A 45,937-nucleotide genomic window follows, 5' to 3' on the forward strand; every position below is an offset into this window, starting at 1 on the left:
ACAATTGCCGAACCTTCGTCAGCATTAATATAAGTTGTCAAAATTTTCATTAAAGTCGATTTTCCAGCGCCATTTGGACCAAGAAAACCTACAATTTCTCCTTTTTTTACCGAGAAAGAAATAGTATCTAACGCTTTTTGCGTTCCGTAATTTTTAGAAATATTTTGAACTTCGATTGACATAATTCGTGATTTGTAGCAAAAGTAAGAAGAAAATAGTATCAAAAATTTCGATAAACTTATTTTTTTGTAAAAATGTATTTTGCTATCATTTTTTCAGTAAGTTTGTCATTCAAATCGCTCATATAAAGCAATGATTACAAATAATACATTTTTTAGCAACAATTCTTTTTATTTCTATTGGAACATAGGAAGGGATTGTTATATGGTTATTTGATTAGAAAATTAAATTGAAAATATAATATACAATCCCGTCTTTTAGGCGGGATTTTTTTTGCTCATTATGGAAATAAAAAAAATCGCAATTCAGGGAATAGAAGGCTCGTTTCACCATCAGGTTGCAGCGACTTTGTTCGACAAAAATCTTTCTTTAGATGAATGTATGTCGTTTGAACTTTTAGTAAGAAGTCTCAAAGAAAATACCTCGCAAAAAGGAATTATGGCTTTAGAAAACTCTATTGCGGGTTCGATAATTCCAAATTATGCACTTATAGATAGTAATGATTTGCATATTATTGGCGAACATTATCTAGATATTAGTATGAATCTTATGGTGCTAAAAGGTCAAAAAATAGAGGATATTACCGAAGTGCATTCACACCCAATCGCCTTGTTGCAATGTGCCGTTTTTTTTAATAAATATCCACATATTAAACTCGTAGAAAGTGGAGATACTGCCGAAACTGCCAGAAGAATTCAACAGCAAAAACTAATGGGAATTGGAGCAGTTGCCAGTCCAATTGCTGCTCAATTATACGATTTAGAGATTTTAGCTTCAGGGATTCATACCGTAAAAAGTAACAAAACGAGATTCGTTATTGTAAAAACTCAAAATACGATAAGGAATAAAGAAGAGATTAATAAAGCCTCTATAAAATTTGAACTCGACGATACTGCTGGAAATTTAGCTACAATTCTAAATGTGATGAATAATTGTAAATTAAATTTAACGAAGATTCAATCGATGCCGATAATCGAAACGCCATTTAAGTATTCATTTTTTGTAGATGTGGTTTTCGAAAAATACAAACATTACGAAAAAGCGAAGAAAATTTTAGAATTAATGACAACCCATTTCAAAGTTTTAGGCGAATACAAAAAAGGAGAACAATGATAACAATAGCAAACAGATTAAAAACCGTCGAAGAATATTACTTTTCATCAAAATTGAGGGAAGTACGGGAACTCATTGCACAAGGAAAACCTATTGTAAATATGGGAATTGGAAGTCCGGATTTGCAACCGTCAAAATTAGTTGTCCGAGCAATTCAAAATGCTATGTGTGATAATGTCGCGCATCAATATCAATCCTATCAAGGTTTGCCAGAATTAAGACAGGAAATGGCAAACTTTTACAAAAATAATTTTCAAGTCGATTTGAATTTTAATAATGAGATTTTACCGCTAATAGGTTCTAAAGAAGGAATTATGCATATTTCACTCGCTTTTCTCAATGAAGGAGACGAAGTTTTAATCCCAAATCCAGGATATCCAACGTATACTTCGGTAACAAATTTAGTAGGAGCAAAACCTGTTTTTTATGATTTGATAGCAGAAAATAATTGGGAACCCAATTTTGAAGCTTTAGAAAAAACAGATTTAACCAAAGTAAAACTCATGTGGGTAAATTATCCAAATATGCCAACGGGAGCAACTGGAAGCTTATATTTGTTTGAAAAATTAGTCGCTTTCGCCAAAAAGCATCAAATATTAATCATAAATGACAATCCGTATAGTTTTGTTTTAAATGACAATCCAATTTCGATTTTGCAAGTAACAGGAGCAAAAGAAGTTGTGTTAGAGTTAAATTCATTATCTAAAACCTACAATATGGCGGGTTGGCGAGTGGGAATGGTTTCTGGAAATTCAAAATATATCGACGCAATTTTGAAAGTAAAAAGCAATATGGATTCGGGCATGTTTTACGGAATCCAAAAAGGAGCCATCGAAGCATTGAAATTAGATAAATCTTGGTTTGACGAACAAAATAAAATTTATCACAAGCGTAGAAATTTAGTTTTTCAACTAGCAGACAAACTAAAATGTACGTACGATAAAAATGCAGTTGGACTATTTGTCTGGGCAAAATTACCAATAGGAATAACTAATTCTGAGGATTTTGTAGATGAATTATTGTATGAAAAAGATTTATTTATCACGCCAGGAACAATTTTTGGAAACAACGGAGAAGGTTATGTTAGATTTTCCCTATGTATTTCCGAAGAAAAAATTAAAGAAGTTTTATCAAGAATTTTGATAGAAGAACAAATTCATTTATAATTTTGTAACAAACACAAACTATGGAAAATAGTATCTCATTACGCACTTGGTTAGACGATTTCAAATTATCACATCCGTTAGTAATTGCGGGACCTTGCAGTGCCGAAACTGAAGAACAAGTATTGAAAATTGCACACGAATTAAAAAAATCCGATGTGAGTATTTTTCGTGCAGGAATCTGGAAACCACGAACGCGTCCAGGTGGATTTGAAGGTGTTGGTGAAATTGGACTTAAATGGTTACAAAAAGCCAAAGCCGAAACAGGTTTGCTTATGGCAATCGAAGTAGCAAATGCCACGCATGTAAAACTAGCATTAGAACACGATATTGATGTTTTGTGGATTGGCGCTCGAACAACCGTAAATCCTTTTGCAGTTCAGGAAATTGCCGATGCTTTACAAAATACAGACAAAATAGTATTGGTAAAAAACCCTGTAAATCCAGATTTAGCTTTGTGGATTGGCGGCGTAGAGCGTTTGTATAATGCAGGAATCAAAAAATTAGGAGTTATTCACAGAGGGTTTTCCACCTACGAAAAAACAAAATATCGAAACATTCCAGAATGGCAAATTGCAATCGAATTGCAAAGTCGTTTCCCGGATTTACCATTAATAATCGATCCGTCTCATATAACAGGAAACCGAAATATGATTCAGGAAGTGTCACAACAAGCACTCGATTTAAATTATGATGGATTAATTATCGAAACCCATACCGATCCAGATAATGCTTGGAGCGACGCAGCACAGCAAGTAACACCAACTGTTTTGAAACAAATTTTCGAGGATTTGAAAGTCAAAAAAATGACCGTTGAAGAAGATGGCTATAACACCGAAATGATAAAATTACGAGCGAATATTGATATTTATGATAGCAAAATTTTAGAAATTTTAGGGAACAGAATGAAAGTTTCTGAACAAATAGGAGCGCTTAAAAAAGCAAATAATGTTGCCGTTTTACAAAACAAACGATGGAACGAAATCCTAGGGAAAATGATTTTAGACGGAGAAGAAAAAGGGCTAAGCGAAGAATTTATCTTAAAAATGTTTAAAGCCATTCACCAAGAAAGTATTACGCATCAGGAGAAAATAATTAATTCCTAATTTTAAATGTTGAATTTTAAATTTTAAATGTCAAATTACCGTAATTTTGACATTTAAAATTTAGAATTCAAAATTCATAAAAAATATTAATGACAGGACTCGTTTATAAATCTACAGGAAGTTGGTACACTGTAAAATCTTTACAAGGAGATTTTATGGAATGTCGTATAAAAGGAAAATTCCGAATGAAAGGAATCAAAAGCACCAACCCAATTGCTGTGGGCGATGTTGTCGATTATGATTTAGATGAAAATTCCGATGTAGTTACAGGAACGATTACAAATATTCACGACAGAAAAAATTATATCGTTCGTAAATCGGTTAATTTATCGCATCAAATGCACATTATTGCATCAAATTTAGATTATGTTTTTTTATTAATTACGATAAATAATCCGCCAACAACAACCAATTTTATAGACCGTTTTCTTGTTACTGCCGAAGCTTACGGAATAGAAACTATTCTGGTTTTTAATAAAATAGATACTTACGACGACGCAATGCTCGACGAGCAATTGTTTATGCAATATATCTATCAGCAAATTGGATACAAATGTTTGCGAGTTTCATCGACCGAAGGAAAAGGAATCGAGGAATTAAAGGAAATAATGAAAGGCAAAGTGACCATGTTTTCAGGACATTCGGGTGTAGGAAAGTCAACTTTAGTCAATGCGATGGAACCAAGTTTGCACCTAAAAACCAAAACAATTTCCGAACAAAGTAAGCAAGGACAACACACAACCACATTTGCCGAAATGTATGATTTGTCTTTTGGTGCACAAATTATAGACACGCCAGGAATAAAAGGTTTTGGAATTGTAGATATGCAAAAAGAAGAAATTTCAGGTTATTTCCCAGAATTTTTCAAACTAAAAGATCAATGCAAATTTAATAATTGTTTGCACAAAGACGAACCAAAATGTGCTGTCAAAGAAGCGCTAGAAAAAGACGAAATTTCCTATTCACGATACAATAGTTATCTAAAAATCCTAGAAGGCGATGACGAAACCTATCGAACTGATATTTATAATGACGACCGAATTGCGAGTGATGAAACGAGAAATAAAAATTAGTAAATAGTGAAAGCTGTAATCCAAAGAGTTTCTCAAGCATCAGTAACAATCGATTCTAAAATTGTAGCTGAAATCCAAAAAGGATTATTAATTCTTGTAGGAATTGAAGACTCAGACAATCAAGAAGACATTATTTGGCTAACATCAAAAATTATAAATCTTCGCATTTTTGCCGATGAAAATGATGTAATGAACCTTTCGGTGAAAGATATAAACGGCGAAATTATTGTCGTTTCTCAATTTACACTTCACGCTTCGACCAAAAAAGGAAATCGTCCAAGTTATATAAAAGCATCAAAACCAGAAACCGCCATTCCGTTATACGAGAGTTTCGTAAAACAATTAGAAACCGAATTAGGTAACAAAATACAAACAGGAATTTTTGGAGCAGATATGCAAGTTTCTCTAGTAAATGATGGGCCAGTAACCATAATTATAGATAGTAAAAATAAAGAGTAATATTATGTACTCTCACATTTGCATAAATTCACACCATGAGAAACAAATTTATTTTATGTTTTATTTTTAGTTTAATTTCTTTTTTTTCGTACTCTCAAAAAGTTAATTTAGACGTATTTTCAATTCCAGATAGTTTAAAATTAAGCGCAAATGCAGTTATAAGATTAGACCAAATGGATATTGATATTAACTCTCAACGGAATATGAATATCAAAAACAAAAGGATAATCACAGTTCTTAACGAAAAAGGAATTGAAGCGATTAATGCTTATCAAAGTTATGACAAAAGAACTAGTATTAATCGAATTGATGCTACGGTTTATAACGCTTTTGGTAAACAAATAAAAAACCTAAAAAGAAATGATTTTAAAGATCAAACCGCTGTTGCGGGCGGAACAATTTTTTCAGATAGTAGAGTTGTTTATTTAGAATATACACCCACAGAGTATCCATTTACAATTGTTTATGAAAGTGAAATAAGAACGTCAAATACAGCGCTCATTCCTCAGTGGTCACCTTTGAATGAGTATTTTGTGAGTACTGAAAAAAGTATTTTAAATGTAAACTGTGTAGAGTCTTTAGGTTTGAAAAATAAAGAATTCAATTTTTTAAACTATAAGATTAATAAAAAAACAGACTCACAAACACAACTTTCATATGAAGTCAATAATTTAATAGCACAAAAACCAGAGGATTATACGCCAAATGCAATCACTTTTCCTAAAGTAATGATGAGTTTAGAATCCTTTAATTTAGAGGGAGTTGATGGGAATATTAAGAATTGGAAAGAATATGGGCAATGGTTTGCAGAGAAAATTTTGTCAGGAACGATTGACTTGCCAGAAGAAACTAAAGTTAAAATTAAAAAGCTTATAGGCAATGAAACAGACCTAATTAAAAAGGCAAAACTTGTTTATAAATACATGCAAGAAAAAACAAGATATGTAAGTGTACAGGTCGGAATAGGTGGTTTTAAACCAATGTTAGCAAAAGATGTAGATAGATTAGGATATGGTGACTGTAAAGCTTTGTCTAACTATACAAGGGCGCTATTAGATGTGGTTGGTGTGCCTTCCTACTATACTGAGTTGTACGGAAGTTATAATAAAACGGATATTGAAACAGATTTTTTTTCAATACAAGGGAATCATGTGATTTTATGTGTTCCTAATAAAGAAAATTATATTTGGTTAGAATGTACTAGTCAAGATGCTCCTTTTGGATATCAAGGAACTTTTACCGATGACAGAAACACTTTGGTTGTCAAGCCAGAAGGAGGAGAGATTGTAAGAACTAAGGTTTATTCAGATAAAGGAAATAGTCAAATTAGTAAAGGAAGTTATTCATTGTCCGATAATGGAGATTTATTTGGATCGGTTGTCATAGAGTCTGAAGGCTCACAGTATAATAGGAAATTCGGTATCGAAAAAATGTCACCTCTAGATAAAGAGACTTATTATAAAGGATATTGGGATAATATTAATAATTTAAAAATACTTAAAACAACATTTTTAAACGATAAAGAGAAAATAAGTTTTATTGAAAACGTTGATATTTCTGCCGAAAATTATGGAAATATTTCTGCCAATAGAATGATGTTTGCTGTAAATGTTTATAATAAGTATAATAGTGTTGTAAAAAAAATAAGGAATCGAAAAAATGAATTCGAAATACAAAGAGGGTATTATGATGATGATGAAATTGAAATGAATCTTCCAGAAAACTTTATTGTAGAAGCGAGTCCAAACAATGTAGAATTAAAAACTAAATTTGGAGAGTATAAAACTGAAATCGTTGTTAAAGCAAATAATAAATTGATATATAAAAGAACCATGTTAATCAACAAAGGACTTTATTCAAAAACAGAATATGACGAATATAGATTATTTATGGAGCAAGTAAACAGAAATGACAACTCAAAAATTATATTAATAAAAAAATAATTAACCGATGTCAATAAAAAAAGCTTTTATTCTAGGACTACTTATTACTTTTTCAAATTCATATTGTCAAAAATTTGAGTTAGGAAAAGTAACAATAGAAGAATTGAATGAAAAGAAGCATTCCAAAGATACATCTGCAGTGGCAGCCTTTCTTTTTAAGAAAGCAAAAACCTTTTTTGATTATGATGTTAAAAATGGTTTTGTAGCAAGAACAGAGTTTTCTATTAGACTAAAGATATACAAAAAAGAAGGATTGAAATGGGCTAATTTTGAAATGCCTTATTATGTTGGTTATGAGAACTTAGATGACGATATAATTTCAATTTCAAAAGCATTTACTTATAATGTAGAGAATGGGAAAGTAATAAAAGAAGAAGTTTCCAGTGAAGGAAAATTCAAGGAGAGAATTAATGAGTTTTGGCAAACAAAAATCATAACATTCCCAAATGTAAAAGTTGGGTCAGTAATAGAATTAAAATATGTATTGAAATCTCAAAATTTATCAGAGTTACCTGTTTTTCAATTTCAATATAAAATACCCGTAAATTATGCTCAATATGTGACTGAGATACCTGGTTTTTATATTTATAAAGGAATAAAAACAGGATATGTAGATATTACTATGGATGATAAAATTGAATATAAATCACAAACATTTAATGAGCATTACACGACTAAAACTCTACATTATCAACAAATAAAAACTACATATGGTGTAGTCAATGTTCCAGCACTTATAGAAGAAGACTATGTAAGTAATATAAATGATTATTATGGTAAAATTGAAAATGAACTTCAAGTTATTCAATTTCCAAATCAAAAGCCTAAGCAAATGGCAACAACATGGGAAGATGTTGCAAAATCTATTTATTTAGAAAAGGAATTTGGAAAAGAATTAGAAAAAGTAGATTATTTTATTAATGATGTTAAACCTCTTGTATTAAATCTAAATTCTGATAATGAAAAGATGTTAAAGATTTTTGAGTTTATTAAATCTAGAATGGTTTGGAATGGGAAATATGGATATTATACTAATAAAGGGGTTGAAGTTGCATATTTGGAAAAAACTGGAAATGTTGCCGAAATAAACCTCATGTTAGTTTCTATACTAAGAATGGCAGGTATAGATTCTAATCCAGTTTTAATAAGCACTAGAGAAAATGGAGTCGCATTATTTCCAAACAGATCTAAACTTAATTATGTAATTGCATCAGTAACTATTGATGGTAAACAATTGTTGTTGGACGCAACTGAAAAATGGAGCAGTATCAATATATTACCCATTAGAGATTTAAATCAAACAGGAAGATTAATAAAAAAAGATGGTTTGTCATCAGAAGTTGATTTGATGCCTAAAATGATTTCAAATAATTTTGTGAATTTGATAGCTTCAATCAGCCCAGACGGAGAGGTTAACGGAAATATAAGAGAACAATATTTTCATTATTGCGGGTCAAGTTTTAGAAATAAATATTCAAATCTATCCGAAGAATCGTATCTTGAAAAATTAGAAAACACACACAAGGGAATTCAAATAAAAGACTATAAAATTGAGAATAAGTACGATTTAGATAAGCAAGTTATAGAAATTTATTCTTTTAAAGATAATAATTCTGTTGAAATCATTGGAGATAAAATGTATTTCTCTCCATTATTGATGTTTGAAAAAAATGAAAATTTATTTAAACAAGAGAATAGAAAATATCCAGTTGACTTTATTTTTCCAAAGCATGATAAGTACACTATTATTATCAATATTCCAGAAGGTTACGTTGTTGAAAGTTTGCCTACAGAAAGTATTTTAAATACTGAAGAAAAGTTTATTGACTTCAAATTTTTAGTTTCAAAAAATGTAAAGCAAATTACTGTTGTTATGAGTTTAAAAACTGAAGTCTCAATTGTAAGTGCAGAAAATTATACAATTCTTAAAGATTTTTTCAGGTTGTATTTAAGCAAACAAACTGAGAAAATAGTACTTAAAAAAGTTTAATTTGTGCCAGTTTTAAATTATGTAAAAACAATATTTTGTATATATAACAATAAATATTAATAACAATAAAAAAATATGTCAATAAAAAAAATATTTATTTTAGGGCTTCTTATAACATTTTCAAATATTTACGCTCAGAAATTCGAGTTAGGGAAAGTAACTATTGCTGAGCTTCAAGAAAAAACACACCCAAAAGACACAACTGCTGTCGCAGCTATTTTATATAATGTCGGAAGAACTTATTTCGAATATAGTCAAAACGATGGATTCATAATGATAACCGAAGTTACTACTCGAGTAAAAATTTATAAAAAAGAAGGTTACGAATGGGCTAACAAAGCAGTTTCTTTTTATGTTGGTAATTCTCCAGAAGAATCTGTAGATTTTTCGAAAGCAGTAACCTATAATTTAGTAAATGGAGCAATAGAAAAAACAAAACTAAAAAGCGAAGGAGAATTTGTAGAGAAAACAAACAAATATTATTCTACAAAAAAAATCACGATGCCTAACGTAAAAGTTGGTTCTGTGATAGAATATAAATATGAGTTAAAATCTAAGTATTTTTCTAAATTTCCAGATTGGGATTTTCAAGAACAAATTCTGGTGAATTATTCTGAATACAAAACAGTAATTCCTGAGTACTTTCTTTATAATACATATAGAAAAGGTTCTCTAAAGCCATTAGAAACTAAAACAAGTTCAAAGATTAGTATAACGCTAACCAGTAAAGAGTTGGGTTTTGGAGGATATAAAAAGGATAGCGAAACAATAAATTACACCAATAGTATAGTAACTTATTTATCAGAAAATATTCCTGCCATAAAAGATGAAGTTTATGTAAATAATATTGAAAACTATAGTTCAAGTGTAAAACATGAACTTTCGGCTACTAAATTTCCAAACGATTATACCAAAGCTATTTCGCAAACTTGGGAAGATGTTGTAAAAACTATTTATGAATCTGATGAATTTGGTGGAGAATTAAACAAATCTAATTATTTTGAAGAGGATTTAAAAGCAATTCTTGCAGGTTTGACAACGCAAGAAGAAAAGACAAATGCCATTTTTAATTTTGTTCAATCTCGAATGAATTGGAATGATTATAATGGTTATAGATGCGATGATGGTGTGAAGAAAGCCTACAAAGATAAAAAAGGAAATATTGCTGAAATAAATATTATGCTCGTTGCAATGTTGCGTTATGCAGACATCAAATCGAATCCTGTTTTATTAAGTACACGTAGTAACGGAATCCCAGTTTACCCATCAATAACAGGCTTTAATTATGTGGTTGCGGCTGTAGAATCTGACAAAGGTTTAATACTTCTAGATGCATCAAATAAAAACACAACACCAAATATATTGCCAATGAAAGCCTTGAATTGGTTTGGAAAAATTATAAGAAAAAACAATACTTCAGAAGATATAGATTTGATGCCAAAACAAAATTCAAAATCTGTAATAAATTTATTTGTTAATATAAATGTAGATGCTTCAATTGATGGAAGAATTCAAGAACAATATTTTGATTATAATGCTTTAAATTTTAGAGAAAAGCATAAAATTTTATCACAAGAAAATTATTTAGAGAAATTAGAAAAAGAATCTAATATAGAAGTTAGCGATTATACGATTGCTAATAAATTAGATTTAACAAAACCAGTAATAGAAACCTATAGTTTCAAAAGGAGTAATTCTATCGAAAAAATTGGCGATAAATTATATTTTTCTCCCTTATTGTTTCTAGCGGAAACAAACAACCCTTTTACACAAGAGAAAAGAGAATATCCAATAGATTATGGTTTTCCTAGTCAAGAAAAAATAAATTTAAATATCACAATACCTGAAGGATATATTGTAGAATCTATGCCGGAAAAAACAGCCATAGGGATAAGTGATAATCTTGGAATTTTTAGATTAAACATTTCCAATACTGCCAATAAAATACAAGTAATAGTTTCTACAGAAATAAATACACCAATTTTTCCAGCAGATTATTATGAAGAATTGAAAGCTTTTTACGGTAGCATAGTTAAAAAAGAAACCGAAAAAATTGTATTAAAAAAGATATAATATGAATCTAAAAAACTCACAACTCGAAGTTGATAATTGGATAAAAAACCACGGAGTTCGTTATTTTAATGAGCTTACAAATATGGCGCAACTTACCGAAGAAGTAGGCGAGGTAGCTCGTATTATTGCACGTCGTTATGGAGAACAATCCGAAAAAGAATCCGATAAAAACAAAGATTTAGGTGAAGAACTTGCCGATGTTGTTTTTGTAGTTTTGTGTTTGGCAAATCAAACAGGAATCGATTTACAAGCTGCGTTTGACAAGAAACTAGACCTAAAAACAAATCGCGACCACGACCGTCATCATAACAACGAAAAACTGAAATAATTGTGAATTTACTTCTGCAATCAACTATCGTTAATCAACAATCTTCAGTCAAAATTTCTGGTTCTAAATCGGAAACCAATAGATTGTTATTGTTGCAAGCATTGTATCCGAACTTAGTTTTAGAAAACGTTTCTAATTCCGATGACTCCGAAGTTATGATTAAAGCATTAACTTCAAATGAAACTGTAATCGATATTCACCACGCAGGAACGGCCATGCGATTTCTTACAGCTTATTTTGCTCAAAAAGAAGGTAAAGAAGTGATTCTTACTGGTTCCTCTCGAATGAAAGAGCGACCAATAAAAATTCTAGTTGAAGCCTTACAACAACTCGGAGCAGAAATCTCATACGAAGAAAATAAGGGTTTTCCACCCATAAAAATTATTGGTAAAAAAATCACTCAAAATAAAGTGTCGCTTCCCGCAAATGTAAGTAGTCAATATATTTCGGCATTATTACTAGTCGCTCCAAAATTGGAAAACGGACTAGAATTAACATTAATTGGAGAAATAACATCTGTTCCGTACATAAAAATGACTTTGGCTTTGCTTAATGATTTAGGAATTGAAACTTCATTTATTGATAACAAAATTTCGGTATTACCAAAATTCACAATTCATAATTCACAATTCGTAATTGAAAGTGATTGGTCTTCCGCTTCCTATTTTTATTCAATAATTGCACTTTCAGAAATAGGAACACAAATCACATTGTCCAGTTATAAGCAAAATAGTCTGCAAGGCGATTCAGTATTAGCAGAAATTTATAAGGATTTTGGAGTAGAAACTACTTTTGAAGATAATCAAATTCATTTGCGTAAAGACAAAAATTGTCAATTGTTAATTGTCAATTATCAATTAAATAATGCTCCAGATATTGCTCAAACCATTGCCGTAACTTGTTTCGGACTAGGAATTGGCTGTCACCTTACAGGTTTACATACATTAAAAATAAAAGAAACTGATAGACTAGAAGCTTTACAAGTTGAATTAACAAAATTGGGCGCAAATGTCTCTGTTACCAATGATAGTTTAACTCTAGAAGTTTCAAATTCAATCAATTCAAATGTAAAAATCTCAACCTATCAAGACCATCGTATGGCTATGGCATTTGCACCATTAGCCTTAAAAGCATCAATTATAATTGAAGATGCTGAGGTAGTTTCAAAATCGTATCCCAATTTTTGGAGCGATTTACAAAGTGTAGGTTTTAAAATGAATGAAGTATAAATTATCTCGAAATTTTATCAATCATATTCAAGAAATCATTAATTTTTTCAGACGAAATGGGTAATTCCGTTTTATTAGTTAGTGTAATCCAACCTCCATTTGATTTGTCGTATCGTTCAACGTACGAAGTGTTTATAAGATAAGATTTATGAATGCGACAAAAAGAATTATTTTGTTTCAATCCATCTTCAAAATTTTTGATAGAACGGCTCACAGTCATTTTTTTACCATTATCCAAATAAATTTCAGAATATGAATTGTCTGCTTTGATGTAAATAATTGTTTCTGGTTTTATAAAATGCAATTGATTTCCCTCAGGAACAGCGATTTTGTTTATTTTTTTATCTTGAATAATACTTTTCAAACTCGAAAAAGATTCCTGGTTTTGTTTGTTTTTTTTCTTTTCAAAACGTTCGAGAGCGTCTTTAATTTCTTCTTTGTTTAATGGTTTTAACAAATAATCTACAGCTGAAATTTTCAAAGCTTCTATCGCATAATGATTGTAGGCAGTGGTAAAAATGATGGAAAAATCGACCAGATTTTCGTCAAAAAAATCTAATATTTCCAATCCACTATAATTTGGCATCTCAATATCAAGAAAAACAAAATCGGGCTTGTGTTTTCTAATAGCTTTTACTCCCGAAGGCAAATCATCGGCAACGGCTGTAATTTCGATATTCGGAAAATGATTTTCCAAAATGTTTTGCAATAAAATTTGTGCTCTTTTTTCGTCCTCGATGATGACGGTTTTATATTTATTCATAACGTAAATCCATGATTATTTTTACTTCCGTTCCTGCCGATTGTTTATTCGAGTCAAGAATTTCATTGGTTTCAACCGAAATTTCGCATTCATTTCTGTTAATGATTTCTAAACGTTCTAAAGTAGCTTTTGTAGCAAAAGAAGTGTTTTTTGAAGTGTTTTTCAGGTTAATTTTAGTTGCTTTTTCTATCCCAATTCCGTTGTCTTTTATGCTGATTTTTAGTCGATTATTTTCAACATTAAAATCAATATGCAATCTTTTTGGTCCTAATTTATGCGCCAATCCATGAATGATAGCGTTTTCGATGTAGGGTTGCAATAACATTGTAGGAATGGTAATTTGTGAAATATTTTTTTGATTCATTTCTATTTGAAAATCAAAATCAGAAAGACGCACTTTTTGTAAATCAAGATATAAGGTTTGCATACGAAGTTCATCTTCAATGGTAATCCAGTTTTTATCGGTCATTTCCAGAATCATTCGAGTAAGCCTCGAAAATTTGTTCAAATAATTGGTCGCCTCTTCGGTTTCGTTAGTCGTAATATAGGATTGAATAGTGTTAAGCGCATTAAAGAAAAAATGCGGATTCATTTGTGCTTTGATCAATTTGACTCTGCTTTCGCTCAAATAATTTTCAAGTTTTAGTTTGTCAATAATTAAATTGTTTTTTGTGGTTATTTGTTTTAATCGGTTGTAATATATCGCAATAATTAGTGCTGTAATTAGTAATGAAAGCAAGATATAAAACCAAATTTTCTCCCAAAACGGAAGTTGGATTTCAAAGTTTACTTTTTGTAAAATATAACCGTTTTTTTGATTACTAAATTCAATTTGGTATTGATTGGGAGATAATGAAGAAAGTTGAAGGATGTTTCCGTTATTCAAAATTTCTTTCCAAGATTCGTTATTGATTCTATAAAAAACACTATTTGTTTTTGTATAATCAATCATAGCAACTTGTAGCCTTATGTCGTTTTGATTATAGCGAAGTTTTGATTTCTCTTTATTTGTAAAATCTTCGTTGTTTACCCAAATTTTTTCTAAATATAACGGACTTTTATTTTGATTTGGTTTTGTATTGTTTTTGTTAAAACGAATAATATTTTGCTTACTTAAAACATAAAAATAGTTTTCGTCTATTTGTAAATCTTGTATTTTTTCGGTAATTTTTATTGTCTCTATTTTTTGTGCAACATTGTTTTTCAATACATAAATGGCATTTTTTGTGCCTAGATAAATGTTGTTTTTGATACTTTTGAAAAAGGTTATATTTTCCAATCCTGTTTTTATGAATTCAAATTTACCATTACTATAGTGGTATAATTTATCGTCATCGGTTAGAATATAAATACGATTATTTGCTTTTTTGATACTTCTAAAGCCCGTTTTTTTGTCATCAAGTTTTAGTTCTAGCAAACGATTGTTTTTATAACTAAACAATCCCATATTAGTCAGAAATAAGGCTTCGTTATCTACGAGATTCCAAATCGCCGATTTCCCTCGAATATTATCTTTTAAATGATAATGTTTGTCTATGTATTGAAAGTTACCTACTTCGCTTTTTGCGATGGCATTCCCAATGTTTACAAATCCTATAAAACCAGAGACCGCAATAATAGCTTCGTTTTTAGTAACAAAATCTATCGATTTTAGTGCGTATGTTTCATGGGCTAAAACTTCAAAATTTTTATTGGTTTTGTGCATGCCATCGGCTGCGATAAAATTGAATTTTGGATGAGTATTGTTGATATATAGAATTTGGTTTTTGCATTTCAGTGGCAATTCTTTTAAACTTCTAAAATCATTTGAAATGGAATAGATTCTTCCGTTTTCTGAACCAATAAATAATTTTGAATTTTCTGCCGAAAGTAATAATGGTTTTATTTCTTTCTGGTCACTTTGAATTTCGCTAAAATCAGAAAACCGAAGCACACCATCGTTCAATGTGCCAATCCAGTATTTTTTCTCGTTGTCGATATAAAAAGAAGTAATACTAAAATTCTCAAAATAGGGCTTGTTGTTTAATTCCTTTCCGTTTTTATCCAATACAAAAAGTCCTTTATTGGTACAAATCCAAAATTTATTTTGCAAAAAGTATAAGTTTTGAATGGTTTGGCTGCTATTAAATTCAAATAATGGAATTGCTTTTCCATTCTCGATTTTATACATTTTTTTATTTGTATTACTTTTGTCTGTGCAATATATCGGGTTGGAAGTGGTAAATATGGGAGCTACTAAAGGAACCGTTAAACGATTTGAACTGCTAGAAAGAGTCTTTTTGTTTAGGGTGATTGTTTTTAGAGATGGGTCAAAAAACCTAGTTTTATCACCTACAGTTTCTATAAAGCAAGTTCTGAAATCAGGCAGATTTTGTTTCTTAATTATTTTAAAAGTTTTTAAATCAAGAATTTCGTAGCCTTTTTGTGTGCAATAAATAAGTTGGTTTTTGTAGATAGAATAGTTTATAAAACCCATGGGATTTCCTTGGTTTATTTTATAAACAGAATCGTTTTGAACGTAATTTATATAACCATCAAAATTTTCGTACCAAATACGTCCGAAATTATCTTTTTTCAAAAAAGAGCCGCTTTTACCACTTTTATTTTGTGATTTGAATTCCTTAAAATTTCGCCCGTCAAATCGAGAAACACCTTCATCGGTGGCAAACCAAATAAATCCTTTCTCGTCTTGCATAATATCATACACACTATTGGAAGGTAAACCCTCGGTAATAGTTATTTTTTGATGAAAAATTTCTTGCGAATGTGCAACGAAAAATGTTCCAATCAGAAAAAAGAATATGGTTATTTGTTTTTTCAAAATTCCAAAATTAAATCTTGGTAAAAGTACCACAATCGAAAACAATAAAAAAGTGTGTTCTCAAACTCAAAATGGCAGTTCTCAAACTGGCTCTATTTTGCTTTAATGGTTATACTAGTTTTGCCTTATAAATTTTTAAAAACAATATATTATGAAAACACGTTTACTATTATTTATGTTTATGGCATTTTCTTTTGCTAAGGCGCAAACAATTTCTACTAGGGCTGGATCTACCTCAGGATATGTAGAGGGAACAGGAACTGCTGCTCTATTTAATCGTCCGTCCGGAATCGCAATAGACGGAGGTAGTGCCGTGGTTGTTACAGATCAGAACAATAATAGGGTTAGAAAAATATATTCTGACAATTCAACTGGCTTTTGGGCAGGAAGCTCCACAAGTGGTGCAATTATAAATGGTACTGGTGCAGCAGCAAGATTTAATAGTCTGACGGGTGTTGCTCGGGATGGTTTTAATAATGCTTACGTTTGCGATTCTGGAAATCATGCCATACGAAAAATAACATCTGCTGGGGTTGTTACAACTTTTGCAGGAGGAACATTGGGAACCGCAGATGGAACTGGAACCGCAGCACAATTTCAAAATCCACAAGGTTTAGCAATTGATGCGTCTGGAAATTTATATGTTTCAGATACTAATAATCATAGAATTAGAAAAATCACTCCTGCGGGTGTTGTTACCACTTTAGCTGGAAGCACAAATGGTTTTGTAAATGGAACAGGAACGGCAGCACAATTTAGTTATCCTTTTGGAATTGCCGTTGATGCTTCTGGAAATGTATTTGTAGGTGAAAACTGTAGAATTAGAAAAATAACACCAGCTGGTGTAGTAACAACTTTTGCAGGCAGTACAATTGGTTATTTAGATGGTAATGGAACAGCCGCTCAATTTAACAATGGTATATTAGGAATTACTATTGGTAGTTCAGGTGATTTATACGTGGCTGATTCGTACAATTACAGAATTAGAAAAATTACTTCAGCAGGTGTTGTTACTACCTATGCTGGTTTAGGTTATTCAGGAACTACTGATGGTGATGTTTCTGTTGCAAGTTTTAATGTGATAACAGGGATAGCTATAAATACTACTAATAATACTTTGTATATTGTTGATCATTTCAATAATAGAATTAGAGCAATAGCTCCTTCGTTAAAACCAGACATTTTGTCTCCAACTGTTTTCCCAAACCCAAATTATGCTACGATTAAATTTTCTTTAAATGCAAAAAACTTTGCTACGACTTCTGTTGTAAAATATGGATTAGCTTCTAATAGTTTAATATCTCAAGTAACTGGATTTAACGCAACGGGTACTTCTAATGTAAATGGTAATGTTATATTACCAGCTTTAAATCCAGGCACAACCTATTATTATCAAATAGAAGCAACTAATTCTCAAGGAACAACGGTTAATAGTATTGGAAGTTTTGTTACTCCTATTGTGACGCCACCAATTGCAGAATATACTTTTAACAATACCTATAATAATATAAACGGAAATACTGGCTTTGTGAATACAGGTGCTACTTCATTTATTACCGATAGAAATGGTGTCGCAAATAATGCTTTGCAAATCACGGGAGGTGCGGGTACCCAAGCTGGAATTACAGCTCCTTTAGGAAATGCAAGCAGAACAGTTTCGTTATGGTATAGAGTAAACGTATTATCAAGTACAAGTGGTTTGTTTTATTACGGAACAGGTGCTAACGGTATCTTTGGTTCATATATTACTATGTTTGGGGCTAATGCTTATCATACTTTTCAAAATGGGCAAAGTGATTATATTTCTACTGCCTTATATTCTGCAAATAATTGGAGACACTTAGTAATTACATACGACGGAATAAATGTTAGTATATATGTAAATGGTGCTTTTATAGGAAATAGTCCGTATAATTTAGCAACAACAGCATCAAATTTTGTATTGGGTTCTAGTAACATATCAGCTACTCTTGCGATCGACGATTTGAAAATTTTTAATTATGTTTTACCAACAAACGACATTACAAGTTTATATGTGTATAACACTTTATCATCTCCTGATTTCTCACAAAATAATTTAAAAGTTGCAGTATATCCAAACCCAGTTAGTGATATTCTAAACATCGAAACCGAAACCGAAATCAAATCCGTAGAAATATACAATTTACAAGGGCAAAAAATAAAAACTGCTTTATCGAAACAAATTAACGTTTCCGATTTGGCAAGTGGTATTTATATGGTTCGTATTGAAGACACAAACAATGCGGTAGAAACTAAAAAAATAGTGAAACAATAAATTTTCTATAATTTTTTTAAAGTGTATGTCAAATGTTTTTTGATGTACACTTTTTTATTTTTTAATCAATTTTATTTTAATCATTGTAAAAGTACCACAATCGAAAACAATAAAAAAACGTGTTCTCAAACTCAAAACGGCAGTTCTCAAACTGGCTCGATTTTGCTTTACTGATTCTCATAGTTTTGCTTCATAATCTTAAAAAACTTTATTATGAAAACACGCTTACTATTATTTATGTTATTGGCTTTCTCGCATGCAAATTCGCAAGTTACAGCAGGTCTTATTCAACAATTCAAGTTTGATAATTCGTATGCTAATGTGGCAGGAACAACTTCCTTTTCTGCAACCTCATTTGATTTTGACAGAAGTGGACATCCCAATTCGGCAGTACGAATGACGTATGCTTTACAATCGCAAGCTACAATTCCAGGGTTGCCATACGGAAATGCTGCCAGAACGATTTCGTTTTGGGTTAAATCGATAGCAGATGCTGGGTTAAATTATGGACCTGTTTTTAGTTATGGTACAGGTACAACTGGAAATGCGTTTGGTGGTGGAGTTAGTACCGACAGAACAATGATGGTGTCTCATAATGATGATTATACACTTATAATGGGCGGAAATCCAAATACATTAAATGTATGGTATCATTTTGTAATGACTTATGATGGAACAACTGCTAAAATGTACAGAAACGGACAGTTAATGGGTTCAATGGCAAAATCATGGAACACTATTAATAATTCAGATATTTTTAAATTAGGTGTTGGTACAGGAGGTCAGCAATGGTTTAATGGATTGATTGATGACTTAAGAGTATACGATAGAGCTGTAACAGATGCTGAAGCATTACAAATTTATAATGAGCCTAGTACTAGATCAATTGGACTTATAAAATCGTTTTCATTCAACAATTCGCCAGCAGATGACACTAATACTGTAAGCTTTACAACTAGTAATGCTTCTTTCCCTATTACATATACTGCGAGTAGAAATGCTGCTGGTCAAGCAATGGTAACCACGGCTTCTGCAACTAGAACTTGTACTATTCCTAATTTACCTTTAGGAAAAACAGATAGAACCATTTCGTTTTGGTGTAACCATTCTACTTTTAGTCCCATAACTTCCTTTGCTTCTTTTGGTTACGGGGCTAGTAGTCAATACAATACGTTTGGATTTTATCTTGGATCGTCAAGTGTTAACTTTCAAGGTTTTTCATACGATCAGCCTTTTACAACAGGAGCTATAGCACCATTTACATGGTATTTTATTGCAGTAGTTTTTGAAAATGACAATGCTAAAATTTTTATCAACGGTCAATATTTTGGGCCAGTTGCAAGACCATTACTGAATACTACATTAACATCATTTAGAATTGGTGCTTTTGAAGGAGCAGTTGACGATTTAAAAATCTACGATCGTGCCTTGTCTCACCCTGAAATTTTAGGTTTGTATAGTAAACCAGCGGTTACTGTTACAACTTATCCTACTACTCATAATAGCGCAACTATAAATTATACAATGTCTGATTTTGGACTAAACACAACATCTTTAGTTAGATATGGGCTTTCAAGTGGCAATTTATCAAGTCAAGCAACAGGAACATCTACTACTGGAAATGGAACGGTGAATGGTTCTGCAAACTTATCAGGACTTTTACCAAACACCACGTATTATTTTCAAGTAGAAGCAACAAATTCATCAGGAACAACAACAAGCCCTATATTGAGTTTCACAACACAATCACAAGCTCCTGGAATTTATAGTGTAGCCGCTTCTTCCATTACAACAAACTCAGCATCTATAGATTATTCTGCTTGGGATAAAGGTTTAGCAACTACAACGGTTGTAAAATATGGCTTATCAAGTGGAAATTTAACCAATCAAGTTACTGGATTTTCAGTTTCTGGAGATACTACTATCTCAGGTAATGTAAGTTTAACAGGTTTAACTCCTGCAACTACTTATTATTATCAAGTGGAAGCAACAAATACCGCAGGAGTTTCTACAAGTACAGAGGCAAGTTTCAATACATTAGCTTTGCCATCACAAATAGCAAATTATCCTTTTAATAACTCATTAAATAATGCTGGAGGAACAAATCCGTTTTCAGCACCCAATACAACTTTTGTTGCCGATAGAAATAGCCAAGTAACATCTGCTGTTAGAATAGGAAGTACAACAACTCCTTCAACTGCAACAATTCCAAACTTACCAATTGGCACTACAGAAAGAACGATTTCTTTTTGGCATAAAAAACCAACACATGCCACCGCTATTGGATTATTTGCTTATGGAACTGGTGGAAGTTTGCAAACTTTTGGGATATATTTATTAGCAAATGGAAATTATGTGTTTCAAGGTTCGGTAACGGATGTAGCATTTACAGGATCTGCAACTGCGGCCAATACTTGGATTAACACTGTTGTAACTTATAAAAGTGGCGTTGTAAAATTATATAACAATGGTGTTTTTGTAGGTAGTACAAATTTAAATCTTAATACGGGTAGCTCTACTTTCAGACTTGGAGGAAATCAAGCCATCGTTGAATTTGATGACTTACAATTTTATAACTACGAATTGAGTGCATCTCAAGTAGGCGAATTGCACAACAACAACGTTTTAGCATCATCTAACTTTTCTCAAAACAACCTAAAAGTTGCATTTTATCCAAACCCAGTTCGTGATATTCTAAACATTGAAACCGATACTGAAATCAAATCGGTAGAAGTTTATAATTTACAAGGGCAAAAAGTTTTTTATTCAAATCAAAAACAAGTTAATATTTCAGATTTGGCAAGCGGTATTTATATGATTCGTATTGAAGACACAAACAATGCGGTAGAAACGAAGCGGATTGTGAAAGAATAGATTTTTTAGAATAGAAGTATAGGCGTTGTCAAGTAAATCAAGTGTTTTTAAAAATAAAACCTAATTTACTTGACAACGCCTATCTCACAATCGTATATTTGCACACGATTTAATTTTAGAATTCAAAAAATCTAAAATTCAAATTCAGAACTCTAAAATTTTACTATGAAATTATCTCATTTCCAATTCAATTTGCCAGCCGAATTATTAGCTGAATATCCAGCCGAAAACCGTGACGAATCACGATTAATGGTTGTTGATAGACAAAAAGGAACCATCGAACACAAAATGTTCAAAGACGTTTTAGAATATTTCGACGAAGGAGATGTTTTGGTTTTAAATAATACTAAAGTTTTCCCAGCACGTTTATACGGAAACAAAGAAAAAACAGGTGCTCGTATCGAAGTTTTTTTATTAAGAGAGCTAAATGCAGAGCAACGCCTTTGGGATGTTTTGGTCGATCCAGCAAGAAAAATCCGTATCGGAAATAAATTATATTTTGGCGACGACGACTCGTTAGTAGCCGAAGTTATAGACAATACAACATCAAGAGGAAGAACATTGCGTTTCCTTTATGATGGTTCTTACGAAGAATTTAGAGCAAAACTTACAGAACTAGGAGAAACTCCAATCCCAAAATATATTTCTCGCGAAGTAACTCCAGAAGATGCAGAGCGTTACCAGACTATTTATGCAAAAGAAGAAGGCGCAGTAGCGGCTCCAACAGCAGGATTGCACTTCTCTAAACATTTATTGAAACGTTTAGAAATAAAAGGAGTTCAGTTTGCCGAAGTAACACTTCACGTAGGCTTAGGAACTTTCAATCCAGTAGAAGTAGAAGATTTATCTAAACACAAAATGGATTCTGAGGAGCTAAAAATCACACAAGAAGCTTGCGATATTGTAAATGCTGCCAAAGTAAGAAAAAGCAGAATTTGTGCCGTAGGAACAACCTCAATGAGAGCAATCGAAAGTTCAGTATCTTCAGCAAGAACACTAAATCCTTACGATGGTTGGACAAATAAATTTATTTTCCCACCACACGATTTTAGTTTGGCAACCTGTATGATAACCAATTTTCACACACCAAAATCGACCTTAATGATGATGATATCAGCATTTTGTGGACACGATTTAATGAAAGAAGCCTATGCAGAAGCCATCAAAGAAAAGTATAAATTCTATTCTTACGGTGATGCGATGTTAATTATCTAAAGATAATTTATCTCAGATTTAAATATAAAACCTTTCAGCAATGAAAGGTTTTTTTGTATTCCTTTTTGTCATACTGAGCGTAGTCGAAGTATGACGTGACCCGAAAAGGGTCGGGCTATCCGTTCCAATCTTTTGTTCGTGCCTCACAAAAGGATTTCCAATGCTATCCCTCACGCGGACAGTATTTCAACATTCAAAAGCCAAACTTATATGACCTTAAATGTCTTATATGGTTCAAAAAAAACTTCGTGTATTTCTGTGTCTACTTTGCGCATCTTCGTGAAATATTTTTTCTTATTTTTACAAAATCAAAAACCAAATCATGACTTTCCAAAATACATTACAATTTGCACAACAGCTTGACTCGCAAGACGAACTAAAAGAGTATAGAAACGAATTTATATTTCCACAACACGACAACAAAAATGTAATTTATTTTACAGGAAATTCATTAGGATTACAACCCAAATCAGCCAAAACTTATGTTGATGAAGTGATGTCCGATTGGGCAAATCTCGCTGTCGAAGGACATTTTTATGCAGACAAACCATGGTGGGATTACCACGAACGATTTGCAAACCCGTTAAGCAAAATTGTAGGAGCAAAACCAAGTGAAGTAACAGTAATGAACACACTTACAGTAAATCTTCATTTGCTAATGGTTTCGTTTTACCGCCCTACAAAAACACGATACAAGATTATTTGCGAAGAAAAAGCCTTTCCGTCAGACCAATATATGTTTCAGAGTCAAGTTAATTCTCACGGTTACAAACCAGAAGATGCTATTGTCGAAATAAAGAGAAGAGAAGGCGAACATAATATCCGACTAGAAGATATTCTTGCAAAAATAGAAGAAGTAGGCGATGAGTTGGCGTTGGTATTATTTGGCGGTGTAAATTATTATACAGGACAAGTTTTCGATATGAAAACCATCACCGAAGCAGGACACAAACAAGGTGCAAAAGTTGGTTTCGATTTGGCTCACGCCGCAGGAAATATAAAATTAGAATTACACGATTGGAATGTCGATTTTGCTGCTTGGTGTTCTTATAAATATATGAATTCAGGACCAGGAAATGTGTCAGGTTGTTTTGTACACGAAAAACACCATAACGATTCAGACTTGCCAAGATTTGCAGGTTGGTGGGGACACAATAAAGAACGACGTTTCAAAATGGAGCCTACTTTCGATCCAGTTCATGGCGCCGATGGTTGGCAAATAAGTAATTTACCAATATTATCATTAGCACCGTATTTAGCATCAGTAGAAATGTTTGCTGAAGTTGGAATGGATAAATTAATTACAAAAAGAAACCAAATTACGTCTTATTTGGAATTTATTCTTCACGAAATAGACAAAGAAGTGAAAGGTCATTTCGAAATTTTAACACCAACCAATCAAGAAGAAAGAGCTTGTCAACTTTCTGTTTTTCTTCACGGAGAAGGACGACCATTATTTGATTATCTAATGAAAAATGGAGTAATTACCGATTGGCGTGAACCTAATGTAATTCGCTTGGCACCAGTTCCTTTATATTGTTCTTATGAAGATATGTACAATTTTGGCCAAATATTAAAAAAAGGAATATTAGAAAATTAATTAAGCTTTTTATAGTTTTAGAACATTAAAAAAAATGACAAAAGAACAAATCATACAAAACTTTGACCCATCGCAACCAGGATTAGCTGATGCTACCATTTTCGGATTACCATTTACAGCCGAACAATCAGAAATTATTATTATTCCAGTACCATGGGAAGTAACGGTGAGTTACGGAGCAGGAGCATCGGAAGGGCCAGAAGCCATTTTAGAAGCCTCTTTTCAAGTTGATTTACAACACCAAGAATTTCCAGAATTATGGAAACTAGGAATGTATTATGACGAAGCACCAACACATTGGAAAAAAAATTCAGATAAATACAAAAGCCTTGCACAACCTATTATCGAAGCTTTGGAAAACGGAGAAGTAATTGAAAATTTTCCAGCACTTCAATTTGATTTAGATAAAATAAATAAAGTTTGTGCCGAATTGCACACCGAAGTAAAAGAACGTGTTTTACATTGGATACAAAAAGGAAAAAAAGTAGTCTTGTTAGGCGGAGATCATTCTACACCATTAGGATATTATCAAGCACTGGCAACGGTTCACGACGATTTCGGAATTCTGCATCTTGATGCTCATATGGATTTGCGTATTGCTTACGAAGGATTTACTTATTCGCATGCATCAATCATGTATAATGCTTTGCAAATTCCTCAAATTTCAAAAATTGTACAAGTCGGAATTCGTGATTTCTGTGAACAAGAAGTACAAGTAGCACAATCCAATCGAGTTGTAGTGCATACCGATATGGATATGAAAGCCGAAACTTTTGAAGGCAAAACATGGCAAGAACAATGCAACGACATCATTGCTGCTTTGCCACAAAAAGTAACCGTTTCTTTTGATATTGATGGAATGTATTCTTGGTATTGTCCAAACACAGGAACGCCAGTTCCGGGAGGCTTTTCTTTCGAGCAAGCTACTTATTTGTTAAGCAAATTAGCCAATTCAGATAAAGAAATAATAGGTTTCGATTTAGTAGAAGTAGCGCCAGGCGAAGATGATGATTGGGACGGAAATGTTGGTGCAAGAATGCTATATCACATGTGTGGAATGTTAGCCAAAAATAACGGAATGGAAGTTGGTCAGAAAATCAACTTTAACAGGAAATAAATATTATTAGACATTTATAAAAAAAGACGAATATAGCATTCGTCTTTTTTTTATATTTGGTAAATCAATCTGTCTCAAATGAAAAAGTTTAAAAAAGTTCTTCTCATTTTTATTTCATTCATAGCTGTTATTTCACTTTTGTTGTATGGTTACTTGTTAACTACAAAACCAAAATACGAAGGAGAAATTTCTATAAAAAACATATCAAAAGAAACAACTGTATATTTTGATGATTATGGTGTGCCGCACATTTATGCAGACAACCAAAAAGATGCAATGACAGCATTAGGTTATGTTCATGCGCAAGATAGATTATGGCAAATGGAACTCATTCGTCGTATTGCACCAGGAAAATTATCTGAAATATTCGGAACCAGAGCACTTAAAAACGATAAATTCTTTATTGGTTTAGGAATCGAAGAAAATTCAGAAAAAGCCATAGCTCAATTAGACAAAAACGGAAAACCATACCAAATGGCAATGGCGTATCTCGACGGAGTAAACCAATATCTAGAAAACGGAAAAACACCAATCGAGTTTACAATTTTAGGAATTAAAAAAGAAAAATTCACGTTAAAAGACGTTTACAATACTTTTGGATATATGTCATTTAGTTTTGCTATGGCTCAAAAAACAGACCCTTTGATTACCGATATTAAAAATCAATACGGAGAAGAATATTTGAAAGATTTAGGAATCGATTATTCATTAAATCCAACAAGATTAAAAATTTCAAAAGAACAAGCGCAACAGTACATAGAAATCTCGAAATCGATAACCACTTTGTTAGAAAATTCTCCAGTTCCGCCATTTATCGGGAGCAATAGTTGGGTGCTTTCGCCAAAGAAAACAAAAACAGGAAAAGTATTGTTTTGCAACGATCCACACATCGAATATTCACAACCAGGAACGTGGTACGAAGCGCATATTTCTTGTCCGGAATACGAAATGTACGGTTATTATTTGGCAGGAACGCCGTTTCCGTTATTAGGTCATAATCGTGATTATGCTTACGGATTGACGATGTTCGAAAACGATGATGCCGATTTGTTTCAAGAAGAAAACAACCCAAAAAACGAAAATCAGTATAAAACAGTAACTGGTTTCGAAAATTATAAAATTAGAACCAAAACTATTAAAGTAAAAGATTCTACATCAGTAATTTTAAAAGTAAAAGAAACACAACACGGACCAATAATTAATGACCTAATTGCCGATTTTAAAACCCAAAAACCAGTTTCTTTCTCATGGATTTATACACAACAACCTAACAAAATCCTTGATGCAGTTTATAGTTTAAGCCGAGCCAAAAACATAGCTGAATTTCAAAAAGGCGTTTCCTATATTGTGGCGCCAGGACTTAATATTATGTATGGCGATGCCAAAAATAACGTTGCTTGGTTTACTTCTGGAAAATTATACAAATTAGAAAAAGGCGTTAATCCTAATCTTATTTTGAACGGTACCAATGGTATCGATGATAAGAAACAGTTTTTAGATTATTCAAAAAATCCATCAGCTATAAATCCAAGTTGGAATTACGTGTATTCTTCAAACAATATGCCTGAAACGATTGATGGTTACAATTATCCAGGCTATTATTTACCTGAAGATAGAGCCAGAAGAATCACGAATTTATTAGACAATAAAAGTGATTGGAGTAAAGACGATGTGAGCAAAATGCTTACCGATAATAGGTCGCCAGTTTCTGTAGAAGTTGTTCAAGAATTATTGTTGGTAATCAAAGCAAATGATTTAAGTAAGCAAGAAAAACAGGCTTATGAAGTTTTAGGAAAATGGAACGGCTCTAATAATTTAAATGATGTTGCACCAACTATTTACACCAAATTGATTTATTTTTATTTAAAAAATACATATCAAGACGAAATGGGCGAAATTTCATTCAAACAATTCTTGAAAACCCATATTATGAAGCAAAGTATAGCTTTTCAAACTAAAAATATAAATTCGCCTTGGTGGGATAATATTGATACAAAAAACAAAAAAGAAACCCGAAACGAAATATTAAATTTGTCATTCAAACAGGCCGTTTTAAGCTTGAAAAATCAATTAGGAACCGATGCAAATTCTTGGACTTGGAACAAAGTACACAAAGTAGAATACAAACATCCGTTGGGAAGTGTGGCTTTATTTAAACCGTTTTTTAATGTTGGTAAATTTGAAATTTCGGGAACAAACGAAGTTATAAACAACACCATGTTCGATTACTCGGACGAAATAGAACATGTTGTAAAAGCTGGTCCATCAACCCGACGAATTGTCGATTTTTCGGACATAGAAAACAGTTGGAGCATCTTGCCGACAGGGCAATCTGGAAACCCTATGAGTGCCCATTATAATGACCAAGCCGAAATGTATTTGCAAGGAAAATTTAGGAAAATGAAAATTAATAAGGAAGAAATCATAAAAACTTCTACCAAATTGGTTTTCAAAGCTAAATAAATTGCCGCATCTTTGTAGACTTAAAACTATGATTAATATTACAGCTTTGGTTTGTAATTTTTAATTCGTAATTCGTAATTATTTAATGCAGAAATCTCAAAAAATTGCAATTGTAGGATCTGGTTTAGTCGGTTCGTTATTAGCAATATATCTTAAAAAAGAAGGTCACACCGTTCATGTTTATGATCGAAGCCCAGATATTAGAACCATTCAGTTTTCTGGGCGTTCTATCAACTTGGCAATGTCTAATCGTGGCTGGAAAGCTCTCGATGGTGCTGGCGTAGGCGACAAGGTGCGTCATATTGCCATTGCCATGGAAAAACGAGCGATTCACGTTGGTAATCAATTAAATTTTCAACATTACGGCTTGCAAGGAGAATGTATTTATTCAATTTCTCGTGGTGTTCTTAATCGTAAAATGATTGATTTGGCCGAAGAAGCTGGTGCCGAATTCTTTTTCGAACAAAAAATTTGGGATGTAAATCTTACCGATGCCACGCTACAAATGGGCGAAACTGAACGTGGCGAATGGACTGACGTAAAATATGATATGGTTTTTGGTGCTGATGGTGCTTTTTCTAGAATCCGTCACCGTATGCAACGCCAAAGCATGTTTAATTATTCGCAAGATTTCTTAAATACAGGTTACAAAGAATTACATATTCCAGCGAATGCCGATGGAAGTTACAAACTCGACAAAAATTCCTTACACATTTGGCCACGAGGAAAATATATGCTCATTGCATTACCTAATCTCGACGGAAGTTTTACTTGTACACTTTTTATGCCTTTTGAAGGAGAAAATTCGTTTGCTTCGTTAGATAATCGTCCAAAAGTAGAAGCTTTTTTTGCAGAAAATTTACCAGATACAATTGATGTGATTCCAGATTTAGCTGAAGATTTTTTTAAAAATCCAACCAGTACATTGGTTACTATGAAATGTTTTCCTTGGACTTATAGTGATAAAGTAGCCTTAATTGGCGATGCCGCTCACGCCATTGTTCCTTTTTACGGACAAGGAATGAATGCAGGTTTTGAAGACATTACCATTCTGTACGAAATGATGCAGAAATACGGAAACGATTGGAAAACGATTTTTTCAGAATATGAAAAATCACGCAAACCCGATGCCGATGCCATTGCGGAACTTTCCTATCGTAATTTTATGGAAATGGGTACAAAAACTGCCGACGAAAAATTCTTGCTTCAAAAGAAAATTGAAAAATGGTTTGCTTCAAAACACCCAGAAAAATGGATGCCTTTATACGACAGAGTAACTTTTTCTACTCGACCGTATTCGGAAGCACTTGCTATTGGTGATTTTCAAGAGAGTATTATGCAAGAAGTTTTGAAAATGAATAATATTGAAACAAATTGGCAAACAGAAGAAGTTGAGAATAAAATTATTCAATTATTAAATTCCAAATAATGACAACTTTAAGGTTAATTAATCTTCCCGATGCACTTTCGTGAAATCGAAAGCAGGAGTGCAAATTGCAATATATTCGCAAACTTCATCAAAAGGATTCGAATATTGAACTCGTGTATTTTTTTCTATTTTTATAGATTGTCCGCCTTCTAGAATTACAATTTCATCTTCAATAATAAATTGTTTTTTGCCTGAAATTATATAAGTATACTCATCAAATTCTGGTGTTTGAAAAGGTTCACTCCAACCAGAAGGAGCAATCATGTGCGCGATTGAAATTTCAGAATTGCCAGTTGTGGCTTTTCCGTGATGTTCTTCAATGAGTTTTCCGTCAGTTGTAGGAACTACAAAAGGTGATTTTTGGATAAAATACTTTTTCATTTTTTAAAAATAAAATAAACAGCTAAAATTAAGAAACAAAATCCGATAGCATGATTCCATCTAAAGGTTTCATTTTTGAAGAAAATCATCGAAAAAACCACAAAAACAACTAAAGTTATTACTTCCTGAATGACTTTAAGTTGCATTAAGTTAAACGGACCTCCATTACCTTCATAACCAATTCTGTTGGCGGGAACCTGAAAACAATATTCAAACAAGGCCAATCCCCAACTTATCAGAACAATGGTAATTAATCCAGCATTTTCAAACCATTTTAGTTCTTTAAATTTTAAATGACCATACCAAGCCAACGTCATAAAAATGTTAGACAAAATGAGTAATCCTATTGTAATGTAACCTTTCATCATTTCTCGCAATTACTAACGTTTCAAAACCTTCATCAAAACACTAAATGCACCTCTTATAAAACTCGCACTTGTAACGACTTTCAAAACTGATTTTCCAACAACTTCTCCCATTCCAGGCTCTTTGCTTTCTCGTCTTTCTTCTTCTTTTTCGGAAATTTCTTCCGAGATAGCTTCAATTTTTTTAGTCAGCATCTCATAAGCGCTTTCTCTGTCTAATTCTTCGGCATATTTTGCGACTAATTTCGACTTCGTATTTATTGTAGCAATTTCATCTTCGGTCAAAATATCCATTCTACTTTCTGGCGCACGCATCATAGTTGCGGCTAACGGTGTAGGAATTCCTTTTTCGTTTAAAGCGGTTACTAATGCTTCCCCAATTCCTAGGGAAGTTAATAACTCTTCGGTTTTATAAAATTCGGAAGTTGGATAATTATCGGAAGTTTGGTTTATCGCTTGTCGGTCATTGGCTGTAAAAGCTCTTAATGCATGCTGAATTTTCAATCCCAATTGTGCCAAAACACCTTTTGGAATATCCATAGGATTTTGGGTAATAAAATATACGCCAACACCTTTAGAACGAATTAATTTGATGATGGTTTCTATCTGGTCGAGCAAAGTTTTACTTGCTTCATTAAATATAAGGTGCGCTTCATCAATAAAAATAACCAATTCTGGTTGGTCTACATCTCCTTTTTCTGGCATTTGTTGGTATATTTCTGCCAAAAGATTCAACATAAATGTCGAAAATAATTTGGGTTTGTCTTGAATGTCGGTCAATCGAACAATATTTATATAACCTTGTCCATTTTCGTCAATACGCATCAAATCATCTATTTCGAAAGATTTTTCACCAAAGAATGTAGTCGCGCCTTGTTGTTCGAGTTCGATAATTTTTCTTAAAATAGTTCCCGTTGTTGAGGTCGAAATTTTCCCGTATTCTTCGGAGATTTCGTCTTTTCCTTCTTCGGTAATATAATTCATGACTTTTTTGATGTCTTTCAAATCTAAAAGAGGCATTTTTTTGTCGTCACAATATTTGAAAATCACTGATATTACTCCAGATTGCGTGTCATTCAAATCTAAAATTCTAGAAAACAAAACAGGACCAAATTCCGAAACTGTAGCTCGCAAACGAACGCCGTCTTGTTCTGAAAGGGATAATAACTCTACCGAAAAAGCTTTTGGCGAAAACGGAATATTTATTTTAGTATGTCTTTCTGTGATAAATGGTTTTTCTTCACCCGCTTTTGCAACACCCGAAAAATCACCTTTTATATCCATCATTAATACTGGAATACCTTTTTGTGACAATTGCTCAGATAATACCTGAATGGTTTTTGTTTTTCCAGTTCCTGTTGCTCCGGCAATTAATCCGTGGCGGTTTAGGGTTTTTAGTGGGATTGTAACATGCAAATCTAAAGCTTCGCCGTCTAGCATGGCACCACCAAGAACAATACTTTCGCCTTTGCAAGTGTAACCTTCGGTTATTTGGGTTTTAAAATTTTCTACGGTACTCATTATATATGTTTATAGGAGTGCAAGTTATTAATTTTTTCGTTTAATAAAAGGCTTATTTTTATCTTTAAAAATGGCTTAATTTTTGCTGTTATTTGTAAAGTATCGGCTTTTTCTGTAAATTATCTAAAACATATTATTTTTTTGCAGATCTTGTGATTATCATAGAAAACAAGAGTGTTTGCTATTAAATAGTTAATAATCAGTTTGTTTTTGAGGGTATTTTGCGTTTAATGTTTTTTTTAAAATATTTTCAATGCATTATTATTGTTATTATTCATTAGAAAGTTTGAAAAAAGTTTTTTTATTAGAACTAAAAAATTAAATTTGCGTTCACTATTTAATAATTACAAAAGAAATTATAATCAATTAAAGAAAATTTAAATTTTAGAAAAATGGCAAACGTTAAAAAAGAAAGTAGTTCAAACGGAGGAGATGTGTTCTCAGGAATTGTTATCGTATCATGTATTGTAGTTGGGATTTTAGTTTGGAAATTCGTGATGGGTTCTGGTGCAAATTTTGCTGGAGGAATATCAGGAGGAACGCCACTGCCAGGAAACTACCGTGCGATGGTTTATAATGGAGGTCCTATTGTACCTGTTTTGATGGGATTATTGTTAATGGTTGTTGTTTTTGGAATCGAAAGATTTATGGTTATATCTAAAGCTGCTGGAAAAGGAAATTTAGATACATTTATGAAAAAAGTTCAAGCAAGTGTTACTTCTGGAGATATTGACGGAGCTATCGATGCTTGCGACAAACAAAAAGGATCAGTTGCAAATACAATAAAAGCTGGTTTGGTAAAATACCAAGCAGTAAAAGCGGAAGGTTTTAGCAGCGAAGAGGCTACAGAAACTATTCACAAAGAAATAGAAGAAGTTACTTCTCTTGAAATGCCAATGTTAGAGAAAAATTTAACAATCATTTCTACATTAGTATCTTTAGGAACTCTTGCAGGTCTTTTAGGAACTGTAACGGGTATGATTAAAGCATTTGCTGGATTAGCAGGTGGTGGTGGAGCAGATTCTGCTGAATTAGCAAATGGTATCTCTGAAGCGCTTATTAATACTGCTACAGGTATTGCAACTTCTGCATTAGCAATTGTAGTATATAACTTCTTTACTTCAAAAATTGACACGTTAACTTATTCTATCGACGAAGCTGCAAATACTATCGTGAATACTTACAGACGTTTCAAAGGAAGTGTAAAATAATATCAAAATAGTGTAACGATGAGAGAAGAATAATCTTCTTTCTTCGTTATATTTAAAAATAAAATTATGGCTAAAGCAAAATCGCAAAAAAAGGCAGCCGCTATCGACATGACAGCAATGTGTGACGTAGCCTTCCTTTTGCTAACTTTCTTTATCTTGACCGCTACAGCAAAGCAACCAGAGCCATTACCAGTTGATACGCCTAGTTCTACAGTGCAAACAAAATTGCCTGAAAAAGATTTAGCAATGTTAACAGTAGGTAACGGTAAAGTTTTCTTTGGAGTGACAGGAAAAGATGTTAGAAAAAGAACACTAGAGCTAATGGGTACTAAATATGGTATGACATTTACTCCAGAAGAAATGAAAAAATTCTCGCAAATGGATGCTTTTGGTGTGCCAATGTCACAACTAAAAAGTCTAATTGCTAAGAGTAGTGCCGAAAGAAATCAGAAAAACTTGCAATCAGGGATTCCTAAAGACTCTTTAGATAATCAGTTGAAAGAATGGATTTATAATGCAAGACTTGCTACAAATGAGATTGCAGGTGTGCAACTTAAAGTAGCGATAAAAGGTGATGCTAAACAAGAATATCCTCAAATCAAAAAAGTGATGGATATTTTACAAGACCAAAAAATAAACCAGTTTAACCTAGTTACTGGATTACGTGGGGAAGATTTTTAATATTTAAAAAATACAACGATGGCAGAATTAAATACTGGCGACGGCGGTGGAAAAGGTGATAAGAAAGTAAGAAGTAAAAAAGGAAACTCACGTGTAGACTTAACTGCAATGGTAGATTTGGCTTTCTTATTAATCACGTTCTTTATGCTTACGACTTCGCTAAATAAACCTCAATCTATGGATTTGGGTATGCCTGATAAGGAGGAAGATCCAACAAAAAAACAAACAATAGATGTCGCTGATAATAGATCTTTAACTGTTCTTTTAGGAGAAAACAATAAAGTGAAATGGTATTTAGGGCAATTTGTAACTCCTTTAGCTGGTCCAGAGCAAGTGACTTATGGTAAAGAAGGAATTCGTAAAGAAATTTTAGCTAGAGTTAAATCTGTGGTTGAGGAAACTGGAGATCCTAAAAAAGGATTAATTGTGATCATTAAGCCAAGTGAAAAATCAACTTACAGTAATTTAGTTGATATTCTTGACGAAATGGCTATTTGTAAAGTAAAAACTTATGCTATTGTAGATATTACAAAAGAGGAAGTGGCTTTGTTAGATAAAGAATAGGTTTTTTAACCAAAATAATAATAAGATGAAATTAGATATATTCAAATCACAATGGTTAGATTTAGTTTTCGAAGGGCGTAACAAAAAGTATGGTGCTTATGAGTTGCGTAAAGAGAATCCTAAAACTTCTATCAAAGCATTAATAGGCGGTGCCGTTGTTTTTGCCTTGGCTTTAGGCTTGCCATTACTTCTCGATATGCTTCCAGATAGCGAAGCTAAAAACACACTAGACGAAAAAGTAGTCTTGGTAGATATTGAGAAACCAAAAGACATTATAAAACCACCACCACCACCTCCAGAGCCACCAAAACCTAAGATTGATGAAGTAAAATTCGTTGCTCCTAAAGTTGTGCCAAAAGAAAAAGTAGTAGAGGAAATTAAGACTATTGAAGAGCTTAAAGATAAAACTATTTCTGAAAAAGATCAAAAAGGAGATCCAAATGCAAAAATTGTAATCGATCAGCCAACAGGAGACGGTGACCAAGGTGCTGAAATTGTAGACAATACTATTTACAATTCTGCAGGTATCGAAGTACAGCCAGGTTATCCAGGTGGTATGGATAAATTTGGAGGTTTTATTAAAAAGAATTTTAATACTGAGGATATAGCAAGTAAATTAAACTCTGATCTTACTGGGAAAGTGATTGTGAAGTTTGTTGTCGAAAAAGACGGAACTTTAACAGACATTCAAGTAATTAGAGATTTAGGTTACGGAACTAAAGAGGAAGCGATAAGAGTGCTTCGTAAAGGGCCTAAATGGACTCCAGGTATTCAAAACGGAAAGCCAGTTAGAACTAATTTTATATTGCCAATAAATCTTACTATAACAGCAGGAGAATAATGCACAATAATAGCTTAAATAATACCCAGAAGAAATCGCTCAAAGAGCGATTTCTTCTCGTTATAGGAATATTGTTTTTTTGTTTGTATCTCGCCTTTGGCTTGGCGGTAATCTTCTGGAAAGACTTCCCTCTTAATATGTCTAATGGTTACAGAATTGCGTTAGGTGTTATAGTTATTGTATATGCTTTTTTGCGATTCATTCGTTTCTTTCAAAAATCATAATCATGAGAAAAACTAGTTTATTAGTATTAATAAGTTGCTTGTTTGTAGTTGTATTTTCATGCGATAAAAAATCAAAAAATCAAGAAGAAGAAACTATCCTAAAAGGAAAAGTTACTATTCTTGTAGATGAAACGCTACTTCCTGTAATAGAAGACCAAAAACAAGTTTTCGAAAATCAATACAACGCAACAATTACATTGGTTGGAAAATCGGAATCAGAAATTGTACAACTATTGTCTAAAAACAAACAGCAACTAGCTATTTTGTCTAGAGAATTAACAACAAATGAAGCTGAAATTTTTAAAATAAAAAAAATAATTCCTAAAATAACACCACTCGCAACCGATGCTATTGCTTTTATTTCACATAAAAATAACAATGATACAATCATCGATTTAGAAAAAGTAATTACTTTTGTGCAAGGAAAAAATCAAAGTGATTTCAAAGGCTTAGTTTTCGATAATCCAAATTCGAGTACCGTTCGTTATATTAAAGAATTAGCAAAAATTAATGTTTTGCCAAAAGAAAAAATATTTTCTTTTCAAACCAATAATGAAGTTATTCAGTTTGTAGCTAAAAACGAAGGAATGGTAGGTATTGTTGGGGTAAATTGGTTGTCACAACCATCGCCAATAATGCGAGAAACGATAGAGGATGTTAAAGTATTAAGTGTTAAATCTTTAAAAACTGGAACTTTCGTAAAGCCAAGCCAAGACCATATAGCAAGCGGCTTGTATCCACTTACTAGAGAAATAAAAATGTTAAATTATCAACCTTTCCCAGGTTTAGGCATGGGTTTTGCTTCCTTTGTTGCAGGAGAAATAGGACAACGTATTATTTTGAAATCAGGACTTGTTCCTGCTAAAATACCAAACAGGAATATTAAAATCCGAAAAGAAATAAATAAAAAATAATAAATACATAATAAAATGAATAAAGTTAAATTTTTCAGCATTGCATTAGTAGCCTTTGGGTTTTCTACTTACGCACAAGAAGTTGAATTGGCTAAAAAAGCTATCGATGCTGAGCAGTATGAAAAAGCAAAATCTATTTTAAAAGCCGGAATACAAGCAAAACCAGATAACGGAAAAATTGCTTTTTTGTTGGGTAATGTTTATTTGCAACAAAGTCAACAAGATTCTGCTAAAATGTTTTTTCAAAAAGGATTAACTGCTAAAGAATTTGCAAGTTTTAATTATATTGGTCTAGGACAATTAGATTTGAATAGTGGTAATACTGAAGCAGCTCAATTTAACTTTGATCAAGCTACAAAAGATATTAAAAAGAAAGATATTGAACAATTTATTTATATTGGAAAAGCATTTACAAATGCTGAAAAACCAGATTTCAAAAAAGCAATTGCTAACTTAACAAAAGCAAAAGCTATAAATCCTAATGATGCACAAATTCAAATGGCATTGGGTGATGCTTATTATGGAGATAGAAATCAAAATGACGCTTATGCAGCTTATAGAAATGCATTCGAAGCAGATCCAACTTTACTAAAAGCAAAGATGCAATTGGGTGTTTTGCTAAAAGGAGCAAAAGCATTTCCAGAAGCAAAATCTGCATTCGATGGTGTAGTTGCAATCAACCCAAATTACGGACCAGTATATCGCGAATTAGCTGAAACGTATTACCAATGGGGAGCTAACGACAAAACAAAATACAAAGAGTACACCGCAAAAGGATTAGAATATTACGAAAAATACATGAGTCTAACGGATTATTCATTAGCATCACGTTTTCGTCACGCAGAATTTTTAATCTTAGCAAAAGATTACAAAGCACTTGAAAAAGAAGCTGAAGCAATGAAAAAATTAGATAATGTAAACCCAAGAATCTTGCGTTATTTAGGTTATGCTTTATACGAAAATGGAAATTTTGACGGAGCAATACAAGCATTAACAGATTATACAACAAATCCCAAAAACAAAATTATTGGCCGTGATTATTTGTATTTAGGTTTAGCAGAACTAAAAAAAGCGACACCAGCACCAGCAACACCAGAGGCAAAATCAGTAATCAATGATGTTTTGTTTCAAACTGCAGTAGCTAATCTTCGCAAAGCGGTCGATTTAGACAAGCCAATGGCAAACGATTTGAACGATATTGGTAAAATATATTTCGAACAAAAATTATACAAATATGCAGCAGATATATACGAAGTAGCAACATCTAACCCAAATTCTAAAAATTATTTATACGATAATTTTTATTTAGGGTATGCTTTATATTTCGATAATTCAGGTAAAGATGCAGCAAAAATGAACGTTGTAGCACTGAAAAAAGCAGACAAAGCATTCGATAACGTTACAGTTGCTTCGCCAACAACCCAAGATGCATATATATACAGAGCGCGAGTAAATAGTTTATTGCAAAACGATGCAGTAGCAGAAGAACAAATGGCAAAAAGCTACGCAGACTATATTCGAGTAGTAACCGAAAAAGGAACTGCCGAAGTAGAGAAGTCATCAAACAAAACAAAATTTGTAGAAGCTTATCAAAATTTAGCTTTACATTACAAAAAGGACAAAGTAAAAGCTACCGAATATATCACAAAAGCGTTAGCTATCGAGCCAACAAACTCAGATAGTTTAAGCATTCAGAAATCACTGAAATAGTAAACTAAGATTTTCTAAAAACCGTCTACCTAATAAGTAAGACGGTTTTTTTATGAGCGAAAGTTTCAGGCATTTTTGGCAAATACATTCCCGCTTTCGCCTTTATCTCTCCTCTCGAAAAAAAATGAGAGAAGAGGATATCGGCTCTATCGGGGCTATTTAAGATTTTTGTTTTTTATCAGGAGTTATACCATTTTATCTTTGAAAACACTATTGTTCTTTTTTTTAGGTTGAGCGGAGTCGAAACCATTCTTGTCCTTCAACTCCGCTCAGGAAGACAATAATTCAACTTAAATGCCTTATATGGTTCAAAAAATAAATCTAAACAAATAACCCAATAAACAAATAACCCAATAAACAAATAACCGAAAACACTATCTTTGCAAATTATATATATACAATGCTTACAAAAGAAATACAAATTGCCGTCGAAAAAGGAGAAATGCTTCCACTTATGGAAGAATTCTACACCATACAAGGAGAAGGATACCACACAGGAACAGCAGCATATTTTATCCGAATAGGCGGTTGCGATGTAGGTTGCCATTGGTGCGACGTAAAAGAAAGTTGGAACGCAGCATTGCATCCGCCAACAAAAACAGACATCATTGTCGGAAACGCAAAAAAATACGCAAAAACCATTGTCGTAACAGGAGGAGAACCGCTCACTTGGGATATGACAGTTTTAACCCAAAAACTAAAAGCAGAAAACCTACAAGTACATATAGAAACCTCTGGAGCCTATCCAGTAACAGGAAATTGGGATTGGTTTTGTCTTTCACCAAAAAAAAACAAACTCCCAGTAGCAGACGCTTATGCAATTGCTCATGAGTTAAAAGTAATTATTTACAACAAGCATGACTTTATTTTTGCCGAAGAGCAAGCCGCAAAAGTCAATAAAAATGCGATACTATTCCTTCAACCAGAATGGAGCAAAAAAGAAGAAATGACACCACTAATTGTCGATTATGTAATGAACAACCCAAAATGGAGAGTGTCATTGCAAACACACAAATATTTGAATATTCCTTAATTTATGAAATATTTTTTAATCGTAATGTGGTTTTTCGCAGTCCCATTTGTTAGTATTGCCCAAATTAGTGTAGGAAACGAAGTTTATTTAAATGGAGACTCTGTCGATGCAAAGTTTGAAGGTGGAGGAACTCAAAAATTTCATGATTACATTATTAAAAATATAAATTCTAGCATACTGACCAAGCCAGGAAAAGTAGTTTTTACATTTACTGTTTCTGAAACGGGAGAGATAAAAAATATCAGAATCGTAGAGTTTTCTTATATAGAAATAGCAACAGAAATTATTCGAGTAATAAAAACAGCACCTAGTTGGCAACCAGCAAAAAGAGCAGGCAAACCAATAAGTTTTGATGTTAAGCTTCCTATGGAGTTTTCAAAAAAAGCACTAGAAATTTCAAATATAGAAAATGGAATAAATAAAAAACCAGCGCTATCTTTTCCTACTCCATCTTTTCCTGGCGGGCAGAGTAAGTTTTTAAAATATTTCATGGATAATTTTCGGACACCAGATCTTTTTGTTGATATTAAAGGGAAAATATATATAAGTTTTACTGTTAATGAAGATGGGACTTTAGATGAAATTGAAGTAACTAATAATTTGGGAAAATACGTCGCAAATGAAGCTCGTAGAGTAATGAAGAAATGTCCTAAGTTTAGTCCTGCAACGCAAAACGGCAAACCAATAAAATGTCATTTTCGATTACCAGTAAATATTAATTTTGTAGCTCATGAGTAAATTTTTTATTTCATCTATAAAATATGCATTTCGTCGATTTTATTTCGATATTAAAAATAATTATAATACACTTGTTAAAGTTTTAATAATCAAAATGTTAAACTCTATTTTCGCCCCAATGAAAATAACTTAAAGAACTGTGTTTGGAATTTGTTTAGAATAAAATTTAATCTAAAATACCACACATTATGAAAAAAATTCTGCTCCTAGCAATGTTTATGCTTGCGGCGCAATTTATTTTTGCACAAGCGCCATTAAGTGTCGCTAAAAGTCTTCCTATTAATTATGAAGATGCCGAAGTAAAACCTGAATTTCCAGGGGGATATAATGAATTTATGAAATTTATTGGTCAAAATTTTGTCACTCCAGAAGTAGAAGGGCTTTCAGGAACTATAAAAGTTAGCTTCGTTGTAGAAGTTTCAGGAAAAATTACTGAAATAAAAATACTGAATGATTTAGGTTCAGGAACTGGAGCAGAAGCAAAAAGAGTAGTTGCTAAATCCCCTAATTGGTTGCCTGGTGAACGAGATGGAAAACAAGTAAGAGTCACATTTCAATTGCCAATTATTATAAAAAGTTAATAATTTATCTTCATATTAGAATAATAAAAAAACTCATTCGTGATAACGAATGAGTTTTTTTATTATTCTAATATTCAGTCAGTTACTATTTATTAAGATAGCAAGCAAAGCGTTTTTCATGTTATTTACGTAGGAATATTTACATGTAAAAAAATAAATCGTGTATTTCATCGATTTTATTTCGCACTTTAGCGATATTTATATATCATTGTACAGAAATTACTCGCCCCGGTAATGTTTGTTAATTGATTAAATACAATGAGTTATGAAAAAATTTTTGATTTTATTTGTTTTTACCGTGTGTACAAACATCTTATTGTCTCAAACAGCTACGAGGCAAAAAAGTGAAATACCAGTTCAGTACGAAATGGTACAAACAAAACCAGTTTTTCCTGGAGGAATAAACGAGTTTATGAAGTTTGTGATGAAAAATTATCAAGCACCAGCAACAGAAGAAGAAGAAGAAGTTGCAACGGGTGTTCTTGAAGTGAGTATAGTTATAGGTGTCGATGGAAGTATTAGTAAAGTTAATATTATTAAAGAAGTTGGTAACGCTGGGAAAGAAGTAAAAAGAGTATTGGCAAAATGCCCTAAATGGACTCCAGGTAGTCAAAATGGAGTAACTGTTGCAGTAGTTTACAATTTCCCTATAAAAATACAATAAAAATAAAAAGTATAATTTAGAATCCCATTTGCTATTGCAGATGGGATTTTTTTATTTAAATTAGTTTCAAAATTATAAAAAATGAAATCAGAATTCCTACTCGACAATACTATCACTTTTTTAAATCATGGTTCTTTTGGAGCCTGTCCAAAATCAGTTTTCGAAGAATTTCAGCGATTTCAATTAGAATTGGAAAATGAACCAGTTCAGTTTATTCAAAAAAAATTAAGTGGATATTTAAAATCGGCTCGAGAAAGTTTGGCAGAATTTGTGGGTTGCGAAGCGCAAGATTTATATTTTACACCAAATCCGACCTTTGCAATTAATACCATTATGCGTAGTTTGAATTTGCAAGAAGGAGATGAAATCCTAACAACAAATCACGAATATGGTGCGATGGATAGAACTTGGAATTTCTATTGCAAAAAAAAGGGAATAAAATATATTCGCCAAGAGATTTCTTTGCCTATAATTTCAAAAGAGAAAATTCTGGAGGAATTTTGGAAAGGATATGCAGCAAAAACTAAAGTGATTTTTATCAATCAAATGTCAAGTGCAACTTCTTTATTGTTTCCTGTAAAAGAAATTTGCGACAAAGCTCAAGAATTAGGATTAATAACAATTGTTGATGGCGCTCACATTCCGGGACATATCGACTTGAATATTCAAGAATTAAATCCAGATTATTATACAGGAACTTTGCATAAATGGATGTTGGCTCCCAAAGGAAGTTCGTTTTTGTATGTAAAAAAAGAATTTCAAGAAGATTTAGATCCGCTAGTGGTTAGTTGGGGTTACGAAAGTTTGGCTCCAAGCGAAAGTCAGTTTTTAGATTATCACGAACAGCAAGGAACTCGCGACGTTTCTGCTTTTTTGTGTACACCAACTGTGGTGAGTTTTTTAGAAAACAATAACTGGAAGCAAAAATCTGAAGATTGCAAACAAATAGTTTTAGATAATTACCAACGTTTTTGTGATTTGCTAGGAACAAATCCTATTTGCCCTATTACTTCTGAATTCCTTGGGCAAATGGCAAGTATTCCTGTAAAAACCAATAATCCGCAGGAACTGAAAGATTTGTTGTATGATAAATACAAAATTCAAATTCCGGTAATGCCGCTTAATGGAAGTTTTTATATCAGATATTCTATAAATGCATACAATTCTCAAGAAGATTTAGATATTTTGTACGCTGCTTTGCAAGATATTATAAAAACTACGAGTTTGATTGAAGTGTAGTCTTGATAATAGCCCCGATAATAGTGGAAATCCTTTTGCTTTTTTCTTTAAAAAGTAAAAGATTGTAACGGATAGCGGGATTGGCTCCTAAAAAAGTCTCGCTAAATAATCATAATGTTCGCCTTCCATAACCAATTCGCATTGCAAACCATTTGCGTTTGCGGCATTTTGAAGTGTATTATAATCTAAATACAACCAAGGAAAAGTAGCTTCTTTTTGATTTTTGTATGAAATTGTGAAAGTCAGTTCGCCGTAATATCCGTTGGAAGGAATCCATTTTCCGCCATCTTCATCATCGTCAAACATATAAATAATGTCGGAAGAGTCTATTAATATTTGTCCATTTGGATTTAAAAGAGATTTTAGCTTCTGAAGATATTTGGTAGTTTCTGTTAATGTTCCAAAAATTCCAGTTCCGTTCATTAATAGAATAATGGTGTCAAATGTTTCGTTTTCGATATCCAAAATATTTGCCGCTCGAGCATTTTGTAGACCACGAAGTTGACAAGCTTCGATCGCTTTTTCGGAAATATCTATCGAAATAACAGAAAGATTTCGATCGTTTTGTAGCGATAACGAATGGCTTCCTGCTCCACAACCAACATCTAGAACTTTTCCTTTTGCCAGTTGTAAGGCTTTTTGTTCCAGTTTTGGCATTTCGGCGTACGATCGAAACAAATAGGAAACACTCATTTCGTCGGCTTCGGAAATAGAAGTTTCGGTAATAAGGTCTTCCGGCGAATTATTTGTTTGGTAATCGAGTATGGCTTTTCCGAAAAGATCTAACATAATAAGGTTATTTGTTTATTTGATTTGAGTAATTTTGCAGGATCAACTTTAAACTTTAAACTTGAAACAAATTTTACAACAACTTCCTAAAGAAGCCAAAGATAAGCATATAGAAAACAAAAAGTATTTTGTAAAGCTAAAAAATAAGCCGCCCAAAAACTTAGATTATGTGATGCAAGATTTGCATGATGCCGAGTTTAAGAAAACCAATTGTTTAGACTGTGCTAATTGTTGCAAAACAACTGGGCCGCTTTTTACGAGTGCCGATATTGAACGTATTTCGAAACACTTACGCCAGAAACCACAACAGTTTATTGACCAGTATTTAAGAATGGACGAAGACCAAGATTATGTTTTGCAAACTGTTCCTTGTAATTTTCTAGACCAAGACAATTCTTGTTTTATATATGATGTTCGTCCAAAAGCTTGCAGAGAATTCCCGCATACTGATAGAAAAAAATTCAATCAAATTACAGATTTGACTCTAAAAAACGTTGCGATTTGTCCTGCTGCATTTAATATTTTGGAGAAAATGAAGCTGAAAATGCCTTTGTAAAAGACAGATTTTTAATATATTAAATATTTACTTCTCGTTTTTTTAAAGGCAAGTAATCCGCTTTCCCAGCTTTTTCTAATTTCAGTTTCAGATGTTCCAGCTTCAATTTGTTGCTGTAGTTTTTTAGTTCCGGCGAGTTTCGTAAAAAAGGAATTGAAAAATTTCGTTTTATCTGAAGTAGTTTGATATGATTTTATAAGCCATTTTAGTTCCAATTGTTTTACTTTGGCAACAGCCGATAAATCTTCTCCGTAACATATTTTGTCTTTATAAACAGGTTCTTTTGCTCCAAAATTAGGAATAGGAGTAAAGCTAAAATCGCTTTTTGGTAAATAAGGTGAACCGTAAATTTGAAACTGTTTTTCGGTTCCTCGACCTACACTTACATTTGTACCTTCAAAAAAACACAAACTTGCATATAAATTTATCGATTGGTCGTTTGGTAAATTAGGTGATGGTTTTGCGGGCAGACTATACACCATTTCTCGCGTGTAATTCAAACAAGGAATAACGGTTAGTTTGCATTGAATCCCATTTTTGAGCCATTTTTCGCCGTTTATCATTTTACCGTATTCGCCAATTGTCATTCCGTGTAATGTTGGAATTTGATGCATCCCTACAAAACTGGTGAATTCTTTTTCAAGAATTGGACCGTCAACAATGCTTCCGTTAGGATTTGGTCTGTCTAAAATAATGAGTTGAATATTATTTTCGGCACAAGCTTCCATAATATAATGTAGTGATGATATATAGGTGTAAAATCTTGCGCCTACATCTTGCAAATCGAAAACCATGATGTCAATTCCTGCTAATTGTTCAGGTTTTGGGTTTTTGTTATCACCATAAAGCGAAATAATTGACAATCCGGTTTTGGCGTCTTTTCCGTCAATCACATGTTCGCCAGCATCTGCAGTGCCACGAAAACCGTGTTCTGGAGCGAATATTTTCGACAGATTTACTTTTTTTGATAATAAAAAATCAACTAAATGGGTTTTGTCTGTCAAAATTCCAGTCTGATTAGTTACAATCCCAATTTTTTTGTCTTTTAATAAAGGTAAATATGAAGTATAATTATCGGCACCAGTCAATATTTTTGATTCAGAAATTGGATTTTGAGTTGTTATCTCTGTTTCTACTTCTTTCGGATTTTGATTTTCTACTTTCGATTTATTCGCACTTCCGCAAGAAAAAACAACCATCAAAAGGAATAAAACTGTATTTTTGGACATCAATTTATAAATCATAACTGTTTGAATTTAGAATATTTCATAGCAAAGAGATTAACCAACGCTAAAGATCATAAAAGTAGTATATCTGCACCAATTATAAAAATTGCAATAACCGCAATTGCTATTGGTATGATTATGATGATTGTTTCTATTGCCACTGGAACAGGATTACAACAAAAAATACGCCAAAAAGTAGCAGCATTCAACGGACACATACTTATTTCAAATTTCGATGACAATCAATCTCAGGTTAGTTTGTCGCCAATATCGACCAATCAAGATTTTTATCCCAAATTTACTTCTGTAGAAGGAATACAGCATATTCAGGCCGTAGCAAGCAAAGCAGGAATTATTAGAACCGAAAAAGCTTTTGAAGGAATTGTTTTCAAAGGAGTAGGAAAAGAATACCGTTGGGAAAACCTGAGCGAATATTTAGTACAAGGTCGAATCCCAAATTTGAAATCTGAACTTAATTCCGAAATTCTCATATCGGAATACTTAGCAAACAGATTACAATTAAACCTTGGCGACAAATGCAATACTTTCTTTATGAAAGAAGGAGAAAACAAACTCCCAAACCTTCGAGTATTCAAAATCGTTGGAATTTATAACTCAGGATTTCAGGAATTCGATGCTACCTATATAATAGGAGACATTCGACACATACAACGAATCAACAAATGGAAACCAACAGAAGTCGGTGCTTTTGAAGTATTTATAAATGATTTCGACAAAATAGAAGAAAAAGGTACTGAAGTTTACAACAATTCACAAAACAAAACCGACGCCTCAAAAACTCTAGATACCCAAACCATAGTTCAAAAATACTATTACATATTCGAATGGCTCAAACTATTCGATTTCAATATCATTGTCATACTCGTCATTATGATAGTAGTTTCAACTATCAATATGGTAGTAGCACTATTAGTATTAGTTCTCGAACGAACCCAAATGGTAGGAATCCTAAAATCGTTAGGTGCAAACAATTGGTCCGTGCGCAAAATATTCCTTTATAATGCCGCACATCTAATACTAAAAGGACTGTTTTGGGGGAATTTCATAGGAATAGGATTATTGCTTATTCAAAAATATACAGGTATAATCAAGCTTCCTCCCGAAAACTATTATGTAAACCAAGCACCAGTCAATATAAATTTAGGTACAATCTTGTTATTAAATTTAGGTACAATCACAATATGCTTATTAGTCTTGCTAATTCCTTCCTATATAATAACCAAAATCTCTCCGGTAAAAGCCATTAAGTTTAGTTAGATTTTATTTATGGCGTGCCCCATCGTCGTACCTCCTCGGGTCGGGCTATCCGTTGCAAGTCCTCGTCTCGTCCCAAAAGACGAAACTGTGGGCTTTCCACTACTATCCCTCACGCGAGGCGGTATTTCCACATTCAAAATTTCCACACAAAATAATAAATCCGTTTGAATCCGCGTTTTGATTCAT

At 32.6% G+C, this 45,937-nt stretch carries 38 protein-coding genes (1 of these 38 only partly in view); 30 read left to right on the forward strand and 8 right to left on the reverse strand.

The features are described 5' to 3' along the window. A protein-coding gene (gene gldA / locus BM053_RS06965; protein WP_091475510.1) for a gliding motility-associated ABC transporter ATP-binding subunit GldA crosses the window boundary here: on the reverse strand, window positions 1-182 show its beginning. Its footprint begins 715 nt before the window's first position; the window shows 182 of its 897 coding nt (coding positions 1-182); it begins with the start codon at window positions 180-182; its stop codon lies beyond the left edge, outside the window. 280 nt (window positions 183-462) lie between these two features. Between gldA and BM053_RS06970 the strand changes: the two genes are divergently transcribed. The 10 genes from BM053_RS06970 (at window position 463) to aroA (ending at window position 12,657) form a co-directional block, all read left to right on the forward strand. Further along, window positions 463-1,293, forward strand: a complete 831-nt coding sequence (locus BM053_RS06970) for a prephenate dehydratase (protein ID WP_091475511.1) — start codon at window positions 463-465, stop codon at window positions 1,291-1,293. Next, on the forward strand, window positions 1,290-2,459 hold the full coding sequence (locus BM053_RS06975; protein ID WP_091475513.1) for a pyridoxal phosphate-dependent aminotransferase: 1,170 nt from the start codon (window positions 1,290-1,292) through the stop codon (window positions 2,457-2,459). The genes BM053_RS06970 and BM053_RS06975 overlap by 4 nt, the downstream gene beginning before the upstream one ends. Window positions 2,460-2,479: 20 nt before the next feature. After that, on the forward strand, window positions 2,480-3,562 hold the full coding sequence (locus tag BM053_RS06980; RefSeq protein ID WP_091475515.1) for a bifunctional 3-deoxy-7-phosphoheptulonate synthase/chorismate mutase type II: 1,083 nt from the start codon (window positions 2,480-2,482) through the stop codon (window positions 3,560-3,562). An 89-nt stretch (window positions 3,563-3,651) separates the two neighbouring features. Then, complete coding sequence (gene rsgA / locus BM053_RS06985; RefSeq protein WP_091475517.1) at window positions 3,652-4,635, forward strand: ribosome small subunit-dependent GTPase A; 984 nt, start codon at window positions 3,652-3,654, stop codon at window positions 4,633-4,635. A gap of 6 nt (window positions 4,636-4,641) precedes the next feature. Continuing rightward, window positions 4,642-5,094 carry a D-aminoacyl-tRNA deacylase gene (gene dtd / locus BM053_RS06990; RefSeq protein ID WP_091475518.1) on the forward strand — a complete coding sequence of 151 codons (453 nt, stop codon included), beginning with the start codon at window positions 4,642-4,644 and terminating at the stop codon, window positions 5,092-5,094. A 35-nt stretch (window positions 5,095-5,129) separates the two neighbouring features. Continuing rightward, window positions 5,130-7,037, forward strand: coding sequence for a DUF3857 domain-containing protein (locus tag BM053_RS06995; protein ID WP_091475520.1), 1,908 nt, complete (start codon window positions 5,130-5,132; stop codon window positions 7,035-7,037). Between the two features lie 7 nt (window positions 7,038-7,044). Further along, window positions 7,045-9,027, forward strand: a complete 1,983-nt coding sequence (locus BM053_RS07000) for a DUF3857 domain-containing protein (protein WP_091475522.1) — start codon at window positions 7,045-7,047, stop codon at window positions 9,025-9,027. Between the two features lie 75 nt (window positions 9,028-9,102). Further along, window positions 9,103-11,100 (forward strand): DUF3857 domain-containing protein, encoded by a 1,998-nt coding sequence (locus BM053_RS07005; RefSeq protein ID WP_091475525.1) that lies wholly within the window; start codon window positions 9,103-9,105, stop codon window positions 11,098-11,100. A 1-nt stretch (window position 11,101) separates the two neighbouring features. Further along, window positions 11,102-11,428: a nucleotide pyrophosphohydrolase gene (locus BM053_RS07010; RefSeq protein ID WP_091475526.1), complete on the forward strand. Its 327-nt coding sequence runs from the start codon at window positions 11,102-11,104 to the stop codon at window positions 11,426-11,428. 2 nt (window positions 11,429-11,430) lie between these two features. Beyond that, window positions 11,431-12,657: a 3-phosphoshikimate 1-carboxyvinyltransferase gene (aroA, locus tag BM053_RS07015; protein WP_091475528.1), complete on the forward strand. Its 1,227-nt coding sequence runs from the start codon at window positions 11,431-11,433 to the stop codon at window positions 12,655-12,657. Window position 12,658: 1 nt separating this feature from the next. Here aroA and BM053_RS07020 read toward each other — a convergent pair whose 3' ends face one another. Together BM053_RS07020 and BM053_RS07025 are read right to left on the reverse strand one after the other, a co-directional pair. Then, window positions 12,659-13,420: a LytR/AlgR family response regulator transcription factor gene (locus tag BM053_RS07020; RefSeq protein ID WP_091475529.1), complete on the reverse strand. Its 762-nt coding sequence runs from the start codon at window positions 13,418-13,420 to the stop codon at window positions 12,659-12,661. After that, window positions 13,413-16,241: a sensor histidine kinase gene (locus BM053_RS07025; RefSeq protein WP_167357314.1), complete on the reverse strand. Its 2,829-nt coding sequence runs from the start codon at window positions 16,239-16,241 to the stop codon at window positions 13,413-13,415. The genes BM053_RS07020 and BM053_RS07025 overlap by 8 nt, the downstream gene beginning before the upstream one ends. A gap of 151 nt (window positions 16,242-16,392) precedes the next feature. Here BM053_RS07025 and BM053_RS07030 point away from each other — a divergent pair, with 151 nt between their 5' ends. From BM053_RS07030 to BM053_RS07060, 7 genes are all read left to right on the forward strand, one after another. After that, the gene (locus BM053_RS07030; RefSeq protein WP_091475532.1) at window positions 16,393-18,537 is read left to right on the forward strand and encodes a T9SS type A sorting domain-containing protein; all 2,145 of its coding nucleotides are present in this window, start codon (window positions 16,393-16,395) and stop codon (window positions 18,535-18,537) included. A gap of 213 nt (window positions 18,538-18,750) precedes the next feature. After that, complete coding sequence (locus BM053_RS07035; RefSeq protein WP_091475534.1) at window positions 18,751-21,411, forward strand: LamG-like jellyroll fold domain-containing protein; 2,661 nt, start codon at window positions 18,751-18,753, stop codon at window positions 21,409-21,411. A gap of 165 nt (window positions 21,412-21,576) precedes the next feature. Next, on the forward strand, window positions 21,577-22,626 hold the full coding sequence (gene queA, locus BM053_RS07040; RefSeq protein WP_091475535.1) for a tRNA preQ1(34) S-adenosylmethionine ribosyltransferase-isomerase QueA: 1,050 nt from the start codon (window positions 21,577-21,579) through the stop codon (window positions 22,624-22,626). Between the two features lie 322 nt (window positions 22,627-22,948). Then, window positions 22,949-24,226 carry a kynureninase gene (kynU, locus tag BM053_RS07045; RefSeq protein WP_091475537.1) on the forward strand — a complete coding sequence of 426 codons (1,278 nt, stop codon included), beginning with the start codon at window positions 22,949-22,951 and terminating at the stop codon, window positions 24,224-24,226. Between the two features lie 34 nt (window positions 24,227-24,260). Beyond that, on the forward strand, window positions 24,261-25,343 hold the full coding sequence (locus BM053_RS07050) for an agmatinase family protein (RefSeq protein ID WP_091475539.1): 1,083 nt from the start codon (window positions 24,261-24,263) through the stop codon (window positions 25,341-25,343). Window positions 25,344-25,421: 78 nt separating this feature from the next. After that, window positions 25,422-27,806, forward strand: coding sequence for a penicillin acylase family protein (locus BM053_RS07055; RefSeq protein ID WP_091475540.1), 2,385 nt, complete (start codon window positions 25,422-25,424; stop codon window positions 27,804-27,806). Between the two features lie 85 nt (window positions 27,807-27,891). Next, window positions 27,892-29,235 carry an FAD-dependent oxidoreductase gene (locus BM053_RS07060; RefSeq protein WP_091475541.1) on the forward strand — a complete coding sequence of 448 codons (1,344 nt, stop codon included), beginning with the start codon at window positions 27,892-27,894 and terminating at the stop codon, window positions 29,233-29,235. Between the two features lie 18 nt (window positions 29,236-29,253). Here the strand turns inward: BM053_RS07060 and BM053_RS07065 are convergent, their stop codons facing one another. From BM053_RS07065 to BM053_RS07075, 3 genes are read right to left on the reverse strand one after another with little or no spacing between them, the layout of a single operon-like run. Continuing rightward, window positions 29,254-29,616 carry a cupin domain-containing protein gene (locus BM053_RS07065; protein ID WP_091475543.1) on the reverse strand — a complete coding sequence of 121 codons (363 nt, stop codon included), beginning with the start codon at window positions 29,614-29,616 and terminating at the stop codon, window positions 29,254-29,256. Next, window positions 29,613-29,984: a DMT family protein gene (locus BM053_RS07070; RefSeq protein WP_244148510.1), complete on the reverse strand. Its 372-nt coding sequence runs from the start codon at window positions 29,982-29,984 to the stop codon at window positions 29,613-29,615. The genes BM053_RS07065 and BM053_RS07070 overlap by 4 nt, the downstream gene beginning before the upstream one ends. 12 nt (window positions 29,985-29,996) lie before the next feature. Next, a complete protein-coding gene (locus BM053_RS07075) occupies window positions 29,997-31,502 on the reverse strand; it encodes a helicase HerA-like domain-containing protein (protein ID WP_091475548.1) in 1,506 nt (501 codons plus the stop codon). Between the two features lie 392 nt (window positions 31,503-31,894). Between BM053_RS07075 and BM053_RS07080 the strand changes: the two genes are divergently transcribed. From BM053_RS07080 to BM053_RS07135, 11 genes are all read left to right on the forward strand, one after another. After that, a complete protein-coding gene (locus BM053_RS07080) occupies window positions 31,895-32,713 on the forward strand; it encodes a MotA/TolQ/ExbB proton channel family protein (protein ID WP_091475550.1) in 819 nt (272 codons plus the stop codon). Window positions 32,714-32,779: 66 nt separating this feature from the next. Then, on the forward strand, window positions 32,780-33,394 hold the full coding sequence (locus BM053_RS07085; RefSeq protein ID WP_091475552.1) for an ExbD/TolR family protein: 615 nt from the start codon (window positions 32,780-32,782) through the stop codon (window positions 33,392-33,394). An 18-nt stretch (window positions 33,395-33,412) separates the two neighbouring features. Next, window positions 33,413-33,958, forward strand: a complete 546-nt coding sequence (locus BM053_RS07090; protein WP_091475553.1) for an ExbD/TolR family protein — start codon at window positions 33,413-33,415, stop codon at window positions 33,956-33,958. 25 nt (window positions 33,959-33,983) lie between these two features. Continuing rightward, a complete protein-coding gene (locus BM053_RS07095; RefSeq protein ID WP_091475556.1) occupies window positions 33,984-34,799 on the forward strand; it encodes an energy transducer TonB in 816 nt (271 codons plus the stop codon). A gap of 226 nt (window positions 34,800-35,025) precedes the next feature. Continuing rightward, window positions 35,026-35,937, forward strand: a complete 912-nt coding sequence (locus tag BM053_RS07105; RefSeq protein WP_091475563.1) for a PstS family phosphate ABC transporter substrate-binding protein — start codon at window positions 35,026-35,028, stop codon at window positions 35,935-35,937. A gap of 15 nt (window positions 35,938-35,952) precedes the next feature. Next, window positions 35,953-37,647 (forward strand): tetratricopeptide repeat protein, encoded by a 1,695-nt coding sequence (locus BM053_RS07110; RefSeq protein WP_091475566.1) that lies wholly within the window; start codon window positions 35,953-35,955, stop codon window positions 37,645-37,647. A 400-nt stretch (window positions 37,648-38,047) separates the two neighbouring features. Beyond that, window positions 38,048-38,680 (forward strand): 7-carboxy-7-deazaguanine synthase QueE, encoded by a 633-nt coding sequence (locus tag BM053_RS07115; RefSeq protein WP_091475569.1) that lies wholly within the window; start codon window positions 38,048-38,050, stop codon window positions 38,678-38,680. 3 nt (window positions 38,681-38,683) lie between these two features. Then, on the forward strand, window positions 38,684-39,418 hold the full coding sequence (locus BM053_RS07120) for an energy transducer TonB (RefSeq protein WP_091475572.1): 735 nt from the start codon (window positions 38,684-38,686) through the stop codon (window positions 39,416-39,418). A 188-nt stretch (window positions 39,419-39,606) separates the two neighbouring features. Next, window positions 39,607-39,999, forward strand: coding sequence for an energy transducer TonB (locus BM053_RS07125; RefSeq protein ID WP_091475576.1), 393 nt, complete (start codon window positions 39,607-39,609; stop codon window positions 39,997-39,999). 265 nt (window positions 40,000-40,264) lie between these two features. After that, window positions 40,265-40,663, forward strand: a complete 399-nt coding sequence (locus BM053_RS07130) for an energy transducer TonB (RefSeq protein ID WP_091475579.1) — start codon at window positions 40,265-40,267, stop codon at window positions 40,661-40,663. A gap of 81 nt (window positions 40,664-40,744) precedes the next feature. Then, complete coding sequence (locus BM053_RS07135; protein WP_091475582.1) at window positions 40,745-41,902, forward strand: aminotransferase class V-fold PLP-dependent enzyme; 1,158 nt, start codon at window positions 40,745-40,747, stop codon at window positions 41,900-41,902. Window positions 41,903-41,989: 87 nt separating this feature from the next. Here BM053_RS07135 and BM053_RS07140 read toward each other — a convergent pair whose 3' ends face one another. Beyond that, the gene (locus BM053_RS07140; protein WP_091475585.1) at window positions 41,990-42,691 is read right to left on the reverse strand and encodes a class I SAM-dependent methyltransferase; all 702 of its coding nucleotides are present in this window, start codon (window positions 42,689-42,691) and stop codon (window positions 41,990-41,992) included. A 61-nt stretch (window positions 42,692-42,752) separates the two neighbouring features. On the opposite strand from BM053_RS07140, the gene BM053_RS07145 reads away from it, so the two are divergent. Then, a complete protein-coding gene (locus BM053_RS07145) occupies window positions 42,753-43,247 on the forward strand; it encodes a YkgJ family cysteine cluster protein (RefSeq protein ID WP_091475588.1) in 495 nt (164 codons plus the stop codon). Between the two features lie 11 nt (window positions 43,248-43,258). Here the strand turns inward: BM053_RS07145 and BM053_RS07150 are convergent, their stop codons facing one another. Next, the gene (locus tag BM053_RS07150; protein ID WP_244148511.1) at window positions 43,259-44,476 is read right to left on the reverse strand and encodes an exo-beta-N-acetylmuramidase NamZ family protein; all 1,218 of its coding nucleotides are present in this window, start codon (window positions 44,474-44,476) and stop codon (window positions 43,259-43,261) included. Between the two features lie 21 nt (window positions 44,477-44,497). On the opposite strand from BM053_RS07150, the gene BM053_RS07155 reads away from it, so the two are divergent. After that, entirely contained in the window at window positions 44,498-45,751 is a 1,254-nt protein-coding gene (locus tag BM053_RS07155; protein WP_091475591.1) for an ABC transporter permease, read from the forward strand. The last annotated feature ends 186 nt before the right edge of the window (window positions 45,752-45,937 follow it).

Origin of the sequence: Flavobacterium swingsii, assembly GCF_900111965.1 — a bacterium.
Classification (GTDB): Bacteria; Bacteroidota; Bacteroidia; order Flavobacteriales; family Flavobacteriaceae; genus Flavobacterium; species Flavobacterium swingsii.

Coding starts and splice junctions, on each gene's coding strand:
- BM053_RS06970 (WP_091475511.1), top strand. CDS start 463: ATGGAAATAAAAAAAATCGCAATTCAGGGAATAGAAGGCTCGTTTCAC.
- BM053_RS06975 (WP_091475513.1), top strand. CDS start 1,290: ATGATAACAATAGCAAACAGATTAAAAACCGTCGAAGAATATTACTTT.
- BM053_RS06980 (WP_091475515.1), top strand. CDS start 2,480: ATGGAAAATAGTATCTCATTACGCACTTGGTTAGACGATTTCAAATTA.
- rsgA (WP_091475517.1), top strand. CDS start 3,652: ATGACAGGACTCGTTTATAAATCTACAGGAAGTTGGTACACTGTAAAA.
- BM053_RS06995 (WP_091475520.1), top strand. CDS start 5,130: ATGAGAAACAAATTTATTTTATGTTTTATTTTTAGTTTAATTTCTTTT.
- BM053_RS07000 (WP_091475522.1), top strand. CDS start 7,045: ATGTCAATAAAAAAAGCTTTTATTCTAGGACTACTTATTACTTTTTCA.
- BM053_RS07005 (WP_091475525.1), top strand. CDS start 9,103: ATGTCAATAAAAAAAATATTTATTTTAGGGCTTCTTATAACATTTTCA.
- BM053_RS07010 (WP_091475526.1), top strand. CDS start 11,102: ATGAATCTAAAAAACTCACAACTCGAAGTTGATAATTGGATAAAAAAC.
- BM053_RS07020 (WP_091475529.1), bottom strand. CDS start 13,420: ATGAATAAATATAAAACCGTCATCATCGAGGACGAAAAAAGAGCACAA.
- BM053_RS07030 (WP_091475532.1), top strand. CDS start 16,393: ATGAAAACACGTTTACTATTATTTATGTTTATGGCATTTTCTTTTGCT.
- BM053_RS07035 (WP_091475534.1), top strand. CDS start 18,751: ATGAAAACACGCTTACTATTATTTATGTTATTGGCTTTCTCGCATGCA.
- queA (WP_091475535.1), top strand. CDS start 21,577: ATGAAATTATCTCATTTCCAATTCAATTTGCCAGCCGAATTATTAGCT.
- kynU (WP_091475537.1), top strand. CDS start 22,949: ATGACTTTCCAAAATACATTACAATTTGCACAACAGCTTGACTCGCAA.
- BM053_RS07050 (WP_091475539.1), top strand. CDS start 24,261: ATGACAAAAGAACAAATCATACAAAACTTTGACCCATCGCAACCAGGA.
- BM053_RS07055 (WP_091475540.1), top strand. CDS start 25,422: ATGAAAAAGTTTAAAAAAGTTCTTCTCATTTTTATTTCATTCATAGCT.
- BM053_RS07060 (WP_091475541.1), top strand. CDS start 27,892: ATGCAGAAATCTCAAAAAATTGCAATTGTAGGATCTGGTTTAGTCGGT.
- BM053_RS07065 (WP_091475543.1), bottom strand. CDS start 29,616: ATGAAAAAGTATTTTATCCAAAAATCACCTTTTGTAGTTCCTACAACT.
- BM053_RS07070 (WP_244148510.1), bottom strand. CDS start 29,984: ATGATGAAAGGTTACATTACAATAGGATTACTCATTTTGTCTAACATT.
- BM053_RS07075 (WP_091475548.1), bottom strand. CDS start 31,502: ATGAGTACCGTAGAAAATTTTAAAACCCAAATAACCGAAGGTTACACT.
- BM053_RS07080 (WP_091475550.1), top strand. CDS start 31,895: ATGGCAAACGTTAAAAAAGAAAGTAGTTCAAACGGAGGAGATGTGTTC.
- BM053_RS07085 (WP_091475552.1), top strand. CDS start 32,780: ATGGCTAAAGCAAAATCGCAAAAAAAGGCAGCCGCTATCGACATGACA.
- BM053_RS07090 (WP_091475553.1), top strand. CDS start 33,413: ATGGCAGAATTAAATACTGGCGACGGCGGTGGAAAAGGTGATAAGAAA.
- BM053_RS07095 (WP_091475556.1), top strand. CDS start 33,984: ATGAAATTAGATATATTCAAATCACAATGGTTAGATTTAGTTTTCGAA.
- BM053_RS07105 (WP_091475563.1), top strand. CDS start 35,026: ATGAGAAAAACTAGTTTATTAGTATTAATAAGTTGCTTGTTTGTAGTT.
- BM053_RS07110 (WP_091475566.1), top strand. CDS start 35,953: ATGAATAAAGTTAAATTTTTCAGCATTGCATTAGTAGCCTTTGGGTTT.
- BM053_RS07115 (WP_091475569.1), top strand. CDS start 38,048: ATGCTTACAAAAGAAATACAAATTGCCGTCGAAAAAGGAGAAATGCTT.
- BM053_RS07120 (WP_091475572.1), top strand. CDS start 38,684: ATGAAATATTTTTTAATCGTAATGTGGTTTTTCGCAGTCCCATTTGTT.
- BM053_RS07125 (WP_091475576.1), top strand. CDS start 39,607: ATGAAAAAAATTCTGCTCCTAGCAATGTTTATGCTTGCGGCGCAATTT.
- BM053_RS07130 (WP_091475579.1), top strand. CDS start 40,265: ATGAAAAAATTTTTGATTTTATTTGTTTTTACCGTGTGTACAAACATC.
- BM053_RS07135 (WP_091475582.1), top strand. CDS start 40,745: ATGAAATCAGAATTCCTACTCGACAATACTATCACTTTTTTAAATCAT.
- BM053_RS07140 (WP_091475585.1), bottom strand. CDS start 42,691: ATGTTAGATCTTTTCGGAAAAGCCATACTCGATTACCAAACAAATAAT.
- BM053_RS07150 (WP_244148511.1), bottom strand. CDS start 44,476: ATGTCCAAAAATACAGTTTTATTCCTTTTGATGGTTGTTTTTTCTTGC.